This window comes from Bacillus sp. REN3 (assembly GCF_017912555.1).
Classification (GTDB): Bacteria; Bacillota; Bacilli; order Bacillales; family Cytobacillaceae; genus Mesobacillus.
This window is the reverse complement of the sequence record NZ_JAERSD010000003.1, coordinates 115,343-172,694: the sequence shown is the minus strand read 5'-3', so window position 1 is coordinate 172,694 and position 57,352 is coordinate 115,343. Positions and strand designations below refer to the sequence as shown.

Here is a 57,352-nt window from a genome sequence, read left to right as displayed (position 1 = left end):
TTGATAGAATTCGCTGCCATGGTTTTCAGCGGTTGCTTCGCCGCCCTTGCGACCGCGTTCTTCTCTTGACATATCTCGGTTATTGTTTTTAGCCATTATGATCATCCTCCTTGAAATCTGTTATTTGATGTTACACTCCTTCAATATCCGCTTCCTCCTCCTATAAAACCCATGAAATGGGAATGTAATGTGCGTGTCCTTCGATTGTAATAAAATTGGAAATTATCCCGGTTATCCTTCCTCGATTTCCATCATTTTCTTTCGGGCTGAACAAGGTTTCTCTGCTTCTCACAGTGAAAAAATAATTAATTAAGTGATTGACGTCACTAATTTTCGAGAATCGTTCCAATATAATAAAGACAGTCAATTGAAAACCTTGTTCATTTGTAAAAGATGGATAGGAGGAATGGCATGGAATTGCAAACGATATACGAGCAAATTGGCGGCGACGGAGCGATCCGGAAAATCGTTGACACTTTTTATCCAAAGGTTTACCAAGACGAAACACTCAGCCCGTTGTTCGCTGGAGATATCAATGAAATTAAGATGAAGCAGCGGCTGTTTCTTACGCAATTGACGGGCGGCGGAACATTCTACAGTGACCAATTCGGGCCACCGAATATGAGGGCAAGGCATATGCCGTTTGAAATAACGCCTTCCCGCGCGAAAGCCTGGCTGAAACTGATGCATGAGACACTCAATGAAACCGGCTTGCTTGAAACAGAGGGCGGCAAAGCATTGTTCCAGCGCCTCAGCCAGATTGCACCAATCATGGTCAATAAAATGGAGGGATAAATAATGGAAAAGAGATCATTGCAAGACTACCAGGAATTCAGCGAGGAGCGATTCACAAAGAGGATTGTCTTCAAAAAAGGGGACAGCACCGTATTCCTGCTGAACTTCATGCCAGGGCAGGAACTGCCCGCACATAAGCATCCCGGCACAGAGGTATATATTTTAACCTTGCAGGGAGAAGGAACCTTCACAATTGGCGGCGCTGAAGTGAAAGCATCTGCGAATGAGGCTGTACACTGCGCCGGAAGCGAAGAGCTTGCTTATAAAAATACCGGGAACGACCCCGTCACTTTGTATGTGGCGCTTAACAAGATTCCTGATGAGCGCTATGCCCAAAATTTATAATCGTTTCGCCTGGAGACCTCCAGGCTTTTCCCTTTCTTTCCAGCTTCCTGTGTTGGGGATTCTTGCGAATGCATTGGGGAGCTGGCGAAAAAACAATCACCCTGCGGCGTTTTTAGCCTCAGGGTGATTGTTTTATCCGAAAATCCTGTTCCAAATCTCGACCAAGAAGAATGTGACCTCCACCTTATCTTCGCTTTCTTCTTCGTAAACAGGTTTTTTCGTTTTTTTGGAAGCTGCCTCTTCGTTTCCTATTTTTGCATCAGCAACCTTTTTCTCTTCCTGTTTCACCACGTTTCCTTTGTCTTCTTTTCCATCAAATCCTTCGCTTACAGCCTCGCCGTTTGAAAAATCGAGGAAACAAAGCGGCGGGTAGAGGACACACCACCAGTTTGCTCCTTCGCCCTCACCGAGGGTGATCAGGATGGCTTCATATTCACCGGCCGGATAGAGGAATTGTCCATACAGCTTGGTAGGAAACTGGACTTTGTCAAACTCTGTTTTCACGCTTTGCGCCGAACCCTCGGATTCAACTACTTTCTCAGCAATTGCCTGGATCTCAGGGAGCCTTGAGCGGATGATGCTCCTTGCTTCATCAAGTGATGTCAGGTCCTTGACCCATTTTGTGATTTCCTTGTTCACTTCATCACGGACGAGCCGCTTGATTGCCTGATCCCTTTCCGAGTCGCTGTCCGCCAGGATCCTCAAACGGATTGCTTCGTTTGGAATCACTGTGGCTTCCCTGGCTGTCACTTCAGTTTTCGGACTATATAAACTCAGGATCGTTCCTGCACATAATAAAAGTATATATAAGATTGCAGCTGATTTTCTCATCATCATTCCATGCACCGTCCCTTCACTAGTCACAGTGTGGACAGATTGCTAGATTCTTAAACTAGTATTTTGAAAAAAATATCCCTGTCAAGCTGGTTCGGTTTCCAGACTCAATAAAGACAATGGATTTTAAGGAGAATAGCTTGGAAAAAAGACCATTAAAAACAGGGCTCTGTTAGATTTGTTTATTGACTCTCTGCTCCCGGCACTACGTCTTCCGCGGGCGTGGCGCTCTGCTCCCCCGGAGTCCGCCTTCCACTCCAAACCAGCAAGGGACCGAAAATCAACACTGTTTTTTCACATAGCTAAAAAACAAAAACCCCGCTACAAGGCGGGGCGTCAGCTGATTTCGACAAAAACCATCCTGTCTTTGCCATTGAGATCGAAGACGATGTCGACATTCGCTTGCGGAAAAACATTTTTCAATAGCCCGGCGACCGCTTCCCCCTGGCCGGCTCCGATTTCAAAGCCGACAAGTGCCCGTTCCTTCAAGACAAGCGGCAGTTCCTCCATGAAACGGCGGTAAAGATCCAGTCCGTCCTCTCCCGCAAACAGCGCCAGATGCGGTTCATGCTCAGTCACGATTTCGGACATCCACGCCTGGTCCGCGACCGGGATGTAAGGCGGATTGGAGATGACGACGTCTGCTTTTTTCCCCTGTGAGATCAGCGGCTGCAGCAAATCGCCTTCGATAAAATCAATATCGGCGCCAAGGCGGGCAGCATTTTTCCTCGCAACGTCCAGGGCATATGGCGAAAGGTCTGTCGCGCTCACCTTCAGTTCCGGCCTCTCAAGCTTCAATGTCACTGAAATGGCACCGCTGCCTGTCCCGACATCGACAAGCTCTACCGGTTCCGCCGCGAACAATTTTTCAATCCGCTTCAGCGTCCAGTAGACAAGCTCCTCTGTTTCCGGCCGAGGGATGAGGACATGCTCATTTACCTCAAAACGGCGCCCATAAAACTCCTCTGACCCGATGATATACTGGACGGGCTCACCTTCAGCATGCCGTTTGACAGCCTCCTGGAGATCCGCCCACACGCCGCTGTCCAGCTCATCGCGCATCCTCGCCAGCATCGAGGCGCGGGTAAGGCCGGCATAATGGCGGAGAAGGAGTTCCCCGGCGTATTCTTCACGATTCCTTTCTTTTAAAAAAGAAGAAGCCCACTGGAGGGCTTCATATATTTTCACTGATTGTTTACTCATTGTTGGCACTCTCAAGCTTCTGGGATTGATCTTCCAGGATCAGGGCATTAATGAATTCATCCATTTTCCCCTGAAGGATCTGGTCAAGCTTCTGGATGGTCAGGCCGATGCGGTGATCGGTTACACGGTTCTGCGGGAAGTTATAGGTGCGGATCCGCTCGGAACGGTCCCCTGTGCCCACTGCAGACTTACGGACCTGGTCATACTCCGCCCGGGCTTCCTGCTGGAACTTGTCATAGACGCGGGCGCGCAGTACCTTCATTGCCTTGTCCCTGTTCTTATGCTGTGATTTTTCATCCTGGCATGATACAACGATCCCGGTCGGGATATGCGTCAAACGGACGGCTGACATCGTTGTGTTGACGCTCTGTCCGCCGGCGCCGCTCGATGCGAATGTATCGAAGCGGATATCCTTGTCATGCAGTTCGATTTCGACTTCCTCCGCTTCCGGAAGACAGGCAACGGTTGCTGTAGATGTGTGGATCCTGCCTCCTGACTCCGTTTCAGGGACACGCTGGACACGATGGGCACCATTTTCGTACTTCATTTTCGAATAAGCGCCTTTTCCATTCACCATGAAAATGATTTCCTTGAAGCCGCCTACTCCCGTCGTGCTGGCATCGATGATCTCTGTCTTCCAGCCTTGGGATTCAGCATAGCGGCTGTACATGCGATAAAGGTCCCCGGCAAACAAGGCTGCCTCATCCCCGCCTGCAGCGCCGCGGATTTCCATGATGACGTTCTTGTCATCGTTCGGGTCTTTGGGAATCAGGAGGATTTTAATCCGGTCCTCCAACTCTTCCACGCGATCCTCAAGCTCGGAGATCTCTTCTTTTACCATCTCGCGCATCTCGGCATCAAGCTTCTCCTCCAGCATCGCTTTCGCATCCGCCAGCTGCTCTTTTATCTCCTTATATTCACGATACGCCATTACCGTTTCCTGGATATCTGACTGCTCTTTGGAATACTCCCTAAGCTTTTTTGAATCATTGACGATTTCCGGGTCACTCAACAGCTCATTCAGTCTTTCATAACGGTCCTCTACTGCCTGAAGACGATCAAACATGGCCATTCACCTCTATTTTCATATCCTTGACGGATCAATTGGACTTTTATCCATAACAGTATAATTATAGTATAGCTGAATAACCCAGTCAAAGGCATTGTGGCAGGCCGGTTGGCAGCTGGCGGGAAAGGAATAATCCTTTGGTGCTCCAACGGAAGCATTTGGAAAAAAGGTAAGAAAGACGCTCAACCCGGCAAACCGGAACTAATATGAAAAAAGCATGCCACCTGCCGGCATGCTTCTTGAACCTATTCAATGTCCACGTGAATATCATAGCGCGGCAATGCCCTTGTCAGGCTCTTTTCCAGTGACTTTTCCGCACGGTTCCGCTGCTTTCCCTTTAGCCTCCCATTGGGATGGGCGGTTACATACATGATCCCGCCATTGATCCAGATTTTTCCCGGCCGATAACCCTTGGATGAAATCACATCTTTGGCCTTTTGGACGTCCTGGGAATAACTATGATGGTTTTCATTATCGGTGTTCAGCAGATTCGGGTTCTGGTCGCTCAGCGTCATATCATCGTCACCATGATTGATGAAGTCGCCCCCATCATGCTTGCCGTCATTGCTTAACGTCAAGTCCCGCCCCGCATTGTCCTCGTTTTTATTGTACAGTGATTCGGCATTATCCTGGACACAGCCTGCCGCCATCATGGCAGCCGCGACCGCGGCCAGCAATAGGATTCTTTTCAAAATATGCCACCTCCCGACGTTAGCTTACCCATTTTAGCTTTAAAAATGAGCAGCGATGCCGGGAAAGGCAGAATTTTTTATATGAATAGGAGAGCTGTCAGAGTCTTCCGGGTGCACATCCCGCGAACTTTTGCCGAAATCCCGCTAAAAGCTCTTTCACTCGCAGAATCTTATCGAAATCTCCCGGAAATCTGCCGAAATCCCGCAAGGTGGATAAAATGTAACTTTTTGAGCATCACATTCATTGAACACATCCGCCCTTTTTAAAATGCAAAAAGCCCGGCCTTTATTCAATTATAAAAGGGCAGGCTTGATGATTATGATAAGCTTTCCGTAATTTTTTCCAGATTGAGTTCGTTTGGTGATTTTGGTACTTCGTGGTGGTGCCTGCAGCGTGGTTCATATGCTTCGGATGCGCCAACGAGAATGATGGGATCATCATAGGAGGCTGGCTTGCCGTTTATAAGGCGCTGTGTCCGGCTTGCCGGCGATCCGCAAACGGCACAGACTGCCTGCAGCTTTGTTACGCTTTCGGCGACTGCCATCAGTGCTGGCATCTGGCCAAATGGCTCGCCGCGGAAATCCTGGTCAAGGCCGGCTACGATCACCCGGTATCCGCTGTTCGCGAGATGCTGGACAACCCGGAGGATTTCCTGGTCGAAGAATTGCACCTCATCGATCGCGATGACGTCAATATCGGGATTGATATGCTGGAAAATATCTGTAGAGTTGGCTATAGGCTTTGCCGTAACTGTTGTTCCATTGTGTGAGACAACAGATTCTTCGCTGTAGCGGTTATCGATTTTCGGCTTGAATACGGCGATTTTCTGCTTCGCGAATTGCGTTCTTCGGACCCGGCGGATCAACTCTTCCGATTTTCCCGAAAACATGCTGCCGCAAATCAATTCGATCCACCCGCTTTGTTTCATCACGTACATGTCGGCCTCTCCTTCCTCGCTCGTTCATTTTCGGCATAAAAGTTCGACACTTTTTTCAGCTTTTTCCATTATAACAAATAAAAACATCAAATCTAGACCAAAAAATATGTTCAAAAAATTAACTTTTCTTTTATGTACAAATAAAAAACAGGCAAGCCGCAATGCTTCTTGCCTGTTCCTGGTTTCATATCATTGATTCTTAAGGCCGTATTTTTTATTGAAACGGTCAACACGTCCGCCAGCTTCAGCGAACTTTTGACGTCCAGTATAGAAAGGGTGGCACTCAGAGCAAGTTTCAACACGAAGGTCGTCCTTTACAGAGCCAGTTTCGAATTGGTTGCCGCACGCACAAGTCACCATTACCTTTTTGTAGTTTGGATGAATTCCTGATTTCATTCTTTTCATCTCCTTCCGCCCTGAATCATACCGAAACAGAGTTATAATCAACGGTTCTTCGCCGTTATTAAAAGCACACTGGACCTATTATAACAGGGGAATTTTCATTTTTCAAGCATGTTTTCATTCCAAAAACAGGAATATTTATGCTATTATTTCAAAAGTTGACTTCCGTGCGATGATGCTTGCTTTCCACGGGGCGGGCGGTGAATCTGCTCGTCGCTGGGTGCCCACCTGTACCACATGGCACCCAATGAGCTTCCTAATGCATGCCCAGCCAACGAAGGAAATGCGTTAGCATTTCCGGGAAGTCCCCCGCCTTCCACTACAGTCAATAACACTCTTTAAAATCAACAATCTTTCTAGAAAACGGTCCACCGCCTAAACTGTCATTACTGCCTTTTCCCATTTGCCTTCATTTCTTCTCCGAGCACGGCGAAGAAGTCTTCGTTTGATTTTGTCTGTCTTAGCTTGCGCAGGAATTTTTCCGCGAAATCCGGGGCATCGGACATCGACTTGCGGATGGCCCACAGCTTGTCCAGATGATCTTTCGGAATGAGCAGTTCTTCCTTTCGCGTTCCAGACCGGCGGATGTCGATCGCCGGGAAAATCCTTCTTTCCGCAAGCGCACGGTCAAGGTGCAGCTCCATGTTACCGGTACCCTTGAATTCTTCATAGATGACATCATCCATGCGGGAACCCGTATCGACAAGCGCTGTCGCGAGGATGGTCAGGCTGCCGCCTTCCTCGATGTTCCTCGCTGCGCCGAAGAAGCGTTTCGGACGGTGGAACGCCGCAGGGTCAATCCCTCCAGACAATGTCCGGCCGCTTGGCGGGATGACAAGGTTGTACGCACGCGCAAGGCGGGTGATGCTGTCCATCAGGATAATGACATCCCGCTTGTGCTCGACCAGGCGCATCGCTCTTTCAAGCACGAGCTCAGCCACCTTGATATGGTTTTCCGGCACTTCATCGAATGTCGAACTGACGACATCGCCGGCAACGGAGCGTTCGATATCGGTCACTTCCTCCGGGCGTTCATCGATTAGCAATACGATCAGTTCGGCTTCCGGATGATTCGTTGTGATGCTGTTGGCGATTTCTTTTAGCAGCATCGTCTTACCAGCTTTCGGCGGCGCCACGATCAGGCCGCGCTGGCCGAAGCCGACAGGAGCAATGATATCCATGATCCGGGTTGAAATGTTTTTGTGGGTTGTCTCCAGCTTCATCTGACGGTCCGGGTATAGAGGCGTAAGTCCCGGAAAGTGGACCCTTTCCTTTGCAGACTCCGGATCATCGCCGTTCACTGCTTCGACCTGGAGCAGGCCGAAATAGCGCTCGTTCTCCTTGGGAGGACGGACTTTCCCGGAAACCTTGTCGCCGTTCCGCAGGTCGAAGCGGCGGATTTGCGAAGCGGAGATATAAATATCCTCGGAGCTTGGCGAGTAGTTGATCGGCCGCAGGAATCCGAACCCTTCTGACTGGATGATTTCGAGGACACCTTCCATAAAGAAGTAGCCCTGCTGTTCAGCCCGCGCTTTCAGGATTGCGAAGATCAATTCTTTCTTCGTCAATTTGCTGTAATAAGAAACTTTATACTCACGCGCAAGTTCGTAAAGCTCCTTTAATTTCATATTTTCTAAGCTTGAAATATTTACTTCCATATTGTCACCACGCCTTAAATATTTCGATTTCCCCCATATAAAAATGTATAGGATTTTTATCCGTATGGATGGAAAAAGAAGAAATGAGTTTCCTTTGAAGGATGTTAGAAGGAATATATTGAAAGAATAAAAGCAGTTGTGCGAAGCTAAAACAATCTTCATTTTACCCTTAAAGTCGAAAAGTAATCAATCTTTTTTATTTAGGATACTCCCTTTTATTAAGGACTCTGTTCAATTAGCCTGCTGATTTCCGTTCCAGTCGCTTCGACGGACAGGAAGCCCTAGTGCCGGCGTTGCCGCAGGAGGCGGCGGTTTTAGTCGGCCGCCTTCCGCAGACAGCCCGGGAGGCTCCTGGGCATTTTTCACGCTTAGGAGTCTCCTATGAATTGCTAATCCTGCAGGACGTTAAACCATATTCCTCCCTTCGCCCACGTGCGAAGGAAAGGAGTCAGCATTTTCGAAGCGTCCTCACGCCTTCCACTGCCATCGGGAGGATTAATAAATCAACATCGAGCTTGAAAAGAGCCTCAATAAAAAGGAGCATATTGTAAGGGTTTGCAATCTTTTCCAGTGAAACTTACTTCATAACTAAATGAGGTTTTTTCTTCAGGCTGTGCTGTCCTTCAATGAAACGGACCGTACCTGACTTGGCGCGCATGACCACAGAGTGTGTTGAACCATACGATCCTTTGAACTGGACCCCTTTCAGAAGTTCGCCATCTGTTACGCCGGTTGCTGCGAAAATCGCGTCATCCCCGCGGACAAGGTCTTCCATGAGCAGCACTTTGCTCACATCGATCCCCATCTTCTTGCATCTTTCCAGTTCACCATCATTTTGCGGCAGGAGTTTTCCCTGGATTTCACCGCCAAGGCTCTTCAACGCAACGGCTGCAAGGACGCCTTCCGGTGCTCCGCCAGAACCGAACAGGATATCGACGCCAGTGAAGTCGAACGCTGTATTGATCGCGCCTGCGACATCTCCGTCATTGATCAGCTTGATCCTTGCCCCCGCTTCCCGCAGCTGGGCAATGATATGCTCATGGCGCGGACGGTTAAGGACCGTTGCTACCACGTCCTGGATATCCTTGTTTTTTGCATTTGCGACAGCCTTGAGATTGTCCATGATCGAAGCGTTGATATCAATCTTCCCGACAGCCTCTGGTCCTACAGCGATTTTTTCCATATACATATCCGGGGCATGAAGCAGGTTGCCGTTGTCGGCTACCGCCAGGACTGCAAGGGCATTCCAGCCGCCTGAGGCCACAATGTTCGTGCCTTCCAGCGGATCGACCGCGACATCGACGCGGGGGCCATAGCCAGTTCCAAGCTTTTCTCCGATATAGAGCATCGGTGCCTCATCCATTTCCCCTTCGCCGATAACGACGGTTCCTTTCATCGGGACCGTATCGAATACGTCTCTCATAGCCGATGTTGCTGCATCATCCGCCTCATCTTTTTTTCCGCGGCCCATCCAGCGGGCGGAAGCAAGCGCTGCTGCTTCTGTCACTCGGACAAGCTCCATCGTTAAGCTGCGTTCCATCGAATCCTCCCCAATCATGAAAGCGCTAATGCCAGCCCCCTAAACAACAAGGGCAAGGGCATTAGCCAATTTTTTTATCGTCCTATCTTATTCTACCTTAAATTCTATGCTTTTTTAATCTCTTCTTGTTCTTCCGCGGTCATTTCCTCACGCCATACCGTAGCGCCGAGGCCAGTCAGCTTCTCGACAATATGGCTGTAGCCGCGGTCGATGTGGTCAAGACCGGTAATTTCTGTAATCCCTTCAGCCATCAGGCCGGCGATGACCAGGGCCGCTCCTGCCCGGAGGTCACTAGCCTTCACCTTGGCCCCCTGAAGCTTGACCGGGCCGTTGATGATCGCTGATCTTCCCTCAACTTTAATGTTCGCGTTCATCCTCCTGAGTTCATCAATATGCTTGAATCGCGCACCATAAATGGTATCTGTCACCACGCTCGACCCTTCCACACGCGTCAGCAGGGATGTGAACGGCTGCTGGAGATCGGTCGGGAAACCCGGATAAACTAGTGTTTTAATATCGACTGCCTTATATTGTTCGGCGGGAGCGATGAATATCTGCTCGTCGCCGGCTTCGATTTTCGCTCCCATTTCTTTCAGTTTCGCGACAAGCGACTCGACGTGCTGGGGGATGACATTGTCGACCAGCACCCCTTCGCCGACGGCTGCGCCGAGGATCAGGTATGTACCTGCTTCGATCCGGTCAGGAATGATGGTATGGCGGCAGCCATGAAGCTCGTCCACTCCATCAATGCGGATCACATCGGTTCCCGCTCCTTTGATCTTCGCTCCCATATTGGTCAGCAATGTCGCAACATCGATGATTTCCGGCTCCTTTGCCGCATTTTCAATGATGGTCCGTCCCTTCGCGCGGACGGCAGCCAGCATGATATTGATTGTTGCCCCAACACTGACTACGTCCAGATAGATCCTGGCGCCACGAAGCTCATCAGCGCGGAGGTAAATCGCTCCCTGTTCATTGGTGACGACTGCTCCCAACGCTTCGAACCCCTTGATATGCTGGTCGATTGGCCTTGGTCCAAGATGGCAGCCGCCCGGAAGGCCGATGACAGCCTTTTTGAAGCGCCCGAGCATGGCTCCCATCAGATAGTATGACGCTCTCAGCTTTTTTACTTTTCCATTCGGCAAAGGCATGGAAATCATGGAAGACGGATCCACCGTCATTTCGTTGTCAGAGAACTCAACAGTACCGCCGATTTCCTCCATCAGGTCCTTAAGGATCTGTACGTCGGAAATATCCGGCAACCCTTCTATCGTTACAGGCGATTCAGCAAGGATCGTCGCGGGAATCAAAGCAACGGCACTATTCTTGGCGCCGCTGATCCGCACTGTCCCTTTTAACGGATACCCGCCTGCAATCTTAAGCTTTTCCATATTTGACTCCCTTCTAAGCCGTGATGTCGTGGCCAGGCTGGAGATGCGATCAACGTATCAGCTCAGACCGAAATAGGCTTTTCGTTAAATTTGAAATCAGGCAAAAAGCCGAAATGAATGATTGTTATATTTTTCCATAAACAACGATCAGATTCCGGCAGTTTTCTATTCCTCTAGTTTACACGATATTCCCATTTCCATGTAATAAAATTCGAAAAACTTTAAATTAGGACGGAGTTCCTAATCATCAGCCACGTGAATTCCAGTCCTTCAGGAAGGCTTCGATTCCTTTGTCTGTCAGCGGATGATTGAACATCTGCTGGATGACCTTGTACGGGACAGTCGCGATGTGGGCTCCTCTCAAGGCAGCGTCGGTCACATGCTGCGGGTGGCGGATGGATGCCGCGATGATTTCTGTTTCGATTCCATGGATCGCGAAAATATCCGCGATGGTTGAAATCAGGTCCAGTCCATTGTGGCCGATATCATCCAGCCTTCCAAGGAACGGTGATACATAGGTTGCGCCTGCGCGCGCTGCGAGCAAGGCCTGGTTCGCACTGAAAACCAGCGTTACATTCGTTTTGATTCCTTCTTTTGAAAAAACAGCGACAGCCTTCAAGCCCTCAGGCGTCATCGGAACCTTGATGGTGATATTAGGGGCGATGGCAGCAAGCTCCTTGCCCTCCTTGATCATCCCTTCGGCATCAAGGGCGATGACTTCGGCGCTGACAGAGCCAGGCACAAGAGCGGTAATCTCTTTCAGACGGTCTTCAAAGGAAACATTCTTCTCCTTTGCTACCAGGGAAGGGTTTGTCGTCACCCCTGACAAAATTCCAAGGGAATAGGCCTCGCGGATTTCTTCCATATTCGCAGTATCGATAAAAAATTTCATTTATAAACGCCTCCAGTCGTTAAAATTCAATTTCATATATAAATGGATAAAAACCGCCTTGTCGTAAGGCGGTTTAATAGATCATAAAACGAAATTGCCGAGGCTTACGCCTTATTGGAAGAACCGAATTCGCGCATTTTGCCGATCACAGTTTCTTTGATCACATCGCGGGCAGGTCCTAAATATTTGCGTGGGTCATACAGGTCAGGCTTCTCTGCCAATACCTGGCGGACAACTTTAGCTGAAGCAATTTGATTCTCAGTATTCACGTTAATCTTGGCTGTTCCAAGTGAAATGGACTTTTGGATATCCTTTGTAGGGATTCCAGTTCCGCCGTGAAGCACGAGCGGCACGCCAGTCGCATTGCCGATCTCTTCCATTTCCTTGAATCCCAAGTTTGGTTCACCTTTGTATGGGCCGTGAACAGAGCCAAGAGCTGGAGCAAGGCAGTCGATGCCTGTACGCTGGACAAGCTCTTTACATTCTTCAACATCCGCATAGATAACGCCGTCTGCAACAACATCGTCTTCCTGTCCGCCAACTGTTCCAAGCTCCGCTTCGACAGAAACGCCTTTTGCGTGTGCGTACTCAACAACCTTCGAAGTGATTTCGATGTTTTCTTCGAATGGGTGGTGTGAAGCATCGATCATGACAGATGTGAAGCCGGCATCGATCGCTTCCTTGCACTTTTCGAAGCTTGAGCCATGGTCAAGGTGGATGGCCACAGGCACAGTGATTTTATAATCGTGAAGCAATCCCTTCACCATATGGACGACAGTCGTGAAACCTCCCATATAGCGCGCTGCCCCTTCAGAGACACCAAGGATTACCGGAGATTTTTCTTCCTCTGCAGCTTGAAGGATCGCTTGAGTGAACTCAAGGTTATTCAGGTTGAATTGCCCTATTGCATATCCCTCTGCTTTTCCTTTGTTAAGCATTTCAGTCATTGAAACTAAAGGCATTATTTTTCCTCCTTCGTTGAGATCTGTTCCGTTTGACAATACTTCCACAATAAGTTGTCCTTGTCTTCACATGTTTATGTACCCGTGGAAGCAGACATCAAAACGAATTTGATCCAGTGGAATTCATTAGTATCATACCAAAAGAAATTCATAAATGCCATTGTTGCCGTCTTGTTTTTACAACTGTCATAAAAAAACAACAAAGCAAGCGCTGCCAATTAACATACTAGTCTGGCTACTTTCTTTTCGGACGGTTTTCCCTCGGGATACACGCCTAAATCCCTCGCGTTCATCCTTGTTCCTGTAGCCCGCCCCATGGAGCACTTTCTGCAGGCAGTCAGGGAGTGGCTCTTGCTCCTCAAAGGCCTTCTTTGGCCTGCAGATATGGCCTCACCGCGTCCGGATGCGGATCCGGCTGATGGAGGACGTTCAAAAGCAGCACTGTCCAGCCTTTATATTCAACGAAGCCGAAGCTGACCAGGCATGGGCTGGACTGGCAAAAAAGCGTTCATGGCCAAAAAGGAAAGGAGGCTGTCCAAAAGCCAAAAAAATCATGGCGTTTTGGGACAGCCTCCTGAATATGTAGATTTTGTCAAGAAACCGTCTGCGCGTATTTCTTTACGGCAGCGCGGATATCATCGATATCGAATGGTTTGGCGAAATGCGTAAGGGCTCCGAGATCCATCGCTTCCTGGATCATGTCAAGCTCACCGTATGCGGTCATGATGATGACACGGATATCCGGTTTGATCACCTTCATCCTTTTTAAAATCTCGATTCCGTCCATTCCTGGAATTTTCATATCCAACAGGACCAAATCCGGCGGATGCTTTTTCACCAAGTCCAATGCCTGGATGCCATTCGCAGCCTGAAAGGTTTGGTAGCCTTCTTTTTGCAAGACTTCATTGAGCAGGATCCTGATGCCAAATTGGTCGTCAACAATAAGTATTTTCTCTTTCATATGGCCTTTTCCCCCCACTTAAGTTATTATACTGACTTTTTGCACAACAACTCCTCTATTTTATCCCCCACATAAGATAGTTCGTTGAATGGATGAAAATTCCTTCTGTAGAAGAGAATGTTTTTTGACAAATCTTTTTACGTCCTGTTGTTCGTCCATTATAATCAATGCAGAGGTGAGCAATATGTTGAAGATGTTCTCAACCCAATTATCCGGGCTATTCAACCGGCTGATGGACAAAGAACAATTTGCGATAGAGGATGGCGCACGTCTGCTGGCACAGGCCGCTGCCGGTGAAGGTGCGATTTATGTGTTTGGCACAGGCGAAATGCTTGCCCTTGTCCATGAAGCAGTGGAAGGGGAAGAGCCTTTGCAAACAGCGGAAATCCTGACGGAAGACAGGCTGCAAGAGATCGAAACCGCCGACCGGGTTTTGATCGCAAGCCGCTTTGCGGATGACGCTGAAGCCATCCATATTGCCCGTGAACTCCAGGCAAAAGGCGTTCCGTTCGTAGCGATTTCAACCGCGCGCCAGGAAGACAGCACAAATGGGCTTGATACCCTTGCGGATGTCCACATTGAACTGGGGATGAAAAAAGGGCTACTTCCGGATGAAAGCGGCAACCGAGTAGGTTACCCTACCTCCATGGCTGCCCTGTTCATCTACTTTGGGCTGAAATTCACGATCGAAGAAATCCTGGAAGATTATTGAACGCAAAAGGTGCCTGTCCCCATAGACGGACAACGTCTAAACATTGGGGACGGGCACCTTTTCTTTTTCTGCCGTTTATTTTTTCAACTTGATTGAGGCCCCGATGAAATCCCTGAACAATGGCTGCGGGCGCGTCGGTCTTGACGTGAATTCCGGATGGAATTGGGACGCCAGGAACCATGGATGGTCCTTCAACTCAATGATTTCAACAAGACGGCCGTCCGGACTTGTGCCTGAGAATACGAAGCCTGCATTTTCCATTGCCTGGCGGTATTCATTGTTGAACTCGTAACGGTGGCGATGGCGTTCGTAAATCACTTCGTCATCGTATGCCGCGTAAGCCTTCGACCCTTCTTCAAGCTTGCAAGGGTACAGACCGAGGCGCAAGGTTCCTCCAAGGTCCTCGATGTCTTTTTGCTCTGGAAGAAGATCGATGACCGGATATGGCGTGTTCGGCATGATTTCTGAAGAATGTGCACCCTCAAGCCCAAGCACATTGCGGGCAAATTCAACAGATGCAAGCTGCATGCCAAGGCAGATCCCGAAGAATGGCACTTTGTTCTCGCGCGCGTACTGGGTCGCAAGGATTTTCCCTTCGATTCCGCGGTCGCCGAAGCCGCCAGGAACAAGGATGCCATCAACATCTTCAAGCAATTCGGCAACGTTGTCCTTTGTCACTTCTTCTGAATTGATCCATTTGATCTCGATATCGCTGTCGAAAGCATAGCCTGCATGCTTCAAGGATTCCACGACTGAAATGTAAGCGTCTTGAAGCTCGACATATTTTCCGACAAGGCCAATCCTTGTAGAACGAGAAAGGTGGGTGACTTTCTCGACAAGCTGTGTCCACTCTTCCATGTCAGCAGGAGCGCAATCCATTTTGAAGTGGTCGCAAACCAGCTGGTCCATGTTTTGCTCCTGAAGCGTGAGCGGTACAGAATAAAGGGTGTCAGCATCTGTCGCCTCGATGACGGCTTCCTTATCAATGTCACAGAATAAAGCAATCTTGTCTTTCATGTCCTGTGAGATCGGCATTTCCGTGCGGAGGACAATGATGTTCGGCTGGATGCCAAGGCTGCGAAGTTCTTTTACGCTATGCTGGGTCGGCTTTGTCTTCATCTCGCCTGCCGCCTTGATATAAGGAACAAGGGTGCAATGGATGTACATGACATTGTCACGGCCTGCATCGCCCTTAATCTGGCGGATTGCTTCAAGGAATGGCAGCGATTCGATATCGCCGACCGTACCGCCGATTTCCGTGATGACCACATCCGCGCTTGTTTCTTTGCCGGCACGGAAGACACGGTCTTTGATTTCATTCGTGATATGAGGGATGACTTGGACAGTCCCTCCCAAATAATCACCGCGGCGTTCCTTTTTCAGCACCGCTGAATAAACTTTTCCTGTTGTCACGTTGGAGTACTTATTCAGATTGATGTCAATGAATCGCTCGTAGTGGCCAAGGTCAAGGTCCGTTTCAGCGCCGTCGTCTGTCACGAAGACTTCACCGTGCTGGTATGGACTCATCGTGCCAGGGTCCACGTTGATGTATGGATCGAACTTCTGGATGGTGACATTCATGCCCCTATTCTTCAACAATCTTCCAAGGGAAGCTGCTGTAATCCCTTTTCCAAGCGAAGAAACAACACCGCCGGTTACAAAAATATACTTTGTCATCAATATAATCCCCCTTATCAAACAGTTTGTACATCCTGTACCTGTTTAATTGATTCATTATTATTTTTTGCGAAGCTTCATCCGTTCACACACAATCGCCTGGACGTGTTAACAGGGGGTCAAGCGACCACTTTCCGCAAAAATAAAAAAACGCTCCGCATACAGTGTAAGGGAGCGTTTTATCGCTGTTTTCGTGCTTCGTCCTTTTTTAAGGAGCCCAAAAAGTATTCTACAAGCAGCCATGACAAAAGTCAAGCTGCGAATGATTATTCTTCGTCTTCTTCCTCGTCCAGGTCCTCATCCTCGAGGGGAAGCTCCTCGTCTTCGTCAATAAGTTCTTCGTCTTCTTCGAAGTCCTCGTCTTCGTCCTCGTCTTCCTCCAGCTCTTCATCGAACTCTTCTTCATCGTCATCGTCAGTGAGTTCGTCCTCATCTTCATCGAACTCATCAAGATCTTCGTAATCAAGATCCTCGTCTTCGTCGATTTCAAATTCATCAAGTTCGTCCTCATCGACTGCCTTTTTCGCCTTTTTCTTCTTAGGCTTGACCGTTGTCACATTGTCTTCTTCCATCTGGTCGACAGGATACCAGACACGAAGTCCCCAGCGTGATTCGCCCTGTGACATGAAACGGCCATCAATATTCAAATCTGTATAGAACTGAACCATTCTTTCAGTTGCCTCATCCCCGTTAAGCGATAGGATCTTTGTGATCTCATCCATCAGCTCTTTGAAGGTGATTGCTTGCTTCTTATCTTTTAAAATTTCGTATGCAACTTCAAGCAAGGACATTTCTTGAAGTTCTTCTTTTGAATATCCGTTTAGACTCAACCTTCGCACTTCCTTTCTCTATTCCAGGCCAATTTTAGCGGCATTGCGTCCGAAAATAAGGAAAATATCCCAGAATGCATATTTTACATTATAAACAAATTCCAAAGCTTTATGCTAGTCTTATCTGCTGTCTTTTCCGCTTTTTTCACTTTCGTCATCCGTACGGTGCGGGTCCTTTTTTTTCCTTGTCCAAATCTGTGTGAATGTCAGGTAAAAAAAGAAAATCGACAATATGAAAAACGAGATGGCACCAAGCTGCCGCTGATACAAATAGTATAGTACCGCCGCCACAATGGCCGCCGCGGCATAAAAAAAGAACGCTCTCATAGTTTCACTTCCTGCAAGAAGCCAAGATGGACAGGCTATGATTCGGTTTATAGTTTGATTATATAAGAAATAAAGGTGTTTTGTATGTAAGTTTTTAAAAAGGCGTTTCTTTAAGCTATTTTCGCAAACTTCAGTTGCTTTTGCATCAAAAAATTTTCATTTTCCTCTGCTTCGCTGAAGCAGGGATCCCTTTGGACAAATCTTCCTGCTGGGCCCTCGCACCTTCCACTCCATATATCTTAAAGGTTTGGCCTCTATGAAACCAACTTTTAAAAAACAAGATGGCTTATAGTTTCCTACAAGCCATCTTCCATATTCAGGGAAAATCAATCCTTGCTATGTCCTTTTTATACACCTTCCGAACCATCCTTAAACAATCATCGGCCTACATATTCCGGCGGAATTGGCCGCCTACTTCGTAAAGGGCCCTTGTGATCTCGCCAAGACTCGCATATTTGACAGACTCCATCAGCTCGGCAAAAACATTGCCGCCGCTGACAGCTGTTTCCTTCAGCCGCTTGAGCGCAGCTTCCGACTGATCCTTGTTCCTATCCTTGAAGGCCTCAAGGTTGCGGATCTGGGTTTCCTTTTCCTCTTTTGTCGCACGGGCGAGTTCCATCTTGTCGATCTCTTCTTCAGAAGGAGGGTTTGGATTCAAGTAGGTGTTCACCCCGATGATCGGCAGTTCGCCGGAATGCTTCTTCATTTCATAGTGCATCGATTCATCCTGGATCTTGCCGCGCTGGTACTGGGTCTCCATTGCGCCAAGCACGCCGCCGCGGTCATTGATGCGCTCGAACTCCTGCAAGACCGCTTCCTCGACGAGGTCTGTCAATTCCTCGATGATGAACGCGCCCTGGAGCGGATTCTCGTTTTTCGTCAAACCATGCTCCTTCGTGATGATCATCTGGATCGCCATCGCCCTGCGGACCGATTCCTCGGTTGGCGTTGTAATCGCTTCATCATATGCATTCGTATGGAGCGAGTTGCAATTGTCATGCAAGGCCATCAAAGCCTGGAGCGTCGTCCGGATATCGTTGAAGTCGATCTCCTGCGCGTGGAGCGAACGGCCTGAAGTCTGGACATGGTATTTCAGCTTCTGGCTCCGTTCATTCGCCCCATATTTGTTTTTCATCACTGTCGCCCAGATACGGCGGGCAACGCGGCCGATCACCGAATACTCAGGGTCAAGGCCGTTTGAGAAAAAGAAGCTCAGGTTCGGGGCGAAATCATCGATTTTCATGCCCCTGCTCAAATAGTACTCGACGTATGTGAAACCGTTGGAGAGGGTGAATGCCAGCTGAGAGATCGGGTTTGCCCCAGCTTCGGCGATATGGTAGCCGGAAATCGATACAGAGTAATAGTTCCGGACCTTTTCATCGATGAAATACTGCTGGATATCCCCCATCATCCTCAAGGCAAACTCCGTTGAGAAGATACAAGTATTCTGTCCCTGATCTTCTTTCAGAATATCTGCCTGTACCGTCCCGCGGACCGTCTGCAGCGTAAATTCCTTGACGGCGGCATATTCCTCTTCTGTCAGCTTGCGGCCGAGCTCCGTTTCTTTCTTTTCAACCTGCTGTTCAATCGCTGTGTTCATGTACATCGCCAAAATGATCGGTGCCGGTCCATTGATCGTCATCGATACAGAAGTCGATGGGTGGCAAAGATCGAAGCCTGCATACAGCTTTTTCATGTCATCAAGCGTACAGATGCTGACACCGCTTTCGCCGACTTTCCCGTAAATATCCGGACGGTAATCCGGATCTTCCCCGTACAAGGTTACCGAATCAAATGCCGTGCTTAGACGCTTAGCCGCATCATCCTTCGAAAGGTAATGGAAACGGCGGTTCGTCCTTTCCGGAGTGCCTTCACCAGCGAACTGGCGTTTCGGATCCTCCCCCTCGCGTTTGAACGGGAACACTCCTGCCGTATACGGGAAGCTTCCCGGGACGTTTTCAAGGTAGACCCAGCGGAGGATTTCTCCGTAGTCCTTATACCTCGGCAATGCCACCTTCGGGATGCTCAAGCCGGACAGGCTCGTTGTCCTTAACTTCGTCACGATTTCCTTATCGCGGATTTTCGTCACGAATTGTTCCCCGCTGTATTTCTCCTTCAGTTCTTCCCAGCCATCGAGGATTTTTTTCGATTCAGGGGTCAATTTTTGCTCCAGCTCCTGCTTCATCGCTTCAAGAGATGTCAGCAATTCCCCATTCTTTTCCCGTTCCTTGACCGCTTCGATCGTGCCGTCAAGCTGGAACAGCCTGCGGGCGATTTCTGCCTGCTCGGCCGCGTGTCTGTGATAGTTGCGGACTGTCTCGGAAATTTCCCTCAGATAGTATCGGCGGTCATTCGGAATGATGACATTTTGCTTTTCAACGACGGCATCCGTCGAGAAGGAGGTGGTCCAGTCTGTTCCCGCCTTTTCATTAATCTTTTCGATGAGGGCCGCAAAGAGCGCATTTGTCCCCGGGTCATTGAACTGACTTGCAATCGTGCCGTAAACCGGCATTTCGTCAAGGTCCTTCTCAAATAGCACATGGCTTCTCTGGTACTGCTTCTGCACCTGGCGCCTCGCATCCTCAGAGCCCTTGCGTTCAAATTTATTGATGACGATCAAGTCGGCAAAATCGATCATGTCGATCTTTTCCAGCTGGGATGGCGCCCCAAATTCGCTCGTCATCACATACATCGATACATCACAGACATCGGTGATGCCGGCGTCGCCCTGCCCAATCCCGCTTGTTTCAACGATAACAAGGTCGAAACCTGCTGCTTTGACAACGTCGATGGCGTCCTTGATGGCAAGTGATAGCTCGGACCTCGATTCCCTGGTTGCCAGACTTCGCATGTAAACGCGTGGAGAGAAAATCGCGTTCATCCGGATCCGGTCACCGAGAAGCGCCCCGCCTGTTTTTTGCTTCGTTGGGTCAACGGATAGGATCGCTACCCGTTTTTCCGGTATTTCATTGATGAACCTTCTGATCAATTCATCCGTCAATGAACTTTTTCCGGCTCCGCCTGTTCCCGTGATCCCGACAACCGGGACAGCTTTCGTCATCTTCTTCACTTTTTCCATCAAAGCTTCAACTGCAGCGGCCGTTTCCTTTTCGAGGCCTACATGCTGCTCGGCAAGAGTGATCAGCTTCGCTACCACATTTGGATCACCAGCATTCAGCCTCTCGATTTCTTCTGCTCCTTCAGCGGTAACTGTCGGGAAGTCACACTCTTCGATCATTTGCTGGATCATTCCCTGAAGCCCAAACTTCCTTCCGTCTTCAGGCGAGAAGATGCGGGCAATCCCATATTCATGAAGCTCTTTTATTTCCCTGGGAATGATGACACCGCCTCCGCCGCCATATATCCTGATGTGCGAAGCGCCTTTTTCCTTCAGCAGGTCATGCATGTATTTGAAATATTCCACATGCCCTCCCTGGTAGGAGGAAATCGCGATTCCCTGGACATCCTCCTGGATCGCGGCATTGACTACTTCTTCGACGGAGCGGTTATGGCCAAGGTGGATGACCTCTGCCCCCAGTGATTGCAGGATCCTTCTCATGATATTGATCGAAGCATCGTGGCCGTCAAACAAACTTGAAGCTGTCACAAAACGAATATGGTTTTTCGGCTTATACATTTCCGTCATGCTCATTTTGTTCCCCCTGTCCTTATTTTCATCGCTGACCCCTTTATTCCCATGAACAATAATTCGGTTTGCAGTTCTGTATACTCTTCAAGCGTGAACAATTTTTGCAGTGCCCAGCGGCGGAATCCCCACATCTGCCCCTGGACGAAGATATCATGGGCAATGATCTTGACATTCTTTTCATCCAAATCAAGTTCGCCGTTTTCGACACAGCGCTGGATGACATCCTCAAACATCCCGACCATCTCGATCTCTTTTTTCAGCACATATGGAAGCGCATCCTTTGACAGCGATTTCGCTTCCTGGTACATGACAAGCACCTCATCCTGCAGGTCGTCCATGACCCTGAAGTAGTTCGCGATCCCGACCTTCAGGCTTTCAAGTGTTCCCTTTTCCGGATCGAGGTTTTCCTGGAGCCGGTCGCGGACCTGATCATAGATGCTGTCACAAACGAGGTAAAGCACATCTTCCTTCGTCCGGATGTACTCATAAAGGGTACCGATGCTAAAGCCTGAAGCCCTGGCGATTTCTCTCGTCGTCGTCCGGTGGAAGCCCTTTTCCTTAAAAAGAGTGACTGCCCCTTTGATCATTTGGTCGCGCCTTTTCTTCACAAGCCGCTCATCTTTTACCGATGCCTGCACTTCTCGCTTTTTCATCACCTTCTACCCGCCTTGTCTTTCTTTTTTTGCGCCCCGATCCGAAAGCTTATTTTGTCAGCATCCTGGAGATGACGAGGCGCTGGATTTCCTGTGTGCCTTCATAAATTTGCGTGATTTTCGCGTCTCGCATGAACCTTTCAACTGGATAGTCCTTCGTGTAGCCGTAGCCGCCAAATACCTGGACTGCCTCTGTTGTCACCTTCATTGCTGTGTCGCCGGCAAACAGTTTGGACATTGCCGATTCCTTGCCATATGGAAGGCCTTCGGATTCCAGCCATGCAGCCTGATACGTCAGCAGCCGTGCTGCTTCGACAGATGTTGCCATGTCAGCCAGCTTGAAGCCGATTCCCTGCTGGGCAGCGATCGGCTTCCCGAATTGGCTGCGTTCTTTTGCATAATCAACAGCAGCGTCAAGGGCACCTTGGGCAATCCCGACTGCCTGGGCAGCAATGCCGTTGCGGCCGCCATCAAGCGTCATCATCGCAATCTTGAAACCTTCGCCTATTTCGCCAAGGATGTTCTCCTTCGGCACTCGGCAGTCCTCAAAGATGATTTCCGTTGTAGGAGATGAGCGGATGCCAAGCTTCTTTTCCTTCTTGCCGACAGAGAAACCAGGGAAGTCGCTTTCAATGATGAAGGCAGTCGTGCCTTTATGCTTGCTTGATGGGTCAGTCAGCGCGAACACGACATAAATGTCGGCAACACCGCCATTCGTGATAAAGATCTTGGAACCGTTCAATACGAAATGGTCGCCATCTTCGCGGGCAGTCGTCTTCATTGCCCCTGCATCTGAGCCGCTGCCTGGTTCAGTCAGGCCGTATGCTCCGATTTTTTCCCCAGTTGCCATCGGCTTCAAATATTTTTGCTTTTGTTCTTCATTGCCGAACTTGTAAATCGGCCATCCTGCAAGTGAGGTGTGTGCTGACAGCATAACACCGGTGGAGGCACAGACGCGGGACAACTCTTCGACCGCGATGCAGTAAGCCAGGTAATCGCTGCCAATACCGCCGTATTCCTCCGGCCAAGGAATCCCGGTCAATCCAAGCTCAGCCATTTTGTCAAAGATGCCGCGGTCAAATCGTTCTTCCTCATCACGCTCGGCAGCCGTCGGGGCCACTTCATTCCTCGCAAAATCACGGACCATCTTCCTGATCATTTCATGTTCTTCAGATAAACGGAAATTCATCTTTTTTCCTCCATTTCGATTGTTTGTAGTAATGGCTGCAAGCGCAGCCAGGGGTATTTAATGGATCGCTTTGCTGCAGGCGGAACCTGGCATGCTGAACGAAAGCCCGCCGCTATGCGCGGACAGGTTCCCGGTTCATGCGATTCCTGATCTTTTATTACAGCTGTTTGCTGATGACGATCCGCTGGATTTCACTTGTGCCTTCGTAGATTTCAGTTACTTTCGCATCGCGGAAGTAGCGTTCGACCGGATAGTCCTTTGTATAGCCATAGCCCCCAAACACCTGGATGGCTTCCGTCGTCACTTCAACTGCGGTCTTGGAAGCGAAAAGCTTAGCCATCGAGGCTTCAATCCCGCATTTCTGGCCTTCAGAGCGCAATTGGGCAGCACGGTAGATTAATAGTTTCGCTGCTTCGACGGCTGTCCCCATATCAGCCAGTTTGAAGCCGACTCCCTGCTGGGCGGCGATTGGCTTGCCGAATTGCTTCCGTTCCTTCGCGTAATCCGTTGCTGCTTTCAGCGCTGCTTCAGAAATCCCAAGTGCCTGGGCAGCGATGCCAATCCTTCCGGAATCAAGGTTGCTCATCGCGATTCTGAAGCCTTCCCCTTCCTGTCCGAGAAGATTTCCAGCCGGTACCTCCATATCCTCGAAGGTCAATTGGACTGTCCTTGAGCCATACAGGCCCATCTTATGCTCATCCTTGCCGACGATGAATCCTGGCGTGTCTTTTTCAACAATAAAAGCCGAAATTCCCTTCGTCCCTGCTTCTGGATCTGTCGAGGCAAAAACAATATAGACATCTGCCTCGCCGCCGTTCGTGATGAACACCTTCGATCCATTCAATACATAATGGCCATCTTTCTTGACAGCCCTAGTTTTCAGGCTTGCTGCATCTGAGCCGGCGCTCGGCTCCGTGAGGCAGAAAGCCCCCAGGTATTCGCCTGATGCCAATTTTGGAACGTATTTTTCCTTCTGCTCCTCTGTTCCAAAGTAGAGGATCGGATTCGTCCCGACCGATGTATGGACGGACAGGATGACGCCGACCGTGGCGCTCACCTTCGAAATTTCATGGATGGCGATGATGTAGGAGATGAAATCCATCTCCGCTCCGCCATACTGCTCCGGCACCGGAATGCCCATCAAGCCAAGTTCGCCCATTTTTTTCAAGATTTCCCGCGGAAATTCTCCCGCTTCCATTTTTTCAACAAATGGGGCGATTTCCGTTTCCGCAAAATCACGCACCATCTTGCGCATCATTTCCTGTTCTTCCGTAAACCTTAAATCCATGTTGCTCCCTCCCGGTCAAAATCCCTGTGTACCTTTTGCCCATTTTTAGCCGCAGGAACTGGCCCCATTGCGTTCCCGCTGTATTTCCCATCTCTAGGCGGGGGCCGGTCCGCCTCATCGTACATTCCTTGCTTCGTGAAATACAGGGCACCTGGCGCGAAAAAGTTATTCGTATGTGTAGAAGCCGCGGCCTGATTTTTTGCCAAGCCAGCCAGCTTTGACGTATTTCCTTAACAGCGGGCAAGGGCGGTATTTGTCGTCGCCAAAGCCTTCATGCAGGGTTTCCATGATGTAGAGGCATGTGTCAAGCCCGATGAAGTCCGCAAGCGTAAGCGGCCCCATTGGGTGGTTCATGCCAAGCTTCATGACTTCGTCGATCGCTTCCTTTGTCGCGACACCTTCATACAGGGTATAAATCGCTTCGTTGATCATCGGCATCAGGATGCGGTTGGAGACAAACCCAGGAAAATCATTGACCTCGACCGGAACCTTTTGCAAGGTTTTCGTGATATCCTCGATTGTCTGGTATACCTCGTCAGCTGTTGCCAGGCCGCGGATGATCTCAACCAATTTCATGACCGGGACCGGATTCATGAAGTGCATGCCAATCACTTTTTCAGGTCGCTTCGTTGCTGCGGCGATTTCCGTGATCGGCAGTGAGGATGTATTGGAAGCAAGGATAGCATGCTCCGGCGCGATTCCATCAAGCTGGGCAAAAATCTTCGCCTTCACTTCCATATTCTCAACAGCCGCCTCGATAACAAGATCTGCCTTTGCTGCATCCTGTAAATCAGCCGATGATGTAATCCTGCCGACTGTTTCATCCAATTGTTCCGCTGTCATCCGGCCTTTGTCGACCTGGCGGTTCAGGTTCTTTTTGATTCCGTTCAAGCCGCGCTCGACGAACTCAGGCTTGAGATCATTAAGCAGCACATTGTAACCAGCCTGGGCGCATACCTGGGCAATCCCTGAACCCATCTGGCCTGCACCGATCACCATTATTGTTTGAACACTCATCATTTCTCCCCCATTCGCTTTTTAATCCATCCCTATGTATGGGACCTTCCATATCCAGGAGGACAGTCATGCCGCTGTCCTCCCTGTCACTTGTGAACCTACTGTTTTGGAACTTCGATCATCACGGCGTCTCCCTGGCCACCGCCGCTGCAGATCGCCGCAATGCCAATTCCGCCTCCGCGGCGCTTCAGTTCATGCATCAGCGTCAAGATAATGCGCGCCCCGCTTGCGCCGATCGGATGGCCAAGTGCGACTGCCCCGCCGTTGACATTGACTTTCTCCGGATCAAGCTTGGCAATCCTGCCACTCGTCAGCGCCACTGCCGCAAACGCCTCGTTGATTTCGAACAGGTCGATTTCTTCAAGCGACTTCCCTGTTTTTTTCAAAAGTTCGTTGATCACTATGCCTGGTGTCTTAGGAAAATCCTTTGCTTCTGTCGCTATCGCCTCATGGGCGATAATATATGCCTGAGGTGTCCGTCCTTCACGTTTTGCGCGCTCTTCGCTCATCAGTACGAGAGCGGCCGCCCCATCATTGACGCCCGGCGCGTTGCCCGCCGTAATCGTACCGTCAGATTGGAACACAGGCGCAAGCTTTCCCAGTTTCTCAGCGGAAGTATCCTTCCTTGGCGCTTCGTCATGCTCGACAAGGATTGGATTCCCTTTGCGCTGCGGCACTTCAACCGTGACAATTTCTTCTGCGAGCTTTCCGGATTCAATCGCTTCAATTGCTTTCTGGTGGCTTCGGTATGCCCACTCATCCTGCTCTTCGCGGCTGATCTCCAGCTCTTTTGCGGTCTCGTTCCCATAAGTTCCCATATGGACGCCCTTGAAGCTGCATGTCAGGCCATCATGGATCATCAAATCCTTCACCTGGCTGTCACCCATCCGCAGTCCCCACCGAGCCTTTGGCAAAATATACGGTGCGTTGCTCATCGATTCCATACCGCCGGCAACGATCACTTCCTCGTCGCCCGCGCGGATGATCTGGTCGGCAAGCGTCACACTGCGCATACCAGAAGCGCAGACCTTATTGATTGTTTCCGTCTTGACTTCCCATGGGATGCCGGCTTCCCGTGCTGCCTGGCGGGAAGGGAGCTGTCCCTGTCCCCCCTGCAGGACCGTCCCAAGAATCACCTCGCCGATTTCCTCCGGACCAATACCAGCCCGTTTCAAGGCGTCCTTAATGGCAATCCCGCCAAGCTGGCTTGCTGTAAAGCTGCTGAGTGCTCCGCCAAGTTTGCCAAATGGCGTGCGTGCCCCTGCTAAAATGACCGTTTTCCCCATCTTCAACTCTCCTTTGCGATCTGTGATTCTTTTTAGCAGGCTATATTAATGTTAATTTGATTGTTGATTCCTGCTCCAGGCACTTCGACGGACAGGAAGTCCTAGTGCCGACTTTGCCGCAGGACGCGGCGGTTTTAGTCGGCCGTTTTCCGCAGGCGTGCCTTCCGCTCCAAATCAACAGGAATAAAAAATCCCTAATATAGCCTTTTAGTGAAAACATCTCCCGAAAACGACTGAACGCTCGCTCGAAAACAGGCGAAAAAAGAAGACCGATTATGCTTCCGCAATGAATCGACAGCATTCCTTTAAGTTCCGTGAGCGTGTTCCCTGTTCGCTTAATCCACCTGTCCAAAAATGTAAACGCTTTACCTCTGTATTTCATTTTACTTTAAAAATAGTAGAAATTGAAACACTTTACTCAAAATTCAAATATATTGATTGAATTTTTTGTTGTGGATCAATTTCTACTATATGGGTTATACGTTCTTATTATTAGGCTTTGTGACCGAAATTGTTGATTTCCGTTCCGGGCGGACGACGGACAGGAAGACCTAGTGCCGACGTTGCCGCAGGACGCGGCGGTTTTAGTCGGCCGCTTTCCGCGGACGGTCCGTGAGCCTCCTCGTCGCTTCGCTCCTGCGGGGCTTCACTTGGACGCGCTTCTCCCGCAGGAGTCACCGCCCTCCACTCCAATCAACGATGTTTCAAAAATCATCATTTGCCTTTAATTAAGACACAATCGGTTTCAGTTCACCGAAGACGGATTTTTCGAGCAGCTCGGCTACGTCGAGTGTATCAACGCTGTCTTCTACTTCTTTTGCCTTTGTTCCGTCTGACAGCATGGTCAGGCAGTAAGGGCAGCCTGAGCTGATGACGGAAGGGCTGACGGCAAGCGCCTGTTCTGTCCTGGCAACGTTGATCCGGTGGCCGGTTTCTTCCTCCATCCACATCAAGCCTCCGCCTGCGCCGCAGCACATCGCCGTGTCGTGATTGCGTTCCATTTCCTTCAAGTCGACTCCCGGAATCGCCTTGAGGATTTCACGCGGTGCGTCATACACTTCATTGTACCTTCCAAGGTAGCATGAATCGTGGAAGGTGATCGTTTCGTTGATTGCGTGCTTCGGCACAAGCCTTCCTTCCTCGATCAGCTTGGCAAGAAGCTCTGTATGGTGGTAAACCTCTGCTTCAAGGCCAAAGTCAGGGTACTCGTTCTTAAAGATATTGTAGGCGTGAGGATCGATCGTCACGATCTTCTTCACGTCATTTTTTTCGAATTCTTCAATGTTCTTTGTTGCCAGCTCCTGGAACAGGAACTCATTGCCCAGCCGGCGCGGCGTATCGCCGGAGTTCTTTTCCTTGTTGCCAAGGATGGCGAATTTGACGCCTGCTTCATTCATCAGCTTGGCGAATGAAAGGGCAATCTTCTGGCTGCGGTTATCGAATGAACCCATAGCGCCGACCCAGAACAAGTATTCAAATTCCTCATCGGCTTTTTTCAGTTCTTTAACCGTCGGGACGACCACATCGTCACGAAGCTCGCGCCAGTTTTCTTTTTCTTTCCGGTTCAAGCCCCATGGATTTCCCTGGCGTTCGATGTTTGTCATCGCGCGCTGGGCGTCAGCGTCCATTTTTCCTTCGGTCAGGACAAGATAGCGGCGCAGGTCGATGATTTTGTCAACATGCTCATTCATGACCGGACATTGGTCTTCACAGTTGCGGCAGGTTGTGCAGGCCCAGATTTCCTCTTCGGTGATGACATCGCCGATCATGCTTGGATTATAGGCAAGCGCCGCAGCGGATTCCTCCGCGCCTTTGCCGGCTGCCGCAAGCGCGATTTGGTTCCCCTTCGTGTTGGAGAAAGCGAATGTCGGCACCCACGGCTGCTTGTGCGTCACAGCTGCGCCATGGAGAGTCAGGTGGTCGCGGAGCTTGACGATCAAGTCCATCGGTGACAGCATTTTCCCTGTGCCGGTTGCCGGGCACATATTCGTGCAGCGGCCGCACTCGACGCAAGCGTAGAAGTCGATCATTTGTTCATGCGAGAAGTCGGTAATCTTTCCGGCACCGAACGTTTCCTGCGTTTCGTCCTCAAAATCAATCTTCGTGATTTTTCCTGGTGAATCAACTTTTGTCAAATACACATTGGCTGGGCCGGCTATCAAGTGCGCATGCTTGGACTGCGGTACATACACAAGGAATGCGAGCAGGAACAGCAAATGGATCCACCATGCGATGAAGAAAATGACGATGGCCGCTGTCCCGCCAATCCCGCTGAAAGCCGCAGCGATCATGGACGCTACCGGTTCGGTCCAGGTTCCATCATGTCCGTGCCAGATCATGTTCATCCCATTTCCGAGCAGCACGGATAGCATCAGCCCGCCGATGAACAGCAATACTAGTCCATTTTTGAAGCCGCGCTTCAGGCGGACAAGCTTCTCGACATAGCGGCGGTAAAATGCCCAGACAACTGCGACGAGGATCAGCAAGGTCACGATTTCCTGGAAAAATGTGAAGCCTGGATACAGCGGTCCGAGCGGCAGATGCGAGCCCGGCTTCAAGCCTTTCCAGATAAAATCGATTGCCCCGAATTGCACGAGGATGAATCCATAAAAAAACATAACGTGGATGATTCCGCTCTTTTTGTCCTTCAAAAGCCTTTTCTGGCCAAAAACGTGGACCCAGATCCTTCTGAGCCGATCTTTGACATCATCATCAAACTCAGATTTCTTGCCAAGCTTGATGAATTCGATTCTTGTCTTTACCACATACACGAACAAACTGATTGCGTAAACGGTTACAAGCAAGAACGCGATGAGGTTGATCCATAGCAGACCGTTCATAAACTTTACCCCTTTCGATGTGGTTGTTGGATGAAAATTTCTAACCAATTAAATTTTCAGAATATACCCTTGTTTCCATTATATAATGAATGAGCATTCAGTCAACTCATTTCCTTTCATTTCTGAAAATTGTTTATGATTCAAGTTTTTCAGGAAGGAAACATATAAGCGGCGATTTCGGCAAAAATAAACAGAAATATCAGAGACAAGGAGCCGGATCGCGATGGATTTTGGATGGATTGTTTTTTGGATTGCCGCAGTGTTCGCAGTGTGGGTTCCTGCTGACTTCTTCCTCGGCAGGGCCCAGCACTTGAAGAAGATGAGCAAAAATCATTTTCCGGCCAGGAAAAGCGATATGGAGCTTATAACGAGAGGCCCGGATTTATTCGCTGACCTTTTTTCCGAGATTAAACAAGCGAAGCAGCACATTCATATTCTGTTTTACATCATCAAGAATGATAAAATAAGCCAGGAGTTCCTTGAACTTTTGAAAAAGAAAGCACAGGAAGGCGTGGAAGTCCGGCTGCTTGTCGACTGGGTCGGGAGCGGGCTGAAGCGGAAAACAATCAAAGCATTGAAGGCATCCGGGGTGGCATTTGCCTATTCCAACACACCAAGACTCCCATTCCTGTTTTATTCCTCGCAGGTGCGGAACCACCGGAAAATCACCGTCATCGACGGGCATACCGGTTACCTTGGCGGCTTCAACATCGGGAAAGAGTACAACGACCAGGACAAGAAGCTCTCTCCCTGGCGCGATTACCATCTGAAAATGAAGGGGGAGGGTGTTCGGGACCTGCAGATTGAATTCCTTAGCGACTGGCGCCGTGCCGCTAAAATCAATCTGCTGCACAATACGGCCTACTTCCCAGTGGTGGAAAAAGGGGCGTCCCGGCATCAGCTCATACCGACTGAAGGAACGATGCTTGAGAAATTGATTTCCGATCTCATCGAACGGTCCCGGACATCCATCCTCATCGGTTCCCCCTATTTCATCCCAAGCCGCAAAGTCTTTTCACTTTTGCGCGCTGCCATCAAAAGGGGCGTTGCGGTCACAATCCTTGTCCCACTAAAGGCTGACCATATCCTTGTAAAGGAAGCATCCCACCCGTATTTACGGACGCTGTTAAAAGACGGCGCAGATGTCTATCAATATTTAAAAGGATTTTACCACGCCAAGGTACTGATTGTGGATGATCAGATCTGTGACATCGGGACAGCCAATTTCGATAAAAGAAGCATGTTCTTGAATGATGAGCTGAACTGTATGGTTTACGACCCTGCTTTCATCAAAAAAACAAGGCAGGTCATTGCCGAGGACCTGCTGGATTCCAGACAGGCTTCACTTAAGGACCTGAGCCCTGTCAGCCTGCTGCTTTCAATCAAGGAAACTGCCGCAAAGACGATTTCCTATTTTTTATAGCCATGCTCGTACCGGGTTCCTGGTTCCTGGAGGGAGTTTCCCTTCTCCTTCCCGCGGATCGCGCGGCAAAATGGGGCTTGAATCAACAGGAATCCGGAACGGCCCGTCTTTGGCAAGCTTGGGACGAGCCCGTTTCTTCCCTTTCGGACGGATTGGCTAATAATTCCAAGGAATCGTTCAATATTCGAAGCGCCTGTTTTAGTTTTTCAATAGGCTATGTTAAAGATTTTTAATACCTGTTGGTTGGAGTGGAGGGCTCGCCCGCGGAAAGCGGCCGACTAAAAACCGCCGCGTCCTGCGGCAACGTCGGCACTAGGGCTTCCTGTCCATCGAACGGCCTGGAGTGGAAATCAACAACCAAATCTGACATAGCCTTTCAATGAAAAGATGGGTGCTTCGCAGCAAAAGGAGTTTCAATATGATCATTCGGTTTGGCTATGTTTCCACCGCCATCAGTTTATGGGACGCTTCCCCTTCGAAAGCTCTGACCTTTGCGCGTTACGGACAGCTGACGGAGGATGGGCGCAGGGAAAAGCTGCTTTCGGTTACACACCAGAATCTTGTGAACACCGAGAGGATGATTCATTACAATATCGCACATGGCATACCGCTTTACCGCTTTTCGAGTTCGATTGTCCCGCTTGCGACACACCCAGAAGTAATGTGGGATTTTGTTACGCCGTTCCGGGAAAAGTGGCAAGAACTTGGGTCGCTCGTAAAAAAACACAGGATCAGGACAAGCTTCCACCCGAATCAATTCACGCTGTTCACATCGCCGCGGGATGAAGTCACGGTGAATGCCCTCCTTGATATGGAATATCATTATCGCATGCTCGAGGCGATGGGGCTCGAAGAAGAAGCGCTCATCAACATCCACATTGGCGGAGCATACGGGAACAAAGAGGAAACGATCCTCCGGTTCCATGAAAACTTTTCAAGGATCCCAGGGAAGATCAAAAACATCACCACACTGGAAAACGACGACAAAACCTACAATTCTGCGGAAACGCTCGCAGCCTGCCTGAACGAGGGTGTGCCGTTCATGTTCGATTATCATCATCACATGGCGAACCTTTGCGCGGAGCCGCTGGAAGAAATTCTTCGGGCGGGCTTCAGGACATGGGAACGGACTGGATGGAATCCAAAAATCCATCTATCGTCACCAAAATCGGAAGCTGCCTACCGCTCCCATGCCGATCACGTCGATCCCGGGTTCATCACGCCCCTGCTCAGCATCCTGCGCGAAATCGGGCAGGACGTCGATATCATGATTGAGGCGAAAGCAAAGGACAAGGCCATGCTTGCACTCGTCGGAGAACTGGCGACAATCCGCGGCGTAAAGCGGATCGGCGGTGCGGCGCTGGAGTGGAGGTAAGCGTGTCCCTTCCTCGCATGAACGCGATCCTGCCCTTCCGCATCAAGCGGTCCACCCAAAAACGGAAATCAAAAACGCTTGGCTAAAGTCGAGCGTTTTTGAACCTTTAAGATAGGCTGTTTTCGAAAACTTCGCTGCTTTTATCAAATAAATGGTTGAGTTCACTCCAGGTTGCTTGCATTCCGCTTTAGGTGAATTGAACTCCACGCCTGTGGGGTCTTAACATTCCCGCGGGGTACTGAATAAGCTTCCGTGAATTCAAAATGCCTTAGCATTGCCGGGGAGTCTCGCACCTTCCGTTCCAATGAACCTTTTCAAACTGTTTGTTCCTCTTAGAATGGTCCAGAAAACGACAAATCTTTTAAAGAACAGCCATCCTTAAGGTCATCACAGTTTCATTTTCAATCCCTCATGCGTTGCTTTAAAGCCTAACTGCTCATAAAATCGCAATGCATCTTCTCTTTTTTTATCTGTTGTAAGCTGGACAAGATGGCAGCCTCGTTCTTTTGCACGCCGGATTCCATAATTGATCATTTCGGTCCCCAACCCCTTGCCGCGAAAAGAAGAAGAGATTCTAACACCTTCAATAGTAGCCCGCCAACCGCCTTGATGTGTCAGATAAGGCGTAAAGGTGATTTGCTGTACACCTATCACTTCATCTCCTTGATAAGCCACTACCAGTTCATTATTGGGATCAGAGGAGATCGCCAGGAAGGCCTTTTTGTAGCTTTCCGGCAGAGGCTGTTCATGCCGCTCTCGCTTCCTTCCCAACTCATCATCAGCAAGCATTCCAACAATCTTATCCAAATCCTGTTCAGCTGCTTCCCTAAATTGGATCTCGGCATTCAACATGGTTTCCTCCCTTTTTTTGGATAGCTGGATCACTTAAATGCTACTGCACTGGCAGGCATAAGTAAATCATAATAATCTTATGATAAACAATAAGAATTACTTATATTCTGCGGCGGTAACCCCGGGAATATCAAAAGGCCAAATCCAGCGGATTTGGCCTTTTCAGGTTTGTTTTTTATTGCTTAAGACTCAGCTTCTTTATCACATTTTTTCCGGAGCGGATACACCAATCAGCGCCAGGGCGTTCTTCAATGTGATCTGGACCGTCTTGATCAGTGACAGGCGGGCTGCAGTCCTTTCCTTGTTGTCCATATCAAGCACTTTTTCCGCATTGTAAAAACTGTGGAAAACAGACGCAAGTTCGAAAATATAGTGGGTGATGCGATGCGGCATCCGTTTCTGCGCCGCTTCCGCAACTGCCAGCGGGAATTCGCCAAGCTTCTTCAGCAGATCGATTTCCTTCTCGGACTGGATCAGCTTGAAATCAGCTCCCTCGTCAAAAACCAAGCCTTGCTCTGCAGCCTGGCGGAGGATGCTGGAAATCCGTGCATGCGCGTATTGCGCGTAATAGACCGGGTTTTCGTTAGACTGCGATACAGCGAGGTCAAGGTCGAAGTCCATATGCGTATCAGAGCTTCTCATCGCGAAGAAATAGCGGACTCCATCCAGGCCGACTTCATCGATCAGGTCACGCATCGTCACTGCCTTGCCTGTGCGCTTGCTCATCTTCATTTTCTCGCCGTTCTTATACAGGTGGACGAGCTGGATGATTTCGACTTCAAGCGTGTCACGGTCATAGCCGAGCGCTTCGATCGCCGCTTTCATCCTAGGTATATAACCGTGGTGGTCAGCCCCCCAGATATTGATCAGCTTTTCGAATCCGCGCTCCAGCTTGTCCTTATGGTAAGCGATATCCGGCGTCAAATATGTGTAAGTGCCATCCTGCTTGATCAGCACACGGTCTTTGTCATCCCCAAGCTCAGTCGAGCGGAACCATGTCGCGCCGTCCTGTTCATAGATATGGCCGTTTTCGCGGAGCCTGTCCAGGGCCACATCGATTTTCCCATTCTTGTAGAGTGAAGTCTCTGAATACCACACATCGAATGTCACACGGAAGTTCTCGAGATCCTGCTTAAGCTTTTCCATTTCGTATTCCAAGCCGTATTGGCGGAACGTATCGAAACGTTCCTCGTCCGGCACATGGACAAATTTGTCGCCGAATTCGTCGGCAAGCTTCTGGCCGATCCCGATGATATCCGCGCCGTGATAGCCATCTTCTGGCATTGGCTTGTCGATGCCAAGCGCCTGAAAGTAACGGGCCTCGACGGACAAGGCAAGATTATTGATCTGATTGCCGGCGTCATTGATATAGTATTCACGCGAAACATCGTAGCCTGCCTTCGCAAGTACATTGCATAAAGAGTCTCCGACAGCCGCACCGCGGGCGTGTCCGAGGTGGAGATCGCCGGTCGGATTGGCCGAAACAAACTCAACCTGGATCTTCTGGCCGTTGCCAACCTTCGATTCCCCATACTTTTCGCCTGCTTCAAGGATGGAAGGAATCAAGTCCGTCAAATAGCTGTTATCCATGTAAAAATTGATGAAGCCAGGCCCTGCGATCTCCATTTTCTCGATCGATGCCTTCGTTTTATCAAAATTCCTGATGAGCTGCTCTGCAATTTGCCGAGGAGCCTTCTTGGCGATACGCGCAAGCTGCATCGCCATATTTGTCGAGTAATCGCCGTGCGCCTTCTCCTTCGGCGTTTCGAGGATGACATCAGGGATTTCGGCTTCCTCTGCCAGTTCCGCCTTCAGGATCGCCTGCTTGATCTCTTCCTTCAGCTTCAATTGCACCTGTTCAACTATATTCATTTGCCTTCCTCCTTATATTTGATCGTCAAATGATATGTACCTGCGTCAGAACCCTGGATTTGCATATCATACAGCAAGTCTACATGGCCTTCCTGGCTCTGTTCATTATGATTCGCATCAATCCGTTTGGCGAGGGCAGAGGTTTCCAGCACTCCATACGGTGTCTTGTAATTTCCAGGGGTCTTTTTATCCAACAAAAAATGAAGCCTCATCCCAATCGCGCCGTTCCTTAAGATCAGCACCTCATTTCCTGTTATTTTCACAGTCGTCCGGACCTCTCCCTCCTCCATTGTTTCTTCATACTGGAGGTATGAACTGTCCGCTTTTTTATAGTATCGGCCAAATGTGGTCAATTCAAAAGTTTCCTTCTCCATGCCGCTGTAAATGGCCGTCGTGACCGTCACCTTGACAGGAATCTGTTCAGAAGCTCCAATCGGCACCGATAACACGTCCTTTTTTAAAATCAGATTATCCTGGCTGCTTTCCGCTTCAAATCTATTATAACTTTATAATTATAAATATTCCCCCATGAAACTTCAAGTCAGGATCCAGCTCAGAGGAATAATCTGTCTGAAAACGGGTAAAGGCTACTAAATCTTTTAACTTAGGAGGAGCCTTCCATGAAAATCGAAGTGAAATGCGATGTGAAGAACTGCAAATATTGGGCAGAAGGCGATGATTGCGTCGCGGATTCCATTTATGTCATTGCCCAAACTGGAAAAGTAGCTGCTAATGTTGAAGAAACTGCGTGCAAAACGTTCGAGGAAAGATGATAGAGTGGAAGTTTGAAGGCTGGACGGCATGATGCCGTCCAGTTTTTTCGGTTATTCGATAGTGGTGGCTGTTTTAGGGCCCAGCAGGTTCATGATTCCGCGGAAGCTTGTCGAATTCCCGCAAAAAGACTGCTTGATTTCCACGATCTTTTGCTGGAATCAAGCAGAAAATTGTCGGAATCTCTCAAACTTGAAATTCAGCAGGATTTTGTCCAGTTCGAAAAAACAGTTGCCTAATTCCATGTTGATCATTTCCCGGCGAACCGGGTATCAAAGACGAAGGGAACGTTCCCCGTAAAACGGATATCAAGGCAAGCGTCCCCCAGTTTCTTGCCGTTCTAGAAAAATAGCATACCAGCCGAAATCACTACGCCGCTGACGATCAGTGTCAGCACGCAGTACCCCATGATATCCTTTGCTTTCAATCCGGCAATGGCAAGGGCCGGCAATGCCCAGAATGGCTGGATCAGGTTGGTCCAGGCATCGCCCCAGGCAACGGCCATCGCTGTTTTCGGGATGGAAACGCCCAGTGCCTGCGCCGCTTCGAGCATGACAGGAGCCTGGACAGCCCATTGACCGCCGCCTGAAGGAACGAAGAAATTGACAAGGCCGGCACTCAGGAAGGTAAAGAACGGGAACGTGAACTCATTGGAAATCGATACGAAGCCCTCCGACATGACCGCTGCAAGCCCGGACGCTGTCATCATTCCCATGATCCCCGCATAAAACGGGAACTGGATGATGATCCCGCTTGCCCCCTTGACCGCATTCACCACCGCCTCGAGGAAACGCTTCGGCGTCCCATGGAATAGGATGCCAAGGAACAGGAACAAGAAATTGACGATGTCGAGGTTCAGTTTAAAGCCATTCTCGCTGAAATAGTAAAATAAGAAAATAAGTCCAAAGATACCAGTCAACAATGAAACGATCCTGCTGTTTTCAAGCTTCTCTGCTGGCGTCAGCGCCCCCTGTTCGATTGCGGCGGCGGGCGTTTCATTATCGAGCATCATCGGATCCACGGAAATCGTTTCGTCCTTTGGAGGCATCATCACCCTGTTGACCAGTGGCAGGATGAACAGCATTACGGCGATAATGAAGAGGTTAAAACTCGCGAAAATGGTCTGGTCTGTTGGAATGATGCCGATCATGTCTTGGGAAAAATGCCCCTCAGTCGCGATTGTCAGCGGAATCGAACCGGAAATCCCGCCGTGCCAGACGATGAATCCAGAGTAAGCGCTTGCAATTAACAGCCTGTAATCAACATGCTTGACCTTCTTTGCGAGTTGCTTCGCGAACAGCGCGCCAATGACAAGACCGAAACCCCAGTTGATCAAGCTTGCGGCCATTGAGACGACCGTGACAAAAATGATCGCCTGTCCAGGTGTTTTCGCAAGGGCGGCCAGCGCTCCCAGTCCCTTTTTAAAAATATGGCTGCTTGCCAGGACATGCCCGGTCACAAGGACAAGCACCATTTGCATCGTGAACACCAGCAGCCCCCAGAACCCTGAACCCCAGTGCTGGACCATCTGGTACGGACCGCTATCTGTAAAAATAAGTCCTAGACCGAATACTGCAAAGGTCAGGATGATGACAAACAAAAACGGATCTGGCAAATAACGCTGCATGATGCGGTTGAAAAAAGAAACTAACATTTTCATCCTCTTTACCTCCTTGGTAGTAATAACGCTTGCAACCACTATATTTTCTATATTATTCTGAATATTCCTTCTTATGAACTGCATTTAGGTCTTTCAGAACACATAACATACGCCAAAAAGCCGCCCCCGGGACAGGAGCGGCTTACAGCGGATGATGGCCATATTTTCGTATGGCGGGCCAGACCAACCAGTTTTTAGGGACTGGTCCAAACAACATTCTGGCGGTCATCCTATTACAATATTTATTTAACGAACCCTAGCAGCATCTCTCGAATGATCTTGCTGGCTGTGTTCGCGGTCATTTCAGAAGGATCATAGATTGGCGCAACTTCGACAAGATCAGCACCGACAACTTCCACTTCGGAGCCTGCAATGGCATGGATGGATGCAAGCAGTTCCTTTGAGGTGATCCCGCCGGCATCGACTGTGCCGGTACCCGGCGCATGGGCTGGGTCAAGGACGTCGATATCGATCGTGACGTACACTGGACGGCCGGCAAGCTTAGGCAGGATTTCCTTCAGCGGCTCGAGAACCTCGAATTTGGAAATATGCATGCCTGCTTCCTTTGCCCACTCGAATTCCTCCTTCATGCCAGAACGGATGCCGAAAGAATAGACATTCGTTGGGCCGATGTGCTCGGCGATCTTGCGGATTGGCGTCGAGTGCGATAATGGTTCGCCTTCGTAGTGCTCGCGCAAGTCTGTATGGGCATCAAAATGAATGATGGCAAGGTCCTTGTATTTCTTCGCCATGGCCTTCATCACCGGCCAGGAGACAAGGTGCTCCCCGCCCATTCCGAGCGGGAATTTTCCGGCAGCCAAAAGCTTATCGACGAATTCCTCGATCAAATCCAGGCTCTTTTGCGCATTACCGAACGGGAGCGGGATGTCGCCAGCGTCAAAATACTTCAACTCTGCCATTTCACGATCAAGATATGGGCTATACTCTTCAAGTCCGATCGACACCTCGCGGATGCGGGTCGGGCCGAAACGGGAACCCGGACGGTAACTTACGGTCCAGTCCATTGGCATTCCATAAAGGACCGCCTTGCTTTCGAGATAATCCGAATGGCTTCCGATAAATACATTGCCAGAATAGGCTTCGTCAAATCGCATTGCTAACACCTCTTTTTTAGGCTGCTTTTATAAACATTGTTGCAAATAATGGAGTTGTTGACTTGCACTCCAGGATGCCCGCTTTCCGCGGGCTGTGTGGTGAGCCTGTCCAGCTTCAGCGCTTAGCCCTTGCGGGGTCTCACCTGGCCCGCAGCATCCCGCTGGACACTTAAAAACTTCCTCGAATTTACCTGCACACGAAGGAAATGCGTTAGCATTTTCAAGGAGTCTCGCACCTTCCGTTCCAGTCAACGATTTGTTTATAAGTTCCATTAAAAACAACAGTAGTTTTGAAAAGAGCTATTTCTACTATTTCCTCATGTTAAAAGGCCCGCTATTGGCCGGGAAGCCAGACAGGCAAACCCGGCCGCGGCAGAGTGCCGGACCGGGGCCCTGGAAACGGATCTTATTTTACTAGGTCGCCTACGAACTTAGGGAGGACGAAAGCAGCCTTGTGAAGCTCTTTCGTGTAGTATTTTGTCTCAATGTCATGGAAGCGATCATCACTGACCTCAAGAGGGTCATACTTCTTCGAACCCAGGGTGAATGCCCACATTCCGCTTGGGTATGTCGGGATGTTCGCAATGTACAGGCGCGTGATCGGGAAGATTTCCTTGACGTCCTTCTGGACAGTGCGGATCAAGTCAGCCTTGAACCAAGGGTTATCCGACTGGGCAACAAAGATGCCGTCTTCCTTCAGCGCTTTCGAAATTCCTGCATAAAAGCCTTTTGTGAACAGGTTCACTGCCGGACCGACCGGTTCAGTAGAGTCAACCATGATGACATCATATTCGTTCTCGCTTTCCGCGATATGCATGAATCCATCCCCAACCTTGACTTCCACGCGAGGGTCATCAAGCTTGCCGGCGATTTCAGGCAAGAACTTCTTTGAATACTCAATGACTTTTCCGTCGATGTCGACCAAAGTCGCTTTTTTCACGCCCGGGTGCTTGAGGACCTCACGGATGACGCCGCCGTCGCCGCCGCCAACCACAAGGACCTTCTCAGGGTTCGGGTGTGTGAACAACGGAACGTGCGCCACCATTTCGTGGTACACGAACTCGTCCTTGATGGAGGTCATGACCATGCCGTCAAGCAGCAGCATATTCCCCCACTCTTCTGTTTCTACCATATCCAGCTTCTGGAACTCGGTTTGCTCTGTATGTAACGTCTTGTTCACTTTCATCGTGATCCCGAAGTTTTCTGTCTGCTTTTCTGTAAACCAAAGACCCATTTTCCTTCCTCCCTTTCGGCAAAAAATTTTCCGTAATGGTGTGGTTGAATTTTTCAAAAATAGCAGGCCTGAGCCGTATAAACAAAGGGAAAACAACAGGCTTTCCTGAAATTTTTCCGTTCAGACGTGTCGACCGGATATTCATTTTCTATACTTCCCCAACACCATAAATACAAACATCAGAAAAAGTATAGTTGAATCTAGCAAAATTGCAAGAGATTTTTTATTCTTGTATGTTTAGTGTTTAAAAAGAGGGGTTTTCTTTCATACTAGATACTATCTATTCTTGGGGAGGAAACACGATGGAGCTCATGACTGACCAGCGTTTTCGCAAAACGATCAAATATTTGCGGGCCTTGTTCTTTTTCGGGCTTGCGGGCCTGGCGCTGGCTGTGATCATGTATTTCCTGGTCATCGGCTATGCCAAGCTCCAGGGACCGCCTGCGCTATCCGTTCCCCAATCCACCCTGTATTATGCCGATGATGGGACGGTCATCGGAGAAAGCCATTCAGGCGAGAAGCGCTACTGGGTAGGGCTGAAGGATATCTCTCCCTACCTTATTGACGCAACGGTCTCAATCGAGGATAAGAACTTTTTTTCCCATGGCGGGTTTGATTATAAGCGGATTGTTGGTGCGGCGCTTGCGGATGTGAAGGCAATGTCGAAGGTCCAGGGAGCAAGCACGATCACTCAGCAATACGCGCGCAACCTTTATCTTGAACATGAAAAAACGTGGAAAAGGAAAGCAGTCGAGGCGTTCTACGCTTTGCGGCTTGAAATGAATTATTCGAAGGAGGAAATCCTCGAAGGCTATTTAAATACGATTTATTATGGCAATGGAGCCTACGGCGTCCAGGCGGCCAGCCGGTATTATTTCGGCAAGGATGCGAATGAACTGTCCCTGGCTGAAGCCTCGATGCTTGCTGGTATCCCGAAAGGACCCGGCGTCTATTCTCCATTCGCTTCAATGGAAAAAGCAAAGCAGCGCCAGCAAACCATACTGAATACCATGAAGGCCAATGGCTTCATCGCTGAAAAAGCAGCCAGGCAGGCCTACATGGAAGAACTAAAGCTTGTCGGCAAGCATCAGCATGGACAGCTTGGCAAGGCCCCGTATTTCCAGGACGCGGTCCGCAGCGCACTCAAGAATTCGCTGAAGTTTGACGACAGGACGGTTTCCCTCGGCGGACTGAGGGTTTTTACAACCCTTGATCTTGGACAGCAGGAAATCGCCGAACAAGCGATCAGCAAGATGATTTCGACAGATTCCGAAATCCAGGCCGGGTTTGTCGCGATGAACCCGAAGAACGGCCATGTGAAGGCGCTTGTCGGCGGCCGCAATTATGAGGAAAGCCCATTTAACCGCGCGATACAAGCGGTCAGGCAGCCAGGGTCGACATTGAAGCCGCTGCTTTATTACGCGGCTCTTGAAAGTGGCTTCACTCCTTCGACAACGATGAAGAGCCAGCTGACGACATTCCGGTTCGATGACGGCCGCTCCGCCTATACACCGCACAATTTCAACAATAAATACGCGGACGATGATATCACGATGGCCCAGGCACTGGCACTGTCGGACAACGTGTACGCCGTGAAAACCCATTTATTCCTTGGCGAGGAAGCACTGATCGGGACAGCAAAAAGATTCGGGATCCAATCCCCGATGGAGAAGGTCCCATCACTCGCCCTAGGCACATCCGGCGTCAGGGTGATCGAGATCGCCAACGCCTATAGCCTGTTCGCCAATGGCGGCAAGAAGGTCGCGCCTGTCCTGATCAAAAGAGTCGAAAACCACAAAGGGGAAGTCCTCTATGAGCACGAGCAGGAAAAGGAGCAGGTGCTGAAGCCTGAAGTCGCATCGGTCATGACGCATATGCTGACAGGCATTTTCGATAAAAAACTGAACGGCTATTCCTCTGTTACCGGCAGCACGCTGATTAAGAAGATGACAAGGCCCTATGCAGGGAAATCGGGTACGACCGAGACGGACAGCTGGATGGTCGGCTATACGCCACAGCTCGTTTCCGCCGTTTGGACAGGATACGATAAAGGGAAGCCGATCGAACTGACCGCAGAAAAATCATTCGCGAAAAATATTTGGCTCGATTTTATGGAAAAAGCGCTCGACAACGAGCCGGCGAAAAAATTCAAGGCTGCGAAGGGAACCGTTTCGGTGAATGTTGATCCTGCGAACGGAAAGCTCGCCGGAGACAATTGCCCTGTTAAAAGGCGGACCGTATTCGTTGCCGGCACCGAACCGGCCGAATACTGCACCGATCACCTGGGGAAAGAAGAACCTGAAAAGGAAAAACAGAAAAAGAAAAAGGAAAAGAAACCGTGGTATAAGCGGATTTTCGGACGGTAACGATGCACACTGATGCGATCAGCAGGAAGGCGGAATGGATGGCTTGAGACGGATGTTCCGGCAGCTGCATACCACACCACGTCAACGATGAACATCACCATTCAGGAAAGAAAGCCGGCAAAATCGCGGACCTGAGGACGATGCTAACGCCCAGCCAGGCGTCTACAATTGCTTTTCCAATCGCTGGACCCAGCAGGAAAACCCAGGTATCGGTTATTGGCGTCCACGCCTGAGCCTCCTTCTTCCTTCAAGAGCCTGAAGGAGAAAATCGCCTTCCTGCCGGCGCTCGCCCCTATGATAGCCAAAGAAAAACCCCGGAAGCAGCTTCCGGGGTTTTTCTCGTCCTAGCATAAAATGCATTTTACGCTGTTATAAGTTTACTTTTTTTATTCCATGTGGGCAAGCCACATATTGTCATACGAAAAAAATGTCACAATTCAGACAAATTTGCGAGATGGCTATTCAGCTGCCAAATCCGCCTTCAACTGATTCTCGGAGCGGTCCCACATTCCCGGGTCATGTTTTTTCAGGAAATCGGCAAGAATGGCTTTTGATTTTCCATCCATATGGCCGACAATGATTCTCCGCTTGATGGATTTATCAAGGAAGTTCACATGCTCCGGCAGCGACTTGTAGCCCCTGCGGATTTCACGGTTGACGGTCATTTCGCATGCTGTTACCCCCGCATAATAAGGCCCTTCCTCTTTCCTGTCGATTGTCACCCAGACAACCCAGTAAGGCTTGGCATCCGGAACTTCATTGCGGTCCGGTAGGAACTTGATGCCCTTCTCGACAACGCTGCGGGCATGCATCGCCCCGACATCGACAACCGCTTCGCCTGCTTCTACGTCAATGATGACAGGCGATACATTATCTAGCGTGAGGACGCCTTTCCCAAAGCCTTTATGGCCATCCATAGGATCATTTTTAATAATGTTGAAGCCTATATTCTTTCCTTTTTTCTCTTCCATTCCAACTACCTCCTTAGCTTAAAAACAACCCGGTGAAAATATCCTGGATAAATTGGAGCAGGGCCGGGATGATCGTACTGAAAATGGGATGAATGGTGTATTGGTCAAGGGGCGTGATGACAAGAATCAAAAAGATGATCGATCCATACGCCTCGTACTGGGTCATTTTTGCCCTGATATCCGGCGGTGCCACATCCTCTATGATCCGGTAGCCATCAAGCGGCGGGAAGGGCAGAAGATTGAAGACAAACAGCATCGCATTGAGGCTGATGAAGATCTCCATGAAATGGATCACAAATTCAGGAATGCCTGCCGTCACTCCCGCAGCAACCAAACTATACAGGATGGCATAGGCAAGCAGCACCAGAATCAGGTTGCTGACAGGCCCCGCCACTGAAACAAGTACCCCGGCAAGCCTCGGATTCTTGAACATGAAGCGGTTGACCGGCACAGGGCGGGCCCAACCAAACCCTGCTATGAAAATAAAGAGAGTCCCGAGCGGGTCAAGGTGCTGGATTGGATTCAGCGTCAGCCGCCCCTGCCTCTTCGCTGTCGGATCCCCGAATTTGTAAGCCACCCAGGCGTGCGCGAATTCATGGACCGCGAACGCAATCATCAGCGCCGCAGCGACGTAAGGGATTTCTTCTAACGAATAGGGTAAATTCACATTCATTCCCCTTTTGCTCTTTTTTATAAAGTATAACCCATTCAGATTCCAATGTGAAAAGCAGAGTCTCCCGAAGGCTTGCACAATTGCATGATTTATGGAAAACTCTTCTTAGGTATACATCTCATCACAAGGAGGCAAAACCATGCCATACGTAACGGTAAAAATGCTTGAAGGCCGCTCTGAAGACCAAAAGAAGGCGCTGGCTGAAAAGGTGACAGAAGCAGTCAGTGAAACGACCGGCGCTCCAAAGGAAAAAATCGTCGTCTTCATCGAGGAAATGTCCAAGAACCATTATGCTGTCGCCGGAAAGCGCCTGAGCGACGAGTAGGATCGAAACCAGAAAGATCCCAATCCTGCGAGCAAGGGACTTCCGGCCCGTCCAGGATTGTTTGATCCGGGGACCGGAATTTTTAAAACGGGAAAGCCAGGCAAATCAATGCCTGGCTTTTTGTTTCAATTTCTCGATGTAGGCGTATGCGTTCTCGATCTCTTCATCTGTATAGCGCTGGCTCTTCTTCACCGTCTGCACTTTCTCCTTGACTTCCGCTTCTGGCAAATTATCAAAATACAAAATAGTCGATACGAGTTCAAGGAATCTTGCATTCTGGCTGTTTATATCGCACAGGCAGTCGCCAAGGTTCGGCATCTTGATGCTGTTCGCACCGAGAAATTCCTGCCCTGCTTCTGTCAGCGTATAGCGGTACTGGGAATAACCGCCTTTATCCTCTTTTACTTCGTTCAGGAAACCCATGTTGCAAAGCTCCTCGACCCTCAATGTCAGCTCTTCGGAATACGGACCGTAAAAATGGAACTGGAACCTCTCCTGGAAAGGAAACTCCATCTTCTTTGCGATATAGATCATTTTCTGCAGTTTTTTCCTGCCGATCACTTCTCCAGATACGGAAATGGCTTGGATGATTTTTGCGTGGTCTTTTAACAAAATGCGTCAACTCCTGTATATCAAATGGTCCCATTGTCTAAGTTCAGCCCCAGAATTCGCATGATTTGCCGGATTTCCGGACGGGACTTTTCTTGTTCAAGAAGATCCCCCGGGAAGTAAAGCTTATGGTCGGTCCGCCGCTTGCCTGAAATGGCATCGACGATTTCCGACTCCCTTGAAAGCTCCCGGATTTCCCCATCCTTCCTAAGCAAATGGATAGGCAGCCGCTCTTCCTCCTCACCTGGCCGGTAAAAATCATACGGCAGGTCAGATGATGAATCGACGACCAGATAATATTCCGGATCAAGCCCTGCTTGTTCGAACAGGACGGAAAGCTGCGCCAGCTTCTTGTATTCCCTGGCAGGGTCGAATTCAACGTATTTAAAAAGATGGCGGTTATTGAAACGCCTGCATAAATCACTGAGGATGGAATCCTTCTCTTCTTCCCAGCTCTGGAAATAATAGAGGAATACCGCTTCGTCCAGCTTCAAGTAATCCTGCAGTGTCAAGCGGTCTTCGAAAATCGAATAAAAATGGCGCGGTTTATGTTTGAAGGTATAACTTCGTTCGTGAAGCTCCTTTGCCCGATGAAGGATTTTTGACAAGATGACCTCGGCACTCCTCGTGACCGGGTGGAAATAGACCTGCCAGTACATCTGGTATCGGCTCATTATGTAATCCTCGACAGCGTGCATGCCGCTTTGCTTGATGACAACCTGATCCTCTTTCGGCCGCATGACACGCAGGATCCGTTCCATGTCGAAATGGCCGTAGCTGACACCGGTGAAATAGGCATCCCGCTGGAGATAATCCATCCTGTCAGCGTCGATCTGGCTTGAGATCAGGCTGATGACAAGCTTGTTCCCATATGTTTTTTCAATGACATCGGCAACCTTCTTCGGAAAATCAGGCGCCACCTTCGAGAGCACTTCATTCACCTCGGTCTCGCCGAGGATGATTTCCCTTGTGAAGTCCTCATGGTCAAGATCGAAAACTTTCTCGAAGGAATGCGAGAAAGGTCCATGTCCCAGGTCGTGAAGCAAGGCTGCGCACATGGAAAGAAGGCGCTCGCCACTGTCCCATTCAGGACGGGAATCAAAGACATCATCAATGATCCGGCGGACAATCTCATAGACACCTAGAGAATGGGTGAACCGGCTATGCTCGGCTCCGTGGAAGGTCAAATACGTCGTTCCGAGCTGTTTGATCCGTCGCAGCCGCTGGAATTCCTTCGTCCCGATCAAATCCCAGATCACCCGGTCACGGACATGGACATACCGGTGCACAGGATCCTTGAAAACTTTTTCTTCAAATAGTTTCTCTTCCGAATATCCCATCTTTCCCCTTCTTCCATTTTTCTTGTCATTCTATTATAGCCTGTTTGCCCTTCCAAATCATCCCGGATTCCTGCGAATTTCTTACAAAAATCGGTAGCTGGCTGAGCCGCAGCCACATCTGGCCCAATCGTTTATTAATTACTGGATCTGACCGCACTATTCCTTCCCATGGTCCCTGCACCCTGTTTCTTTCTTTATGCAGCCGGAAAAAAAATCACCTTTAAACACTGGTTTAAAGGTGATTTTCATCTATTTGAATTGGACTTCACTTGAGTTTTTTCTGGACTTTTTCCATCAGTTCGTCTTCCGTCAATGCTGCGACCGGCCGATTATTGACGAATGTGAAGGTTTTCTTCCTTCCTGGCCCACAATAGGATTGGCAGCCGATCTCCACTGTCGCCTCGGGATCGAGCTGCTTCAGCTTTGGAATCAATGTTTTAAGGTTCACGGCCTGACAATCGTCGCAAACACGAAATTCGTTTGCCATTTAGGACAACCCTTTCTAAAATTACTGTCTAGCTTCCGCGTCCCGCCAGTTTCCATCCTGGCCAAGCTTCTGGAAGAAACACGGAGTGCGTAAAACCGGCGCTCTGGTCAATCAAGCAAAAATCAAAGAACGGCAGGATCTGCCGGCGTCGCTGTGTACAAGGGAAGCCTGGCGATGCTGTCAGCTCCCGCTTCCAATATGATCCGTCAATCGAAGCTAACCAAGGCGCTTCCGCTTTTCGTTTAGACTAAAGGGTATTTTACCTCTATTCCGAAACGAATGCAAGTTACAGAACAGCCAGCAAGGCTTGTCCATTTATTTGAAAAACACGTATTCATGTAAAGAAAACTCGCCGCCTGGCGAGCCTTAGGGCGGGGACAGAGGCGTAGTTGCACTTATAGTTTATTCCTAAAGTTGGCCGACAGCGACCGAGTTACTTCTTTGCTGACAATTTATACTTTCTTAAACTACAAAAAAATCTACTATCCTTCCATTTTGTGATGTATATCCTTTCCAATTTCAGGACATGCTTGAAATATAGCTTTCAAATAGTCAAAAAGGTTAAAGGGAGTTGAAGAAGTATGAAGGTACGCCAGGATGCCTGGACAGAAGAAAATGATTTATTGCTGGCCGAAACCGTGCTTCGGCACGTCAGGGAGGGCAGCACCCAGCTGAACGCATTCGAAGAGGTCGGCGACAGGCTCGACCGTACGTCAGCCGCCTGCGGTTTCAGATGGAATGCGGTTGTTAGGCATAACTATGAAAAAGCTCTGCAGCTAGCGAAAAAACAAAGAAAGCAGAGACAGAGAATTCTAGGGAAGGACCAGGGCGGCAAGAAGAAGCTGCTTTACACACCGCCCGTGCCTGTTCTCGATGAAACACTGGAAACACCTTTGCCGGCGGAGACATTCGACCTGTCTGTGCTGGAGCAGGATGACCGCCAGATTGAAGCTGCTCTGATGGCCGACATGGAACATCTGGTCAATGGCAGCAATGAAGAAAACGGAACAGCCACAAAGGCTGAACCGGCAGCGGGGTCCAATACCCAGGGAGCTAAGGTCAGGCATACCGTGCCTGCAGCAGGGCTGACGATGGGCCATGTGATCGCCTATCTGCAAAGCCTGAATACCTCCTTATCGCATGTCGATGTATACAAGAGCGAGAATGAAAGATTGAAGCGTGAAATCGAGAGTCTGAGGAAACAGAACGAAGAGCTCGAGGAAAAATTAAAAGGCCTGGAAGAGAACACGACAACTATTCAAGAAGATTACGAGACACTGCTGAAAATCATGAATCGAGCCCGCAAGCTCGCCCTGTTCGAGGAAGAAGAGCGTTCAGCCACCAAGTTCAAGATGGACCGCAATGGCAATCTCGAAAAAGTAGCAGAGTAACCTGATATCTCATTGCTATAGATAGATGGAGATGGAGAGAGGCAGCACCCCTCATTTCGAAGAAAAGCCGGAACCTTTCGATTCCGGCTTTTCTTTATGCCCATCGATCCATCATTTCTCGGGAAATATCCTATTGCCTGGAAGCAGCCTGTTCCAAAAATCTTTCATTGCGCTCGATGAAGCGGTTGTAATAGTGGTCGAACAGTCCGATTTCCTCTCCTTCAAGGTAGCTTGAAGCCAGCTCTCTGCTATTGGCGTTCAAGAATTCCAGGAAACGCAGCATCACATCCTGGATGGTCATCTCGACGCCGAACAGCTCTGAAAGTGACGCCATCACTTCAGGCTGGATATCGGGGTAGCTGAATTTCGTTTCAACGCCTTTCATTGCACGGGCATAAAATTCACGGATCAATTCAGCACGCTCGCTGCCGCTGCCTGTCACGCAAAGATAGACTTGCACAGCAACCCCTTTTTTCAGGCGGCGCTGCGAGATTCCCGCGAACTTCTTGCCATCGATGCTGAGATCATAGCTTCCCGGGCAATATGAGGCCGGAATTTCCTTCGCTTCGATTTCCTTGCCAAAGTCCGCAAACATTTCTTTGATCATAAACCACATCGCGTCGTAGCCGCGGTTGATGTCGATTCCTTTTTCTTTTTCAGGAAGGACCAGGGAAAGATTCAATACCCCTTCATCAAGTACAACTGCGAGTCCACCAGAATTGCGGACAATATATTGGTAACCACAGGCTTCAAGATAATCAAGGCCATCCTGCAGAAAGGGCAGCCGTGTATCCTGGATTCCGAGGACGATGGTATCATGGTGTACCCATGCCCGAGCTGTAGCCGGCGCATGGCCCGAACCAACCGACTCGCATAGCGTGTCATCCGTGCCGAACGACTGGAGGGCATGAAAATGCGAGCCGAGTGCCGACTGGTCTATAAGCCTCCATTTGTCCTGACGCAATAAATTGAGCGCCTCATCCATGTCAATTCTCCTTTTTCCACAAACAATTCCGTTGCTATTATAGCATATCCCATTGGCAAGCTATTTGGTCTGTGATTCCATATTGAACAAGGTTCCTTCTTGTATCTTCCCATTGGAATTTTTTGAAAAGGTCCGTCCTCCTTATCTTTTCCTTTGTATGTAAAGAAATAAGAAGCGCAAGTGCACCGTTCAGCCCCGACAAGCGCTGGACGGCTAAGATCGCTACATCCTGCAGCTGCGTCGGCACTATCATCCGTATCCTTTGTCACATTGTTTCCTTGACCTCTTGGCAGGTCCTAAAGTGTCTCGAGGGGCAGGGGAGCTGGAGTACAATTCCCGCAACAAAAAAAGCCGATCGATAGAAAACATCGACCGGCTTCCTTTTACTGATTGGAAACGGACTGGGATGCCGTGTCCCCTTCAATGGCGGTTACGCGACGAAGGACCTGGGATCCGCGCCTGCGGATTTCCACGCCTTCCGCTCCAAGCTGCGTGTCTATCAAGGCTGGATCAAGATTTGCTTACTGATTCAGCGCCTGTGCCGCTGTGATCAGGGCAAGCTTGTACACATCTTCTTCGCTGCAGCCGCGGGAAAGATCGTTAACCGGGCGGTTCAAGCCCTGGAGGATTGGACCGACCGCTTCAAAGTTCCCAAGGCGCTGGGCAACTTTATAACCGATGTTCCCTGCTTCAAGGCTTGGGAATACAAACACATTCGCATTTCCCTGGATTGGGGAATCCGGCGCTTTTTTCTCCGCTACGGATGGGACAAAGGCCGCGTCGAACTGGAACTCGCCGTCGACGAACAATAATGGGTCACGAAGCTTTGCCTCTTCGACTGCTTTTGACACTTTTTCCGTTTCAGGAGAAACAGCTGAACCTTTCGTCGAGAAGCTGAGCATCGCCACGCGCGGCTCGATATCGAACATCCGCGCAGTCTTCGCGCTTTCAATCGCGATTTCCGCAAGGTCCTGGCTGTCTGGCGAAATATTGATCGCACAGTCAGCAAACACATATCTTTCATCCTCACGTACCATGATGAAGACACCGGATGTCTTACGGACGCCTTCCTTCGTCTTGATGATCTGCAGTGCTGGCCTTACTGTATCAGCGGTGGAATGCGCCGCCCCGCTGACAAGGCCGTCCGCTTTATTCGAGTAGACAAGCATGGTTCCGAAATAATTTTCATCCTGTAAAATTTCGCGCGCCTGCTCCTCGGTCGCTTTGCCTTTTCGCCGTTCCACAAATGAAGCGACTAGCTCGTCCATCATCGCGAAATTCACCGGATCATAAATTTCGATTTTATCGAGCGAAACATCAAGATTGTTTGCCTTTTCCTGGATTTTACCGATATTCCCTATCAAAATCGGTGTCAGGATACCGTCAGCCGCCAGCCTTCCAGCCGCTGTCAAAATCCGCTCATCCAGGCCTTCGGGAAAAACAATCCGCATATTCTGGCCGCTAAGCTTCTCTTTTAAGCCTGTAAATAAATCACTCATGCTGAATCCTCCTTTAGTCTATACTTCTAGGATACTTTACCACCCTCAAAATTCAAGATTGTTACCGTTTACAGCCGGAATTCTTTTTATTGTAAATCTTTTCACATCTTTAACGTTCGGCAATTCCTTTTACAGAATATCCTTTTTCAACCAAGCCTAAACAATTGCTGGTTTTAATAACATGACGGAGGGAGAAACTATGTTATAGTAATGGTATATTGATGATTTTTAGGAGTGATATGAAATGACAGAAGCAGCACAGACTCTTGATGGCTGGTATTGCTTGCATGATTTCCGCACTGTTGACTGGACTACATGGAAGATGCTTTCAAGTGACGAGCGCCAGGCGGCCATCCATGAATTCCTTGGCCTTGTGGAAAAATGGAACAAGACACAAAATGAGAAAAATGGCAGCCATGCCCTTTATACAATCGTTGGCCAAAAAGCGGATTTCATGATGATGATCCTGAGGCCTACCATGGAAGAACTGAACGAGATCGAAACAGAATTCAACAAGACGAAACTGGCTGAATTCACGATTCCTGTCCATTCTTACGTTTCTGTCGTCGAGCTCAGCAACTACCTTCCAGCAGGCGAGGATCCTTACCAGAACCCGCAAGTCCTTGCCCGCCTCTATCCTGAGCTGCCAAAAGCGAAGCATGTCTGTTTCTATCCAATGGACAAGCGCCGCCAGGGCAACGACAACTGGTACATGCTGCCGATGGAAGACCGCCGCGACATGATGCGAAGCCACGGCATGATCGGCCGCCAATACGCGGGGAAGGTAAAGCAAATCATTACCGGTTCCGTTGGCTTTGATGATTATGAATGGGGTGTTACCCTGTTTGCGGATGACGTCCTTCAATTCAAAAAACTTGTATATGAAATGCGTTTTGACGAAGTGAGCGCCCGCTACGGCGAATTTGGCTCATTCTTCGTTGGAAACTTGCTTGAAGAAGACCGTGTCGGCGCGTTTTTGCATGTAAACTAATCAAAGAGCCTGGGCATTCATTTTGCCTGGGCCTTTTTTGTTCCGGCAGTCATAAACTCAAGCTTCCTTCATATGTATGGAATAGCGAGGATTCTCTTGTACGCCTTTCATTTTAGATGCAGAGAGGTGAGCAATTGCCTCAGTGAATTCCATATTTTTTAAGGAGGCAACAAAATGACCCAATCCGATTATCCATACTATAACTACAGGACTTATCCGCAGGTGTACCAGCCTTTCAACGTCACTGGCGGCCAAAGCGGCGCGGGAAGCTATTCCCAGGGCCAGCAAATGGGGACACCGCCCCCCCTTCCTGTCCAGACAGGCGGGACGATGGGGATGCCGGCGCAGTTAGGGACGCATCCTCACGGAATGCTGCCATCGGAACAATCATATATTGAAAACATCCTTCGCCTGAATAAAGGAAAACTGGCTACCGTGTACATGACATTCGAAAACAACAAAGAGTGGAACGCGAAAATTTTCAAGGGCATCATCGAGGCGGCAGGCAGGGACCATCTGATCATCAGCGACCCGCAAACAGGCACAAGATATTTGCTGCCAATGGTATACCTCGATTACATTACGTTCGATGAAGAAATTGAGTATGAATACCCATTCGGCGGAGGCGCCGGGATGGCAACCTATCCTCCTCGTTAAAAAAACGGCTTCGGCCGTTTTTTTAATGTATTCTGAATTTAATGAATAATGTTTGTATTCAGATTACTACTTTGCTAGACTATTTTAAGAAGAATGACGTGAAGGAGGCTATAGGAAAAAAATGAAACTCAAAAAACTCGGACTGCTGATTGTAAGCGCTTTAACTACCAGCATGGTGCTGTCAGGCTGCGGAGGCGGAGAGAAAACAGGAGATTCCGGAAAAGGAAAGGGAAGCCTGGAAACGAAAATTGCCACAATCGCGACTGGAGGCTCTTCAGGGCCGTACAATATCATTGGCACAGCACTTGCAGATGAGTATTCCAAGGTTTATGGCATCAATTCCAAATCCCAGGCGACTGGTGCTTCAGTAGAAAATATCAATCTGATAAAAGAAGGAAAAGTGGATATGGCGTTTGTGATGAGTGATGTGCTGACCGAAGCAGTCGAAGGTACCGGGAACTTCCCTGCCCCAGTAAAAGAAGTCCAGCAACTTGCCACGCTTTATCCAAACTACGTACAGATTGTGACGACGGAAAAGGCCGGGATCGATACAATCGAGGACCTGAAAGGAAAGCGAGTTGCAGTCGGTGACCAAAACTCGGGAGTAGAGGTCAACGCCCGTAATCTATTGAAAGGGCATGGCATTACATACGATGATCTTAAGGTTGACTATCTTGGCTATGCTGAAGCTGCTGATGGGCTGAAATCAGGATCGATTGATGCTGCCTTTTTAACAAGCGGCCTGCCAAATGCCTCTGTTCTTGAATTATCCAAAACAGTGGACTTGAAACTGGTCTCGGTTAAAAAGGAAAACATCGAGAAGCTGGCGAAGGACCAGCCTTATTTTGTCGCAATGGACATTCCTGCAGATACGTATGGCAATAAAGACGCAGTCCCAACAGCTGCCATCATGAACGCGCTCGTCGTCCGCAGTGATTTAAGCGAAGATGACGTGTACAAACTGACCAAAACATTCTTTGACAGCCTTGAAAAATTAGGGAACGCCCATCAGGCCGCCACAGAGATTTCAATTGAAGCTGCCCAGGAAGGAATGGTAGCGCCGATCCACCCCGGTGCAAAGAAGTTTTACGATGAAAAATAACGGGTCCATGATGATGGGGAGCACTCTTCTTGCAGTGCTCCTTATTGCCCTCTTGATCAGGGTACCTGCAATCAAAGTGGCTTATAATGGCGAGGCTTTCTTATTGAAAGAGAAGGAATTTGAAATCGGCTGGATCCACTCTGTGGAAAAAGAACCGTGGTTTGAAAAGTACAAGCTGGAAAAGGGAAATCTCATCCTGACTGAAACAAGGTTCAAGACGTTTGGGGCCGGGACCCCTTCTTCCGGTCAAACCATCCCTTCCGATGATGGATACGTCCACATGCAAATAAACCAGAAAATGGAAGCTGTCCATCTTACGGTTTCCAAAAATGTCCGGACAACCCTTTACACGAACGATTCGACTATCCCATTGCATAAACTCGCGGGAGACCATGAGACCATCATGATTGATAGCAAAAAAATCCCCGTATGGCAGATGTTAAGAGGTGAATGGAAATGAAGGAAGAAGAGAGCAAGCAGAAGGCAATTGCGGAGGCAGAAATTTTTTCTGAAGAAAAACAGGCAGAAATCCTCGAAAAATTCGATGCTGAATCTAAGGTCAGGAAATTCAGCAGCAAACAGACAATCGTTTTCATCTCAGGAATCGCCATTTTTTATTCTTTGTTTCACTTATATGTAACTTTCAACCCGATGCCGGCTTTGCAGCAACGGGCGATTCACGTGGCTGTCGGCGTTGCGCTGATTTTCCTTCTGTATCCTTTTACTTCGAAACAGGACCGGACAAAGATCGCATGGTTTGATTGGCTGCTCGCGCTCCTTGCGGCCGCGACCGCGGGCTACCTCATAAAAGAATATACGGAGATCGCCACGACCAGGGGCGGAATCCCGAATACAATCGACATTGGCATGGCGATCGTGACAGTCATCCTTGTCCTCGAAGCCGCCCGCCGTGTCACCGGCTTGATCCTGCCGATCCTGGCGCTCCTTTTCCTTGCTTACCCATTCGTTAGCCACATGGAGTGGATGCCCATCACGATGATGACGCGTCCATATGATCTGGGGGATATTTTTGGCCAGCTTTATTTGAAGACAGAAGGCTTGTATTCTTCTGCCATCGGCGCATCCGTGAACTTCATTTTCCTGTTCATCTTATTTGGAGCCTTCCTGTCCAAATCGGGAATGGGACAATTTTTTAACGATATCGCTCTCGCTCTTGCCGGGCATAAACAAGGCGGACCTGCCAAGGTAGCTGTCATTTCAAGCGGGTTCATGGGAAGCATCAATGGCGCGGCCGTCGCCAACGTGGTAGGCACTGGTGCCTTTACGATCCCGCTGATGAAGAAGATTGGCTATTCAAAGAACTTCGCTGGTGCCGTCGAAGCAAGTGCCTCCATCGGTGGGCAGATCCTGCCTCCAATCATGGGAGCGAGTGCTTTCATCATGGCCGAGACCACAGGGGTAGCATATGGCACCATCGCCTTGGCAGCCCTGATTCCGGCTGTCCTCTACTTCCTTGCCGTGATCATGCAGGTCCACTTCAGGGCCGGGAAAAAGAACTTGAAGGGCATACCGAAAGCCAATCTCCCAAGGGTAAGGGAAATCATGAAGGAACGGGGCCACTTATTGCTTCCGATTGTGTTCCTGATCGTCCTGCTTTACAAGAATGTCCCGATTGGCCATGCTGCATTTTATACGATCATCTCCACTGTTTTGGCAGCGACGATCCGCAAAAATACGCGCATGTCCTTCAAAGATATCCTTGCGGCTTTGGATAGCGGCGCACGCCAGGCGCTTTCCGTCATGATTGCCTGCGCGGTGGTCGGCATCATCATTGGCGTCGTGAGCCTGACAAGCTTCGGCAATGTGATGACCTCCTCCATTGCCAGCCTTGGCGCCGGCTCCCTTTTCCTGACACTGTTCTTTACGATGGCCGCCTCGATGGTCCTCGGGATGGGGCTGCCGTCCATTCCTGCTTACATCATCACAGCAACGATGGCGGCGCCGGCACTTGCAGAATTCGATATTCCGATTTTAGTTGCTCACATGTTCGTCTTCTATTTCGGGATTTTCGCCAATATCACTCCGCCAGTCGCGCTCGCGGCCTTTGCGGGGGCAGGCATTTCAGGCGGCGACCCTATGAAGACCGGCTTCACGGCCCTGAAGCTGTCTGCTGCCGGATTCCTGATTCCGTACTTGTTTGTCTATAACCCATCGATGCTGATGATCGACACAGCCAATGCAGCAATCAATACAAAAGATTTCCCGATGGCACCCCTCCCGGAAATCCTGTTGATTACGGCAACGGCAACGATTGGCATCATTGCTTTAAGCGCAGCGATTGAAGGCTACCTTAAAACGAATATCAATCCTTTGGCAAGGATCATCCTTGGCGGAGGCGCCCTGATGATGATCATTCCAGAAACCTATACAGATATCGCAGGGATTATCCTTGTTGCCCTCGTATCGGGAATGAACATCCTTTCAAGCAAGCGGGATGATCAGATCAAGGTGGGGACATAGTGAAAAGGCACACCATTAGCGGTGTGCCTTTCCCAATTTTAAAGATACTTCACAGCAGCAACCATCATCAATACCCATGAAATAAGAAACGCGACTCCGCCAAATGGGGTGATGGCACCGAGGACACTGATTTTAGTGACGCTAAGGACATACAGGCTACCAGAAAACAAGATGATGCCAACCAGCATCAGCCAGCCCGACCAGGAAATAAGCGCGCTCGCAGGCAGCTTACCTGCCAGGATGCCGACAATCAAAATCCCGGTTGCGTGGAACATCTGGTATGTAACGGCCGTTTTCCATGTCTCAAGGTATTTCGGTTCCAACTTTCCTTCAAGCCCATGCGCTCCGAACGCTCCCAGTGCTACCGCCAGGAATGCGTTGATGGCTCCTATCAAGATAAATGTTTTCATTGATACCACCTCTTTATATTTTTGGCTGATTTCGTAAACTTTGCTGCTTTTTAATAAATGGTTTGTTTCACTCCAGGTTGCTCACTTTCCGCGGGGGATGAGTTGAGCCTCGCGCCCAGTGGGGTCTGAGCTTTCCCGCTAGAGCAGCTTCTGAATTCACCCACGCTCACCCGTTCCAATCAATCTTTTTCAATCTATTTGTTCCTCTTAACATTGATTCAGGAAACAACGTTTTTCTAGAAAACAGCCATTTTCAAAAGTCGAATATCGAGTCTCCGTTCGCTTCGTCATCCATTTTAAGCTTCTTTGGCTGCGGCATCAATGGAGCAGCCTGCGGGGTCACCTGCTGGTAAGCTGGCTGTGCCGGGGAATAAGGCACCTGCATTCGGGCGGATTGATTGGAGCCTTGCTTTTCCGCACCCTGGCCGGCTGGCTCATCGAGCACCAGTTCACACAAGGTTTTAATAGCATGGATCCGCTCCCGCTTGGCAGACTCCGTTTCCGCTCCTTTTGCAAGCCTGATTTCTTCTTCCATTTTCAATAATAATTTTTGCAGTGAAATCTCCATGCGCTCACCCCTGCTTTTTATGTAAAGGCTATGTGAAATTAGATCGTTGATTTCCACTCCAGGCACTTCGACGGACAGGAAGTCCTAGTGCCGACTTTGCCGCAGGACGCGGCGGTCTTAGTCGCCCAGCGCTTGTCGGGCTGACCAATGCGCTTCCGCTTTGCGCCTCCGGGGTTTCTACTCCCGCTGGACACTGAATTTGGCTTCCTAGAGTTTGCCCACGCACGAAGGAAGTGCGTCAGCATAGCATTTTCGAGGAGTCTGCGTGTTTTTTCGCTCCAACTTACAGGTATTCAATAATCAACACTGGTCTTTAACATAGCCTATCTAAAATAATCCCGCCAATCATTCGCACCATACCGTTTCATTCTACCCTACTTTTTCAAAAAATTCGACCAGGCTGTCAGTTCCACGTGAAACATGTCGAATCCACGGGCTCATCCTTATCTTGCTTTAGAGGAGATATCCAGCTCATCCATCCTCCCCTCTTGGACATCCCTCCCGCACCCGATTTTCCCAGCTATTCGCTTGTTTTGCTGGAAACATCATTCTGGCTCGGTCCAGGGGAAAGAATAGACAGGGTGGCCCTCTTAAATCGGGCGAAAAAGAAAAACCCTGGTTTTCCCCAGGGTCTGCGTCTTTCTCTTTAACCTTGCAGATCTTCGATTTGCCAGTCGATTTCTTTTTCACCCCGTTCACGGAGTATTGCATTGGCTTTCGAGAACGGTTTGCTGCCAAAGAAGCCTCTTCTGGCTGAAAGCGGGCTAGGGTGGACGGATGTGATGATGTAGTGCCTGCTTTCATCAATCAGCTTCAGTTTGGTTTGGGCAGGCTTGCCCCACAGGATGAATATGACCGGCTTTTCGCGTTCATTCAAGAGGGTGATCACTCTATCCGTGAATATTTCCCAGCCCTTGCCGCGATGGGAATTCGCTTCTCCCTCTCTCACAGTCAGGACAGTGTTCAGCAAGAGCACGCCCTGATCGGCCCATTTTTTCAAATAGCCATTGTCGGGAATCTCGCAGCCAAGGTCTGCCTCCAGCTC

At 49.4% G+C, this 57,352-nt stretch carries 56 protein-coding genes (2 of these 56 cut by a window edge); 14 read left to right on the top strand and 42 right to left on the bottom strand.

From position 1 onward, the window contains the following. Positions 1–96, bottom strand: the 5' portion of a protein-coding gene (locus JJQ88_RS03780; RefSeq protein WP_210364404.1) for a KGG domain-containing protein. The gene continues 282 nt to the left of window position 1, outside the view; only the first 96 of its 378 coding nucleotides appear in the window; the start codon lies at positions 94–96; its stop codon lies off the left edge, out of view. Between the two features lie 315 nt (positions 97–411). On the opposite strand from JJQ88_RS03780, the gene JJQ88_RS03775 reads away from it, so the two are divergent. Both JJQ88_RS03775 and JJQ88_RS03770 read left to right on the top strand, forming a co-directional pair. Next, positions 412–795: a globin domain-containing protein gene (locus JJQ88_RS03775; RefSeq protein ID WP_246860917.1), complete on the top strand. Its 384-nt coding sequence runs from the start codon at positions 412–414 to the stop codon at positions 793–795. 3 nt (positions 796–798) lie between these two features. Continuing rightward, positions 799–1,140 carry a cupin domain-containing protein gene (locus tag JJQ88_RS03770; RefSeq protein ID WP_210364402.1) on the top strand — a complete coding sequence of 114 codons (342 nt, stop codon included), beginning with the start codon at positions 799–801 and terminating at the stop codon, positions 1,138–1,140. Positions 1,141–1,272: 132 nt separating this feature from the next. On the opposite strand, the gene spoIIR is transcribed toward JJQ88_RS03770, so the two are convergent. From spoIIR to JJQ88_RS03710, 13 genes are all read right to left on the bottom strand, one after another. Continuing rightward, positions 1,273–1,971 (bottom strand): stage II sporulation protein R, encoded by a 699-nt coding sequence (gene spoIIR, locus JJQ88_RS03765; protein ID WP_210364520.1) that lies wholly within the window; start codon positions 1,969–1,971, stop codon positions 1,273–1,275. A gap of 339 nt (positions 1,972–2,310) precedes the next feature. Next, the gene (prmC, locus tag JJQ88_RS03760) at positions 2,311–3,177 is read right to left on the bottom strand and encodes a peptide chain release factor N(5)-glutamine methyltransferase (RefSeq protein WP_246860916.1); all 867 of its coding nucleotides are present in this window, start codon (positions 3,175–3,177) and stop codon (positions 2,311–2,313) included. Further along, positions 3,170–4,243, bottom strand: a complete 1,074-nt coding sequence (gene prfA / locus JJQ88_RS03755) for a peptide chain release factor 1 (RefSeq protein ID WP_210364401.1) — start codon at positions 4,241–4,243, stop codon at positions 3,170–3,172. The genes prmC and prfA overlap by 8 nt, the downstream gene beginning before the upstream one ends. A 248-nt stretch (positions 4,244–4,491) precedes the next feature. After that, positions 4,492–4,938 carry a hypothetical protein gene (locus tag JJQ88_RS03750; protein ID WP_210364400.1) on the bottom strand — a complete coding sequence of 149 codons (447 nt, stop codon included), beginning with the start codon at positions 4,936–4,938 and terminating at the stop codon, positions 4,492–4,494. Positions 4,939–5,255: 317 nt separating this feature from the next. After that, entirely contained in the window at positions 5,256–5,876 is a 621-nt protein-coding gene (locus JJQ88_RS03745; RefSeq protein WP_210364399.1) for a thymidine kinase, read from the bottom strand. A gap of 189 nt (positions 5,877–6,065) precedes the next feature. After that, entirely contained in the window at positions 6,066–6,272 is a 207-nt protein-coding gene (gene rpmE, locus JJQ88_RS03740) for a 50S ribosomal protein L31 (RefSeq protein WP_210364398.1), read from the bottom strand. A 392-nt stretch (positions 6,273–6,664) separates the two neighbouring features. Continuing rightward, positions 6,665–7,936, bottom strand: a complete 1,272-nt coding sequence (rho, locus tag JJQ88_RS03735) for a transcription termination factor Rho (protein ID WP_210364397.1) — start codon at positions 7,934–7,936, stop codon at positions 6,665–6,667. Between the two features lie 231 nt (positions 7,937–8,167). Next, positions 8,168–8,302, bottom strand: a complete 135-nt coding sequence (locus tag JJQ88_RS21435) for a hypothetical protein (protein WP_282597656.1) — start codon at positions 8,300–8,302, stop codon at positions 8,168–8,170. 211 nt (positions 8,303–8,513) lie between these two features. After that, the gene (glpX, locus tag JJQ88_RS03730; protein WP_210364396.1) at positions 8,514–9,476 is read right to left on the bottom strand and encodes a class II fructose-bisphosphatase; all 963 of its coding nucleotides are present in this window, start codon (positions 9,474–9,476) and stop codon (positions 8,514–8,516) included. Between the two features lie 104 nt (positions 9,477–9,580). Next, positions 9,581–10,867: a UDP-N-acetylglucosamine 1-carboxyvinyltransferase gene (locus JJQ88_RS03725; protein WP_210364395.1), complete on the bottom strand. Its 1,287-nt coding sequence runs from the start codon at positions 10,865–10,867 to the stop codon at positions 9,581–9,583. A 247-nt stretch (positions 10,868–11,114) separates the two neighbouring features. Further along, on the bottom strand, positions 11,115–11,759 hold the full coding sequence (gene fsa / locus JJQ88_RS03720; protein ID WP_210364394.1) for a fructose-6-phosphate aldolase: 645 nt from the start codon (positions 11,757–11,759) through the stop codon (positions 11,115–11,117). Positions 11,760–11,863: 104 nt separating this feature from the next. After that, on the bottom strand, positions 11,864–12,721 hold the full coding sequence (locus tag JJQ88_RS03715; protein WP_210364393.1) for a class II fructose-bisphosphate aldolase: 858 nt from the start codon (positions 12,719–12,721) through the stop codon (positions 11,864–11,866). 592 nt (positions 12,722–13,313) lie between these two features. Further along, entirely contained in the window at positions 13,314–13,682 is a 369-nt protein-coding gene (locus JJQ88_RS03710) for a response regulator (RefSeq protein ID WP_210364392.1), read from the bottom strand. 184 nt (positions 13,683–13,866) lie between these two features. On the opposite strand from JJQ88_RS03710, the gene JJQ88_RS03705 reads away from it, so the two are divergent. Next, entirely contained in the window at positions 13,867–14,394 is a 528-nt protein-coding gene (locus JJQ88_RS03705; protein ID WP_210364391.1) for a DUF2529 domain-containing protein, read from the top strand. Positions 14,395–14,469: 75 nt separating this feature from the next. Here the strand turns inward: JJQ88_RS03705 and JJQ88_RS03700 are convergent, their stop codons facing one another. The 11 genes from JJQ88_RS03700 to JJQ88_RS03650 form a co-directional block, all read right to left on the bottom strand. After that, a complete protein-coding gene (locus tag JJQ88_RS03700) occupies positions 14,470–16,071 on the bottom strand; it encodes a CTP synthase (RefSeq protein WP_210364390.1) in 1,602 nt (533 codons plus the stop codon). A 266-nt stretch (positions 16,072–16,337) separates the two neighbouring features. Then, complete coding sequence (rpoE, locus tag JJQ88_RS03695) at positions 16,338–16,910, bottom strand: DNA-directed RNA polymerase subunit delta (protein WP_349237091.1); 573 nt, start codon at positions 16,908–16,910, stop codon at positions 16,338–16,340. Between the two features lie 111 nt (positions 16,911–17,021). Then, on the bottom strand, positions 17,022–17,228 hold the full coding sequence (locus tag JJQ88_RS03690) for a hypothetical protein (protein ID WP_210364388.1): 207 nt from the start codon (positions 17,226–17,228) through the stop codon (positions 17,022–17,024). Between the two features lie 385 nt (positions 17,229–17,613). Continuing rightward, complete coding sequence (gene icmF / locus JJQ88_RS03685; RefSeq protein WP_210364518.1) at positions 17,614–20,874, bottom strand: fused isobutyryl-CoA mutase/GTPase IcmF; 3,261 nt, start codon at positions 20,872–20,874, stop codon at positions 17,614–17,616. A gap of 2 nt (positions 20,875–20,876) precedes the next feature. After that, positions 20,877–21,530 (bottom strand): TetR/AcrR family transcriptional regulator, encoded by a 654-nt coding sequence (locus tag JJQ88_RS03680; protein ID WP_210364517.1) that lies wholly within the window; start codon positions 21,528–21,530, stop codon positions 20,877–20,879. Between the two features lie 49 nt (positions 21,531–21,579). Further along, a complete protein-coding gene (locus JJQ88_RS03675) occupies positions 21,580–22,719 on the bottom strand; it encodes an acyl-CoA dehydrogenase (protein WP_210364387.1) in 1,140 nt (379 codons plus the stop codon). Between the two features lie 157 nt (positions 22,720–22,876). Further along, entirely contained in the window at positions 22,877–24,007 is a 1,131-nt protein-coding gene (locus tag JJQ88_RS03670) for an acyl-CoA dehydrogenase (protein ID WP_210364386.1), read from the bottom strand. Then, complete coding sequence (locus JJQ88_RS03665; protein WP_210364385.1) at positions 23,998–24,213, bottom strand: hypothetical protein; 216 nt, start codon at positions 24,211–24,213, stop codon at positions 23,998–24,000. Before JJQ88_RS03665 ends, JJQ88_RS03670 begins: the two co-directional genes overlap by 10 nt. Then, on the bottom strand, positions 24,173–25,024 hold the full coding sequence (locus tag JJQ88_RS03660; protein WP_210364384.1) for a 3-hydroxybutyryl-CoA dehydrogenase: 852 nt from the start codon (positions 25,022–25,024) through the stop codon (positions 24,173–24,175). The genes JJQ88_RS03665 and JJQ88_RS03660 overlap by 41 nt, the downstream gene beginning before the upstream one ends. Positions 25,025–25,122: 98 nt before the next feature. Then, a complete protein-coding gene (locus tag JJQ88_RS03655; protein ID WP_210364383.1) occupies positions 25,123–26,310 on the bottom strand; it encodes an acetyl-CoA C-acetyltransferase in 1,188 nt (395 codons plus the stop codon). A 728-nt stretch (positions 26,311–27,038) separates the two neighbouring features. Further along, complete coding sequence (locus JJQ88_RS03650; protein ID WP_210364382.1) at positions 27,039–29,150, bottom strand: (Fe-S)-binding protein; 2,112 nt, start codon at positions 29,148–29,150, stop codon at positions 27,039–27,041. Positions 29,151–29,373: 223 nt separating this feature from the next. Between JJQ88_RS03650 and cls the strand changes: the two genes are divergently transcribed. Continuing rightward, positions 29,374–30,573: a cardiolipin synthase gene (gene cls / locus JJQ88_RS03645; protein WP_210364381.1), complete on the top strand. Its 1,200-nt coding sequence runs from the start codon at positions 29,374–29,376 to the stop codon at positions 30,571–30,573. A 418-nt stretch (positions 30,574–30,991) separates the two neighbouring features. After that, on the top strand, positions 30,992–31,948 hold the full coding sequence (uvsE, locus tag JJQ88_RS03640) for a UV DNA damage repair endonuclease UvsE (protein ID WP_210364380.1): 957 nt from the start codon (positions 30,992–30,994) through the stop codon (positions 31,946–31,948). 387 nt (positions 31,949–32,335) lie between these two features. Here uvsE and JJQ88_RS03635 read toward each other — a convergent pair whose 3' ends face one another. The 3 genes from JJQ88_RS03635 to JJQ88_RS03625 form a co-directional block, all read right to left on the bottom strand. After that, positions 32,336–32,800, bottom strand: a complete 465-nt coding sequence (locus tag JJQ88_RS03635; RefSeq protein WP_481748277.1) for an N-acetyltransferase family protein — start codon at positions 32,798–32,800, stop codon at positions 32,336–32,338. 201 nt (positions 32,801–33,001) lie between these two features. Then, entirely contained in the window at positions 33,002–34,672 is a 1,671-nt protein-coding gene (argS, locus tag JJQ88_RS03630) for an arginine--tRNA ligase (RefSeq protein ID WP_210364379.1), read from the bottom strand. Then, positions 34,669–35,112, bottom strand: a complete 444-nt coding sequence (locus JJQ88_RS03625) for a YwiB family protein (protein ID WP_210364378.1) — start codon at positions 35,110–35,112, stop codon at positions 34,669–34,671. The genes argS and JJQ88_RS03625 overlap by 4 nt, the downstream gene beginning before the upstream one ends. Before the next feature lie 180 nt (positions 35,113–35,292). On the opposite strand from JJQ88_RS03625, the gene JJQ88_RS03620 reads away from it, so the two are divergent. Then, positions 35,293–35,445, top strand: a complete 153-nt coding sequence (locus tag JJQ88_RS03620) for a DUF1540 domain-containing protein (protein WP_210364377.1) — start codon at positions 35,293–35,295, stop codon at positions 35,443–35,445. 338 nt (positions 35,446–35,783) lie between these two features. Here the strand turns inward: JJQ88_RS03620 and JJQ88_RS03615 are convergent, their stop codons facing one another. The 3 genes from JJQ88_RS03615 to speE all read right to left on the bottom strand — a co-directional run bounded on the left by JJQ88_RS03615 (position 35,784) and on the right by speE (position 39,452). Then, complete coding sequence (locus JJQ88_RS03615) at positions 35,784–37,103, bottom strand: short-chain fatty acid transporter (protein ID WP_210364376.1); 1,320 nt, start codon at positions 37,101–37,103, stop codon at positions 35,784–35,786. Positions 37,104–37,345: 242 nt separating this feature from the next. Then, complete coding sequence (speB, locus tag JJQ88_RS03610; protein WP_210364375.1) at positions 37,346–38,218, bottom strand: agmatinase; 873 nt, start codon at positions 38,216–38,218, stop codon at positions 37,346–37,348. Positions 38,219–38,624: 406 nt separating this feature from the next. Next, the gene (gene speE, locus JJQ88_RS03605) at positions 38,625–39,452 is read right to left on the bottom strand and encodes a spermidine synthase (protein ID WP_210364374.1); all 828 of its coding nucleotides are present in this window, start codon (positions 39,450–39,452) and stop codon (positions 38,625–38,627) included. A 302-nt stretch (positions 39,453–39,754) separates the two neighbouring features. On the opposite strand from speE, the gene JJQ88_RS03600 reads away from it, so the two are divergent. Next, a complete protein-coding gene (locus JJQ88_RS03600; protein WP_210364373.1) occupies positions 39,755–41,818 on the top strand; it encodes a transglycosylase domain-containing protein in 2,064 nt (687 codons plus the stop codon). A gap of 458 nt (positions 41,819–42,276) precedes the next feature. Here the strand turns inward: JJQ88_RS03600 and JJQ88_RS03595 are convergent, their stop codons facing one another. Next, a complete protein-coding gene (locus tag JJQ88_RS03595) occupies positions 42,277–42,789 on the bottom strand; it encodes a YwhD family protein (protein ID WP_210364372.1) in 513 nt (170 codons plus the stop codon). A gap of 13 nt (positions 42,790–42,802) precedes the next feature. Beyond that, positions 42,803–43,462, bottom strand: a complete 660-nt coding sequence (locus JJQ88_RS03590; RefSeq protein ID WP_210364371.1) for a site-2 protease family protein — start codon at positions 43,460–43,462, stop codon at positions 42,803–42,805. 139 nt (positions 43,463–43,601) lie between these two features. On the opposite strand from JJQ88_RS03590, the gene JJQ88_RS03585 reads away from it, so the two are divergent. Then, entirely contained in the window at positions 43,602–43,787 is a 186-nt protein-coding gene (locus JJQ88_RS03585; RefSeq protein WP_210364370.1) for a 2-hydroxymuconate tautomerase, read from the top strand. Positions 43,788–43,892: 105 nt separating this feature from the next. On the opposite strand, the gene JJQ88_RS03580 is transcribed toward JJQ88_RS03585, so the two are convergent. The 3 genes from JJQ88_RS03580 to JJQ88_RS03570 form a co-directional block, all read right to left on the bottom strand. Beyond that, entirely contained in the window at positions 43,893–44,399 is a 507-nt protein-coding gene (locus JJQ88_RS03580) for a YwgA family protein (protein WP_210364369.1), read from the bottom strand. 20 nt (positions 44,400–44,419) lie between these two features. Then, the gene (locus JJQ88_RS03575; protein ID WP_210364368.1) at positions 44,420–45,736 is read right to left on the bottom strand and encodes an HD domain-containing protein; all 1,317 of its coding nucleotides are present in this window, start codon (positions 45,734–45,736) and stop codon (positions 44,420–44,422) included. 265 nt (positions 45,737–46,001) lie between these two features. Beyond that, the gene (locus tag JJQ88_RS03570) at positions 46,002–46,223 is read right to left on the bottom strand and encodes a YuzB family protein (protein WP_210364367.1); all 222 of its coding nucleotides are present in this window, start codon (positions 46,221–46,223) and stop codon (positions 46,002–46,004) included. Between the two features lie 581 nt (positions 46,224–46,804). Here JJQ88_RS03570 and JJQ88_RS03565 point away from each other — a divergent pair. Then, a complete protein-coding gene (locus JJQ88_RS03565) occupies positions 46,805–47,614 on the top strand; it encodes an RsfA family transcriptional regulator (protein WP_210364366.1) in 810 nt (269 codons plus the stop codon). 130 nt (positions 47,615–47,744) lie between these two features. Here the strand turns inward: JJQ88_RS03565 and lipL are convergent, their stop codons facing one another. The 3 genes from lipL to pta form a co-directional block, all read right to left on the bottom strand. After that, entirely contained in the window at positions 47,745–48,599 is an 855-nt protein-coding gene (gene lipL, locus JJQ88_RS03560; RefSeq protein ID WP_210364365.1) for an octanoyl-[GcvH]:protein N-octanoyltransferase, read from the bottom strand. A 37-nt stretch (positions 48,600–48,636) separates the two neighbouring features. Next, on the bottom strand, positions 48,637–48,846 hold the full coding sequence (locus JJQ88_RS03555) for a hypothetical protein (RefSeq protein ID WP_210364364.1): 210 nt from the start codon (positions 48,844–48,846) through the stop codon (positions 48,637–48,639). Positions 48,847–49,120: 274 nt separating this feature from the next. Then, positions 49,121–50,098, bottom strand: coding sequence for a phosphate acetyltransferase (gene pta / locus JJQ88_RS03550; RefSeq protein WP_210364363.1), 978 nt, complete (start codon positions 50,096–50,098; stop codon positions 49,121–49,123). A 244-nt stretch (positions 50,099–50,342) separates the two neighbouring features. On the opposite strand from pta, the gene hemQ reads away from it, so the two are divergent. The 5 genes from hemQ (at position 50,343) to JJQ88_RS03525 (ending at position 55,329) form a co-directional block, all read left to right on the top strand. Then, positions 50,343–51,089, top strand: coding sequence for a hydrogen peroxide-dependent heme synthase (gene hemQ, locus JJQ88_RS03545; RefSeq protein WP_210364362.1), 747 nt, complete (start codon positions 50,343–50,345; stop codon positions 51,087–51,089). Positions 51,090–51,263: 174 nt separating this feature from the next. Next, complete coding sequence (gene gerQ, locus JJQ88_RS03540; RefSeq protein ID WP_210364361.1) at positions 51,264–51,746, top strand: spore coat protein GerQ; 483 nt, start codon at positions 51,264–51,266, stop codon at positions 51,744–51,746. Positions 51,747–51,867: 121 nt separating this feature from the next. After that, positions 51,868–52,848: a TAXI family TRAP transporter solute-binding subunit gene (locus JJQ88_RS03535; RefSeq protein WP_210364360.1), complete on the top strand. Its 981-nt coding sequence runs from the start codon at positions 51,868–51,870 to the stop codon at positions 52,846–52,848. Next, positions 52,838–53,308: a DUF1850 domain-containing protein gene (locus tag JJQ88_RS03530; RefSeq protein ID WP_210364359.1), complete on the top strand. Its 471-nt coding sequence runs from the start codon at positions 52,838–52,840 to the stop codon at positions 53,306–53,308. Before JJQ88_RS03535 ends, JJQ88_RS03530 begins: the two co-directional genes overlap by 11 nt. Continuing rightward, the gene (locus JJQ88_RS03525; RefSeq protein ID WP_481748276.1) at positions 53,299–55,329 is read left to right on the top strand and encodes a TRAP transporter permease; all 2,031 of its coding nucleotides are present in this window, start codon (positions 53,299–53,301) and stop codon (positions 55,327–55,329) included. The genes JJQ88_RS03530 and JJQ88_RS03525 overlap by 10 nt, the downstream gene beginning before the upstream one ends. Positions 55,330–55,367: 38 nt before the next feature. Here the strand turns inward: JJQ88_RS03525 and JJQ88_RS03520 are convergent, their stop codons facing one another. The 3 genes from JJQ88_RS03520 to JJQ88_RS03510 form a co-directional block, all read right to left on the bottom strand. Further along, the gene (locus tag JJQ88_RS03520; RefSeq protein WP_210364357.1) at positions 55,368–55,739 is read right to left on the bottom strand and encodes a DUF423 domain-containing protein; all 372 of its coding nucleotides are present in this window, start codon (positions 55,737–55,739) and stop codon (positions 55,368–55,370) included. 253 nt (positions 55,740–55,992) lie between these two features. Next, on the bottom strand, positions 55,993–56,307 hold the full coding sequence (locus JJQ88_RS03515; protein WP_210364356.1) for a YwdI family protein: 315 nt from the start codon (positions 56,305–56,307) through the stop codon (positions 55,993–55,995). Between the two features lie 646 nt (positions 56,308–56,953). Then, on the bottom strand, positions 56,954–57,352 hold the 3' portion of the coding sequence (locus JJQ88_RS03510) for a uracil-DNA glycosylase (RefSeq protein ID WP_210364355.1). Its footprint extends 285 nt past the window's final position; the window shows 399 of its 684 coding nt (coding positions 286–684); its start codon lies off the right edge, out of view — the gene reads right to left on this strand; its stop codon occupies positions 56,954–56,956.

What these genes read in the sequence shown, in the direction of transcription:
- JJQ88_RS03775 (WP_246860917.1), top strand. Translation starts at nt 412, where the DNA reads ATGGAATTGCAAACGATATACGAGCAAATTGGCGGCGACGGAGCGATC.
- JJQ88_RS03770 (WP_210364402.1), top strand. Translation starts at nt 799, where the DNA reads ATGGAAAAGAGATCATTGCAAGACTACCAGGAATTCAGCGAGGAGCGA.
- spoIIR (WP_210364520.1), bottom strand. Translation starts at nt 1,971, where the DNA reads ATGAGAAAATCAGCTGCAATCTTATATATACTTTTATTATGTGCAGGA.
- prmC (WP_246860916.1), bottom strand. Translation starts at nt 3,177, where the DNA reads ATGAGTAAACAATCAGTGAAAATATATGAAGCCCTCCAGTGGGCTTCT.
- prfA (WP_210364401.1), bottom strand. Translation starts at nt 4,243, where the DNA reads ATGTTTGATCGTCTTCAGGCAGTAGAGGACCGTTATGAAAGACTGAAT.
- JJQ88_RS03745 (WP_210364399.1), bottom strand. Translation starts at nt 5,876, where the DNA reads ATGTACGTGATGAAACAAAGCGGGTGGATCGAATTGATTTGCGGCAGC.
- rpmE (WP_210364398.1), bottom strand. Translation starts at nt 6,272, where the DNA reads ATGAAATCAGGAATTCATCCAAACTACAAAAAGGTAATGGTGACTTGT.
- rho (WP_210364397.1), bottom strand. Translation starts at nt 7,936, where the DNA reads ATGGAAGTAAATATTTCAAGCTTAGAAAATATGAAATTAAAGGAGCTT.
- glpX (WP_210364396.1), bottom strand. Translation starts at nt 9,476, where the DNA reads ATGGAACGCAGCTTAACGATGGAGCTTGTCCGAGTGACAGAAGCAGCA.
- JJQ88_RS03725 (WP_210364395.1), bottom strand. Translation starts at nt 10,867, where the DNA reads ATGGAAAAGCTTAAGATTGCAGGCGGGTATCCGTTAAAAGGGACAGTG.
- fsa (WP_210364394.1), bottom strand. Translation starts at nt 11,759, where the DNA reads ATGAAATTTTTTATCGATACTGCGAATATGGAAGAAATCCGCGAGGCC.
- JJQ88_RS03715 (WP_210364393.1), bottom strand. Translation starts at nt 12,721, where the DNA reads ATGCCTTTAGTTTCAATGACTGAAATGCTTAACAAAGGAAAAGCAGAG.
- JJQ88_RS03710 (WP_210364392.1), bottom strand. Translation starts at nt 13,682, where the DNA reads ATGAAAGAGAAAATACTTATTGTTGACGACCAATTTGGCATCAGGATC.
- JJQ88_RS03705 (WP_210364391.1), top strand. Translation starts at nt 13,867, where the DNA reads ATGTTGAAGATGTTCTCAACCCAATTATCCGGGCTATTCAACCGGCTG.
- JJQ88_RS03700 (WP_210364390.1), bottom strand. Translation starts at nt 16,071, where the DNA reads ATGACAAAGTATATTTTTGTAACCGGCGGTGTTGTTTCTTCGCTTGGA.
- JJQ88_RS03690 (WP_210364388.1), bottom strand. Translation starts at nt 17,228, where the DNA reads ATGAGAGCGTTCTTTTTTTATGCCGCGGCGGCCATTGTGGCGGCGGTA.
- icmF (WP_210364518.1), bottom strand. Translation starts at nt 20,874, where the DNA reads ATGACGGAAATGTATAAGCCGAAAAACCATATTCGTTTTGTGACAGCT.
- JJQ88_RS03680 (WP_210364517.1), bottom strand. Translation starts at nt 21,530, where the DNA reads ATGAAAAAGCGAGAAGTGCAGGCATCGGTAAAAGATGAGCGGCTTGTG.
- JJQ88_RS03675 (WP_210364387.1), bottom strand. Translation starts at nt 22,719, where the DNA reads ATGAATTTCCGTTTATCTGAAGAACATGAAATGATCAGGAAGATGGTC.
- JJQ88_RS03670 (WP_210364386.1), bottom strand. Translation starts at nt 24,007, where the DNA reads ATGGATTTAAGGTTTACGGAAGAACAGGAAATGATGCGCAAGATGGTG.
- JJQ88_RS03660 (WP_210364384.1), bottom strand. Translation starts at nt 25,024, where the DNA reads ATGAGTGTTCAAACAATAATGGTGATCGGTGCAGGCCAGATGGGTTCA.
- JJQ88_RS03655 (WP_210364383.1), bottom strand. Translation starts at nt 26,310, where the DNA reads ATGGGGAAAACGGTCATTTTAGCAGGGGCACGCACGCCATTTGGCAAA.
- JJQ88_RS03650 (WP_210364382.1), bottom strand. Translation starts at nt 29,150, where the DNA reads ATGAACGGTCTGCTATGGATCAACCTCATCGCGTTCTTGCTTGTAACC.
- cls (WP_210364381.1), top strand. Translation starts at nt 29,374, where the DNA reads ATGGATTTTGGATGGATTGTTTTTTGGATTGCCGCAGTGTTCGCAGTG.
- uvsE (WP_210364380.1), top strand. Translation starts at nt 30,992, where the DNA reads ATGATCATTCGGTTTGGCTATGTTTCCACCGCCATCAGTTTATGGGAC.
- JJQ88_RS03635 (WP_481748277.1), bottom strand. Translation starts at nt 32,800, where the DNA reads ATGTTGAATGCCGAGATCCAATTTAGGGAAGCAGCTGAACAGGATTTG.
- argS (WP_210364379.1), bottom strand. Translation starts at nt 34,672, where the DNA reads ATGAATATAGTTGAACAGGTGCAATTGAAGCTGAAGGAAGAGATCAAG.
- JJQ88_RS03620 (WP_210364377.1), top strand. Translation starts at nt 35,293, where the DNA reads ATGAAAATCGAAGTGAAATGCGATGTGAAGAACTGCAAATATTGGGCA.
- JJQ88_RS03615 (WP_210364376.1), bottom strand. Translation starts at nt 37,103, where the DNA reads ATGAAAATGTTAGTTTCTTTTTTCAACCGCATCATGCAGCGTTATTTG.
- speB (WP_210364375.1), bottom strand. Translation starts at nt 38,218, where the DNA reads ATGCGATTTGACGAAGCCTATTCTGGCAATGTATTTATCGGAAGCCAT.
- speE (WP_210364374.1), bottom strand. Translation starts at nt 39,452, where the DNA reads ATGGGTCTTTGGTTTACAGAAAAGCAGACAGAAAACTTCGGGATCACG.
- JJQ88_RS03600 (WP_210364373.1), top strand. Translation starts at nt 39,755, where the DNA reads ATGGAGCTCATGACTGACCAGCGTTTTCGCAAAACGATCAAATATTTG.
- JJQ88_RS03595 (WP_210364372.1), bottom strand. Translation starts at nt 42,789, where the DNA reads ATGGAAGAGAAAAAAGGAAAGAATATAGGCTTCAACATTATTAAAAAT.
- JJQ88_RS03590 (WP_210364371.1), bottom strand. Translation starts at nt 43,462, where the DNA reads ATGAATGTGAATTTACCCTATTCGTTAGAAGAAATCCCTTACGTCGCT.
- JJQ88_RS03585 (WP_210364370.1), top strand. Translation starts at nt 43,602, where the DNA reads ATGCCATACGTAACGGTAAAAATGCTTGAAGGCCGCTCTGAAGACCAA.
- JJQ88_RS03575 (WP_210364368.1), bottom strand. Translation starts at nt 45,736, where the DNA reads ATGGGATATTCGGAAGAGAAACTATTTGAAGAAAAAGTTTTCAAGGAT.
- JJQ88_RS03570 (WP_210364367.1), bottom strand. Translation starts at nt 46,223, where the DNA reads ATGGCAAACGAATTTCGTGTTTGCGACGATTGTCAGGCCGTGAACCTT.
- JJQ88_RS03565 (WP_210364366.1), top strand. Translation starts at nt 46,805, where the DNA reads ATGAAGGTACGCCAGGATGCCTGGACAGAAGAAAATGATTTATTGCTG.
- lipL (WP_210364365.1), bottom strand. Translation starts at nt 48,599, where the DNA reads ATGGATGAGGCGCTCAATTTATTGCGTCAGGACAAATGGAGGCTTATA.
- pta (WP_210364363.1), bottom strand. Translation starts at nt 50,098, where the DNA reads ATGAGTGATTTATTTACAGGCTTAAAAGAGAAGCTTAGCGGCCAGAAT.
- hemQ (WP_210364362.1), top strand. Translation starts at nt 50,343, where the DNA reads ATGACAGAAGCAGCACAGACTCTTGATGGCTGGTATTGCTTGCATGAT.
- gerQ (WP_210364361.1), top strand. Translation starts at nt 51,264, where the DNA reads ATGACCCAATCCGATTATCCATACTATAACTACAGGACTTATCCGCAG.
- JJQ88_RS03535 (WP_210364360.1), top strand. Translation starts at nt 51,868, where the DNA reads ATGAAACTCAAAAAACTCGGACTGCTGATTGTAAGCGCTTTAACTACC.
- JJQ88_RS03530 (WP_210364359.1), top strand. Translation starts at nt 52,838, where the DNA reads ATGAAAAATAACGGGTCCATGATGATGGGGAGCACTCTTCTTGCAGTG.
- JJQ88_RS03525 (WP_481748276.1), top strand. Translation starts at nt 53,299, where the DNA reads ATGGAAATGAAGGAAGAAGAGAGCAAGCAGAAGGCAATTGCGGAGGCA.
- JJQ88_RS03520 (WP_210364357.1), bottom strand. Translation starts at nt 55,739, where the DNA reads ATGAAAACATTTATCTTGATAGGAGCCATCAACGCATTCCTGGCGGTA.
- JJQ88_RS03515 (WP_210364356.1), bottom strand. Translation starts at nt 56,307, where the DNA reads ATGGAGATTTCACTGCAAAAATTATTATTGAAAATGGAAGAAGAAATC.